Genomic DNA, 45,085 nt, shown 5'->3' with positions numbered 1-45,085 from the left:
CAAACTGTTATTTAACCAATCTTAGACCCGGAAGGGTACCTGTCTGTGCTAGCTCTGAGGTGTAGATGCTAGGATTGATGACCGTAAATTCTTAGATTTTAAGTGAGTTTTGTATCTGTTAGTGAGTTTCGGGATTCAGGTCTACTACCCCTGTTTGCCAGATGTACCAAAAAAGCACTGGAGATATCCACACAAATAATTTGACATAAATGCTAGAATTGGTGGGTTATGCGCATTGTTACCTGGAACATTGCCGGCTGCCGCACCGTCCGCTCAGCCAAGCAGTTCGATTATTACGAGGGCGAAAACAGAAAATACTTTCTGGAGCATCTTGCTGCCCTTCAACCCGATGTGGTGTGCCTGCAGGAAACTCACGGCAACCGTTCTTACTCTTTGGCCAAGGAGTTAGCCAAAGAGCTAGAGATGCCCCATGTCTTCGAGAAGCGCTGTTGTCCCTCCCATATCGACAGCCAGTACAAGCTGTGCAACGCCATCTTGTCCAGACAGCCCTTTACCGACCCACGGGCAAAGCTGCTGCCCCACCCTTCTTTTCAGTTATACCTGCACGACAAACCGGTGCCACCCTTTGATCGCTATCTCATAAGTGTGCAGTTTCCCGGTTTTCGGGTAGCAACCCTGCATGTTGAGCCATTAGATATCCTTGGCTATGACTATAGCGAAGGGCTAGGACTTGAGTTCGGTCATACCATTGACGAGTTTCTTGTGAAGCAACTCGAGGCACCGTTTGTCTTTACGGCCGACCTGTATGCCGCACACCCTACCATCCCGTTCCCCAAGTTTATGAGCCAGTTTTCTCTACAGGATGTATTGCCAGCCCAAGTCCCCACCGACCCCAAAGGACTCAGGCCAGATCATATTATGTGCACCCCCGAGTGGCTGCCCATACACGCACGGGTAATTCCCACCCAAACAGATCACTTTTTATGTGTGGCTGACCTCCAGCCAGATTTTCAGACATCTGCCTTTCAGTGAGAGGTTGGATTGCCAGTACTGGCTATAAACAAATCGTCGGATAGCCGTCCGCAATCTTCTTGCGTCAGAGGCGACACAGCAGCAGCCGTGTACAGATCGGTCGCATCCCGGTCAGCAACGTTGATACCACAAGCTCGCATAAAGGCCCAGCTGACCACTGGCCGCAGCATGCCTTCGGTTGTGTCTTCTTCGAAATAAAACGGCAAAGCTACCGCAAAATCAGGCCGCCGCAGCGTATCAAACAGAAATTCTGTCTGGAGCCCATAGCTGGGCCCACTCGGGTTGTGCACCACCACTGAGTGCCGTGTCCACGGCAAGCCCAGCCGAGACCCAAGGTAGGTGATATCTTGAATATGTACCCCGATAGGACGCTGCAAGACCTCTTTGGTCGCAATTCCCGGCTCCCATTCGTCCCGATCCCACATCATTCGCAAAGTTCGGTCTTCTTCCCCTTCAGCCGGTGCCGTAATGGGCCAGCTGCGCAAGTTATAAACCACACCGTTCTGAGCTTCGGCAATCTGTGCCTTGTTTCCCTCCGAGGCCGCCACTGCCTGACACACGATCTCCCCGATATCCAAGCCCGTATAGGGGTGGGGTATGTATTCTGGCGGTCTTTCAACTTCGAAGGCCATACATATAGTGTACATGCCAAATTACGATCTGTTGATATTTTTCAAGCTAAATTCTAATACCTGGTGCGTCCACCCTTGACGCGAATCCAGGGTACAATCAATCCATCTAGTAGTAAATGGCTGAAATATCCCGCCAGCGCTGCTCCATAAAATATCAAGTATGTCGCAAGCAGCGTGGACTTATTCAGATACGGCACCAGCACAATAGGCAGCGGTACCAGCACCATAGCGATCTTGCCGTGAGTCCATCCTCGGTGCTTGCTGAGTACCGGAAACATGCAGATCAAACCAAAATAGGCCGCAGCCTCTAGGTATCCATAGGCTATCAGTAATACATCTAGTACAAAGGCAGCACCAAAAAAGATGTCCTGCCCCTTAGAGTTGGTGTCGATATCTGGCCACAAACCAAACAACATAGCCAGCACAAACAGTCCGGCTACTAGCTGCCAATCACTCAATACGCCCCCCGTCTTTTCCAGGAGGTCACCGGGCAGAAGCCCCAGACCTAGCACGTAGACCATGCCAGCCCCTAAGCCACCGGCAATATGTCCTTTGTAATTTGCCATGCTATCAGTTAAACATAACCACTATAAAATGCTAATAAATGAAAGATCCAAAGGGTGCCCGAGTGGGACGTGCCAACGGGCACCCTTTGGGTTGATCTTCCGGTGGACTAGTCCCGACCACCCAGTCCGAGAACTCGGACGAAGATGTTGAACCAGTCCAGGTAGATGCCGATGGCAGCATCGATGGCGTTCTTGGCAGTGCGTGGCAGTCGAGCCGCACGGTTGAGGTCGTACAGCACGAAGGCGCCGAAGATGATGATGCCTGCCCAGTCCAGGACGGACATGCTGGTCTCGATCGGAATGCCGAAGGCAGTCAGAAGAGGTGACAGCAGCAGAGCACCGATGAGCAACAGCAAGGCACCCATGAGCGGACGCCCCCAGCTGGACAGATCCTCGGGGATCAGAGCACCGATGGTGCCCAGGATCAGGACCATGCCAGTGGTCAGGATGAAGGCCTTCAGGATGGCCGCGGCCTGGTATTCGCTCAGCGAGGGGCCGAGCAACAGACCGAGGGCACCGGCTATCAGCGCGAAGCCGAACAGCGACTCGGGGACCGAGGTGCTGCGGGCAGACACGCTACAGCCATAGAAAGCCACCACCAGGACCGGCACGAGCAGGAACAACACGTCCCAGCCCGAGATGTCCCAGTTGTAGCTGATCATGCTGAAGCCGAGGCTGAAGAACACACCGGCCATGGTCCAGAAGCTGACCAGGAACATGAACAGCCGATGATCGAGGACGTCAACCTCGCGGAAGCCTCGTCGCCGAGACCACACATCACTCGTGAACAAAGAATCGCTCACGTACCCACCTCCTACGGTTTGTGTTGGGCAATAAGAGCATAATTGTCTTATAGGCTTGTTGCCCGACACAAAACTAACCGGAAAGATCTGTAAATGTACGCCAAAATGCAATATCTTGGCACTTATTATTTTGGTATAAATCGTGAAGCAAGTCAAAGATATAGCATCGTTATGTTGATGTTATATAATTTTTATTGTATAAATATACGGTTGGTTTCTCGAGAAGAGAGGTCCAGTACATGACAAGTTCACGCGAAGGCGCTCCCCCCGCCTTTCCCGGCTACCCCAAGTCGTCAACAGCGGCCCGCGACCGGTTCGTCCAACTGATGGCCGAAGCCCAGCAACTGCTAGACGGCGGTCTCGGCGTCGAAGGGCTCAGCCAGCTCGTCCCGCCTGCACTAGTGGATCGCATCCATCACGAAGTGGCCATGCAGTGGTTCGGCAGCCACTACATATTGGGCTGGGCCATCTGCCAGCAGCCCACCGCCCAGCAGGGCGTCGGTGACACCGAGGCCAAGGCCAAGTTGCTCAGACTGTGGGCCGACAACATCCTGCGGATCTGTCGCGAGCTGAGGCACCCCGCCCGGGACGACACCGACCAGTACACGTCCGATCGCGTCAACGAGCTGACCGTGTTCTGGCAGCGCCTCAAGGGCGCCGTGGTGTGGACTAGCTTCCACGGTGACATCTCCAACCTCATGAACCCGCTCTGCCGCAACCGTGAGGTCGTGGACAACATCGCCCTGGCGCTGGAAACCGGCTGGCGTCTCCTGCGTGCCCTGCAGCACGTCCCGGTTAACAACTGGAACGGCAGCCCGCTGGACAAGTTCGACACGTTCGATCTGATGACCCTGTTCAGTACGCGGGCCACCCAGGTGCGCGACGAAATCGCCGGCAGGCGGCACCACCCCTAACCCAACCAACAACCGACCGTCGGAGGTCACTCACATTCGTGTGATCTCCGGCGGTCTTTTCAGTTATATATTGCTTGCAAAAAAGATTGACTTATGATATAATCTGCACCAGCTGCATTTCGCAGAGTTCCACCTGATGAGAGGAAGCATCGACATGCGTCGATTCCGAATCACCCGCAGGCACGCCCCCGTGGCGACCCTGGCAGCGATCGGCCTGATCGCCGTGGCCAGCGGCTGCTCCACGTCGGACAACAACGACGCCACCAACCGCGAGAACAACACCCAGCGCATCAGCCTGGACAACGATCTCGAGGGCGGTGGCGCTACGTTCGAGCACGATCTGGGCAGCGGCATCACGCTGATGACCAGCTTCTCCGCTCCTGGCTACGACGTCGACGACTGGCGGATCACCGACTCCAAGTCGATCCACATCCAGGCGCAGGTCGCCTCCAACAGCGACGGCGTCATGCCCGAGGCCGAGGTGCTCATCGAGAGCATGCACGCCGACGTCTTCATCGACGCCCGCAAGAACCTCATGGACGGCATCAAGCAGGACACCATGGACGACAGCCTCCATGGCGGCACCCAGCCCGGCTTCGCCGTCGGTGGTCCCAGCGAGTACGAGTACACCGAGGTGTTCTCGATCGAAGGCCACAGCGACACCTTCATGACCGGCTACGGCTACTACATGGAAGGCTACGGCCGAAGCGAGCTGAGCGAGAAGCGCCCCACGGAGAACAACCTCCGCAAGGACGCCAAGGTGACCGGCAACAAGTTCCAGATCGTCTGGAACGTCCTGGTCCGCCTGCCCGGCGAGACGACCTACCACAAGGTGGCCTTCGTCGACGAGTTCATCGTCGAGATCGTCCCGGCGGAGGACAACGACTAGAGAACTCACGCGCTCCTAACGGAGTTGCAGCAAACAACACCCTTCGAGACTTCGGTCTCATCCCACTGTTGTGGGATTCTGTTTTACAGAGAAGGGTGTTTTTGCGTGAAACTATTTATAAACAAGGTGGAGAATCCGAGGTGGCAGGCAATCGCGTTAAGCGATCTATACCCTGCCACCTCGGCGCTCCCACTATCTGTTGACCAATTTGGTCAGAGCTCCTCCAGGGAGCCGGCCGGCTCGAGCCAGACATCAGTGTCGGCGTACAGCACGGCCAGCGGGACGACCGAGCCCTGCTGCACCATGAAGCACATGAATGGCCGGTCGAAGACCAGCGGCGTGCTCACAGAGGTGCACTCGAAGCCGATGCCGGTGGCCACCTTGGCCCGAGCACCGCGCTCGTTCATCCGGAAGCGGAACTGTTGGAACGCCTGGCTGACACTGAGCTGACCACCGGTGCGGGAGCTGACGGTGTTGATGCCGAGCATCCAGCCCATGTCGGGCTCGAGGTTCAGATCCACCGTGGGCAGCACCACGCTGTCGTAGTTGTAGTTGTCCTTTCGACCGGGGTCCATGGCCACCATGGCCTGTCGCACCAGCTCCATGCCGTTGGCCGGCTCGGGAATCATGCACAGGAAGACGGTGGCACCACTCTGGGTGTCGATGGTGACAACCGGGCTGTCCAGTCCGCGCACGTTGGTCACGCGCACCCCATCCTCCAGCTTGAAGGCGGGGTAGCTGTTGCCATCGGCACCGGTGAACGGCACCCGCTCACCCACAGTCAGCCACTCCACCAGCATGTCCAGTACCGAGGCCACACCGAGGTCGAGCGGACCGAACTTTGGGTCGAAACCTTTCTTGACCAAGAACTTGTTGAGCTGGTTGTAGTCGGTAGAGGCCAGTGCCTCGATGTTGGTCAGCGACTTGATGGCGCCCAGGTCACGGATGCCGTGGTACCACCGCAGGAACCAGTCCTGGGCAGGGTCGCCCGAGCTGGCCCACCGGCAGGTGCCCAAGAACTCGTCTTCGAGGGCCAGAAGAGCGTGAGCAATGGTGCTCACGTCCAGAGCAGTTGAAGTCATATCCTCACTCCAATCACAGATAGGGGGAGACAACGTAACGCTAGAGCACTGTGCTCAGCTATTGGCTCGCCTTTGAAGGAACCAACCACATACTATACCATTTTTATTACTTAAAATCGATAGTAGGATATGGGGTCGTAGAGACCTACACCTCTGGCTCGTCTGGTAAGGGCTGAGACCTGAGCCTATAAATTGAGTAAGCACGCCGTTTCTCCTCCTCTACAAGCCCCAGTAGCACCAGCTTACCAAGAAAAGCCCGGGCCACGTGCATCTCAACTCCCAGTTCCTCGGCCGCCACTTTTTCGGTAAGCAGACCCCTGATTTCACCTGGGAGCTGCAATAACCTAAGATGGTCTGGTTCTAGCTGCGTCAATCTTGGGTCGACAGACACGTCAGCCCAAGGAAGAATGTCAGTAAGCCGCATTTCAGCGTGACAAGGCGCTTCTTCGGCCGCCTCCTTCGCTTCATGTTCGGTGGATACCGTTTCGGGGGGCTCCAGCCGGCCCTCAGGAGCAGTGGCAATGCCCACTGCGGACACTGTTTTCGTACTCAGCCAAATGCTCAGGCCCGCAGGACCTTTGTGTATTTTATCTCTAGTGAATACGGCGCTTTCCGTCGGCAGTGTGCTCTCGAAAGGAGCCGCTGCATCTCTGAGGGCCGAAATGACACCCCTAACCCTATGCGGCCTAATGATACGCCCCACCACAACCCCAATAACATGCCTCCAGTCTGGAGTAAACTCTGCCTGAGCAAGAGACTGAAAGGCATCTTGCACGGCCTGGCGCTGGACCCCAGGGTCGTCCTCTTCCCCCACCAATCGTGCCATAATGATCCGACCAAGGGGCCGCCGAGTGGCCGCCGAGTGGCAAATAGATCTCCGGTCAGCCTGAAACGAGCCGGCCCGAGGAGGGGGTTGTCTGGTTGGGCATGCAGAAATCCTGTCAGCCAAGCATCCTTTAGATCTCGCTCTTCAGTCCTGGCAAAAAAAGATACATGCGGAAAATTAGTTTCTCGGTAATCACTCCTGCCCTGCGCATAATCGGGATCTATAGGATCAGATCCCAGCGGAGCCGGAATAAAGCCCGGCACCTCCTTGACCAGTTGCTGTAGCCTATGCAAAGCCTCGTAGCCTTCAGGCGCCGTAACAAGTCTATAGGCTCCTTCTATGCGAGGGCCTTCACCAAAAGTCTCCCGTGACATAAGACCATCTTATCAGCCTGAGTGTGCAATCAGATATCGTGCTATTTCTGGCGCTTGCGCTTGCTGTGGTCTAGCTCACGCTTTCTAAGACGCAGAGACTTAGGTGTTACTTCTAGCACTTCGTCATTTTCAATAAAGTCCAGGCACTCCTCGAGGCTAAAGATAGTTGGTGGCGTCAGCTGAACCACGCCATCGCTGGACGAGCTACGCATGTTTGTGAGGTGCTTGGCTTTGCAAATGTTCATCTCCATGTCTTCTTGGCGCTTGTTCAGCCCCACTATCTGGCCTGCATAGACTTTCTGGGCGGGGCCGACGAATACAATGCCGCGGTCTTCTGCCATCTGTAATGCATAGGGAGTCGTAACACCATTCTCAAAAGCAACGAGCACACCATTGCGGAGCTGTTGCAACTGCTGCCCGAGTGGTTGATAGCCCACCGTGAGACTGTTCATGATAATGGTGCCCTTGGTGTTGGTCATCAGGATGTTGCGGAGGCCTAAGAGAGCCCGAGTGGGTAGCTTGTAGACCAGTTTGGTGACGCCCTTGGGGCTGGCAAACTGCTCGGCCAGTTCTGCCCGGCGCGTGCCCAGTTCCATCTGGACCGTGCCGACGTGTTCGGCTGGTACTTCTATAATCAGCTCCTCTAGGGGTTCCTCGGTCACGCCCTCGTGTTCGCGGGTAACCACCTGTGGGCGGCCTACCTCAAACTCAAACCCTTCGCGGCGCATGGTTTCTATCAGCACACTCAGGTGTAGTTCGCCGCGACCAGATACCAAGAAGCCAATGCCTTGCTCTTCTACGCGCAAGCCAACATTGCTCTCTAGTTCTTTGTCCAAGCGAGCGCCAATCTGGCGAGAAGTGTTAAATTCGCCCTCTGTGCCCTTGAATGGGGAGGTGTTGGGGCCCAAGTAGATCTTCAGTGTAGGTGCCTCTACCTCTAGTACGGGCAGGGCCTCTGGTTGGATAGCGTCAGCAATTGTCTCGCCAATCTGGGCATCGGCAATGCCGGTCAGCTGCACGATGTCGCCGGTCACACCACCAGGTACCTCAAATTTGCTGACTCCATGGCTCATAAATACCGTGTCTACTTTTGCCTTTACCTGCGAACCATCTTTTTTGCATAAAATAACGGGGGTGCCTGCCTTCATGCTACCGCGCGTAATACGCCCCACGGCATATTTACCTTTGAAGGTGTCCCAGGCCAGGGCAGTTACCAGCATCTGGAAAGGTTTGTCTGCCTCTACCGCTGGTGCGGGGATGTGCTCGATGATGGCGTCAAAGATAGGCTCTAAGTCCCCTGCCGCTTCAGCATCTGCCGGTATGGTCTGCCAGGCCTTGCCTGCCCGACCCACGGCGTAGTAGACGGGGTAATGCAGCTGATCTTCGTGTACGGCCAGTTCTAGGAACAGGTCGGCCAGCTCGTCTTCGACCTCTTTTATGCGAGAGGCTTGTTTGTCTATTTTGTTGATAATAACAATTGGCTTGAGTTCGTTCGCCAGGGCTTTACCCAATACGAACTTGGTCTGAGGCATGGGGCCCTCTTGGGCATCGACAATCAAGATACATCCGTCGGCCATGTTCAGGGTACGCTCTACCTCACCCGAGAAATCGGCGTGACCAGGAGTGTCGATGATATTAATCCGGTAGTCACCATGCTGCACAGCCGTAACTTTGGCGGTGATGGTGATGCCGCGCTCGCGCTCTTGGTCACCACTGTCCATGATAAGATCCTGACTCATTTCGGCCTGGTTGTCGCGGAAAGTCTGGGACTGCTTGAGCAGGCCATCAACCAGTGTGGTCTTGCCATGGTCAACATGCGCGATAATTGCGATGTTGCGTATTTTATTAGGGTCTTGGTCGGTATTTATCATATTCTCACTAAAAGAGGCGCTCACTTTCGTAAGCACCTCTTACGTTTTCCTAAATTATACCATAAGCGAAGCTGTTAAACAACCCGAAAACCGCAACAAGTAGGTGATATACTGAACCTAGCAAATCAAACGTGGTGGGCATGTGGGGTAAGCATGGCTATCAATATTGATGTCCTCGAAATAACTATCAAAGAACTACAACGCAAATATGACAAAATCTGTCATGACTTTGATGGAGTAAGAGTGAAGATTCTAACCCTGATTGGTGGTGGGCTTGTATTTCTTAGCTTTCTTTACGCCGGCGACAATAACGGAGGAATGGGAGACATATTCTTCCCCTCTAAACTTGATAGTCAGATTTTTTACGCTATTGGGCTTGGATCATTCCTGGGTGCCTTGTGTGTACTTTTTTGGGCAATGCGTTCTACGACCTGGGCATTGCCCATAGACCAAAAAGAATTGGCTAAGTTAGAAGAGCGATATAATAGCAAGGGAAAATTCTTAGTGTTTCTGCTTGAGGAGTACAATGAAGCCTATGCTTTTTGTAAGCAGCAACACCTCAAGAAGGTAGCACTTCTTGATATCGGCACAAATATGCTTTTTATCGGTGCTATAATATTATTAGTACTAAGGTACTTTGGAAGCTAAGAATTAGGGGGTAAAAATTATGAGAATGCCCGAATATATTAAAAAAAGCGTCTAGCACCAATGAGCCCCCGCAAGGGGGCTTAATTATTTAGAATGTGTCCGCGGCCAAAAAGGGACAGGGTTATACTTATAGAATGGACTTCAAGACGCTCAACGACAGAGCCGTAGAAATACGGAAGAAGTACGACCAGCTCAACCAAACCCAGCAGGGTGTAAGTTGGAACGAGCAGCAGTTGATGGCAGGATTCGTAGGTGACGTAGGTGACCTATCCAAGATTATCATGGCTAAACATGGCCTGCGAGCCATGGATGACATAGACCAAAAGTTAGCACATGAGTTGAGTGACTGCCTGTGGTCTATCCTGGTTTTGGCCAGCAAGTACAACATAGACCTGGCTTCAGCATTCATGAAAACTATGGACGAACTAGACGCCCGTATCAAGCACGAGCTAAGCTAGCTCGGTTTACTTACTGACGAAGGTCAGGGCGTAGCCAGTACGTCCTGCGCGACCTGCGCGACCGATACGGTGCACGTAGTCTTCGTAAGACTGCGGAGTGGCATAGTTGATGACGTGCGTGATGTCAGCTACATCAATACCACGAGCTGCTACGTCGGTAGCAACCAGGATATTTATGTCGCTTTTCTTGAACTTGTCCAAGGCACGCTGGCGCTGGCTTTGGGATTTGCCGCCATGAATGAAGTCTGCCTGAAAGCCACGAGTTACGAGCTTCTTACTCAGACGTTCGGCACTGCGCTTGGTTGACTCAAAGACAATTGCCTTTTGGACCGAGGTATCTATCAAAATATCGTGCAGCAAATCCATCTTGTGGTCGGCATCCCGATAAGGGACAACGTCTTGGTGCACACTGTCAGCGGTGTCACCGGATTTGACCGATACCATCTTGGGGTCATGGCCAAAGCCTTCGATCAACTGGCGGACTGGAGCGTCCATAGTAGCAGAAAAGAAGAACGACTGACGTTTGGTGGGCAGTTGGCTCAAGATACGTTTCATGTCTGGCAAAAAGCCCATGTCTAGCATGCGGTCGACTTCGTCCAAGACCAACATATTAAAGTGTTCTAAACGCAGGGTACCGCGCTCCATGTGGTCTTTGATACGACCAGGCGTACCAACAACAACTCGGGGAGTTTTTTTTAGGTCGCGCAGCTGCGGGTTCATGTTAACGCCACCAATAAGCAGGACGCCGAATAGGCCGCTGCCTCGGGCGATCTCTTTGCACTCTTCCTGAATCTGCAGGGCAAGTTCACGGGTAGGAGCCATGATAAGCACCTTGGACTGCCTGTCGTGCATGAGTGTATTAAGTATAGGGATAGCAAAAGCAGCTGTTTTACCCGTACCGGTGTTGGCAATACCAATCACGTCGTTGCCATCTAGGGCCAGTGGAATGGTTTGATCCTGAATAGGCGAAGGTATCTGGTAACCCTTGTGCGTCAGGTTGGCCTTGATAAGCTTGTCCACGTCAAAGTCTGCAAACTGATGTTTGGCTACGTATTCTTCTGCGGTTACTGATTTGGCTACGCGAATAAATCGGCTGGGGTCAATGTATTGACCAGCCTTTCTGTTTGATCTCTGAGGCGCCGCATGATAGGCCCGGCGTTGGCCGATAGGTCTCGACCGGCTAGGTCGCTGTTTGAAATTAGAGGACATAAAAATAGAATCCTTGATTGTTTAGTTGGTACATGATTGTCGGGATGAAACCATAGTACTAACGAAACAACTCGGATTCATCTAAAACAATTAGGGTTAATAGTAGCACACCACGCTGCTTATGTCAATGCCCCTACGTGGACACAAGCGCAATATTATTGTATTATACCGAAATCTTCTGAGATATTTTCAGAGATGTTCATCCGGCAAGCAGACTACCACGAAGTGGAACTAGTGGAACCCCAAACCAACGAGACGCCCGTCGACCCAACCGACGACGAGCCCACCCAGGCCGACGCTCCCGGCGAAGACGCGTGGGACGTGGACCAAGTCGTTCAGTTCGCCCAGCAGACCTTCGGCGGCAATCCGCCACAGGACGTCAGGGAGCTAGTGGACAGCAAGCCCAAGGGCAAGCTGCCCACGTCCGAGGAGGCCATCACCTACGCGACCGCCCTGGCCCTCAAGCTCCCCGTGACCTTGCTCGAGGCCATGGTGCTCGAGAAGCTGTGGAACTGGTTCGTACCCAGCGTCTTCCCCAGTGCCAGCCCCACCATCAGCCGTGCACAGGCCCGTGGCCTGCGGCTGGTGATCAAGCTGCTGTCGCCCCCAGGCGAGTTCGACGTGAGCCTCTTGCGCCCCAGCAAGCCGACGCCCAGCGTCGCGCGCATCGTGCTGACCAACGGCTTCCGACTGAGCCTGGCGGCCACAACTCTGGCCTTCGGCGCCGTCGCCAAGCGCAAGCTGGACCAGAGCGCGCGCTAGACATGATGAGTGGGCGTGGCACGCTTACATAGGTGCCACGCCCACCGTGTGCTTTCCCCACTATCCCTCTAGTCTGCTTTGCCGAATTCGCTTCCATGAATGTGCCTATACCGGCAAGTTCTTGCTGACGAGCTGAAAACAGCGAAAAGCGAAACTACGACAGACACCTTAGTTCACCAGAATATTGACTAATAATTATTAAAGTGTTATAAATTACCTATCCCTTCTGGGGTCGTTCTTTTGTATGTGAAGCGCTTTTGCTCCAGCCCGGGTTTGAGCAGGACCATTTTATGCAAACTGTGTGGTTTTTGCGTAAGGTGTCCCTGCTCAACCACGGAAAGGACACCAAAGTGTCAAGGGAGAAAGAATACGTCAACCCCCTGGATCTCCCCCCGCTCTATATCACCATGTACAAGTTCGTCGAACTTGTACTGTTCCTCTTCGTCTACTGGCTGTGCTACCTGTTCGCCCGCGACTGGATGGTGATGGACTTCGACGACCTGTGGAAGCCGGATGGAAACGTCGGCGCCGCCATAGGCAAAGTGTCGTTCATCTTCGCCTGGGCGATCGGCGTCACGCTGGTGATCGGCATCTACCAGGTGGTCAAAGAAGTACCACGCGAGCACGATCCAGGAGAGACCTTCTGGAAAGGCTTGTGGATCAGCATCAACGCCGGCTTCTTCGAGGAGCTGATCTACCGCTGGTTGCGATTCTTCATCGCCATGGTGCTCCTCCGGTTCCTCAACGCCATCTTCTACGGCTTCGTGGCCTGGTGGTACACCGAGATCATGATTCCGGTCGTCAACTGGGAGACCCTGGGTGCTCTCGAGCCCCAACTCACCGGCCATCCCGAGTGGCTCTTCGGCGCCGCCGTGCTCTCCGCTGCGACAAAGTTCGAGGAAGCTCACGAGTACCAGGGCTGGTTCGGCAAGACGAACGCCTGGTTCATCGGCATGGTGTTGTTCTACGTCATGTTCAACTACGGCCTCTGGGCTGCGATCGTGGTGCATGTGCTGTACGACGTGTGCGTCTTCACCACCAGAGCCTTCGTCAACTCCCGACTGGAGGACCCCTACCGGAGGCGCTCCCACAGCCGCAAGTAGCCAGCCGTCCATAGCAACCCCCAACTAACCCACTTCACCCTACAAAGACGGGAAGTCAGAAGCTTCCACCCGGCGTCGAGCCATCTCCGCCGGGACACCCTGGACCTTTTAGTCGTTTTTACGATACAAAAGGTCCTTTTCTATATGCTTTTTCCAGGATAGCGCATTCTTATGTTCATAAGTTCTCTAAGAATGAGGCACCCCGCCAGGCCCATCACCGCCCACAGATCCCATGCGCCGGATAAGGGCATGGTAGGCGGCGCTTTTGCCGCCAATACCGCAGACGGTTGTGGAATTGCTGCCCCTACCGGCGTCTGAGACGTGGGCTGTGGGTGCTGCACCGCGCCCCTTCCCTCTGGCCGAGGCTGGACGGCAACCACGACAGCCGGTTCCGGCGTAGCGGCTCGAGGTATCGCAGCTCGTGCCACCACCGCGATGGTTTCTGGTTCTTCTTGGGGCGTCTCTGCACCCAAAGCCTGGACCGGTTCAGGCTCTGATGCAGGCTGAGTCGCTTCAACAACTTCAGCCTCCGGATCTTCCCCTAGCTCTTCTGGCGCATCTTCCAGAACAGCCGGTGCCTCGGCTGCCGGTTCGGCCAGTGGAGGTGGTTCGACGTCAGGTGCAGCAGCTTCTACCGGAGGAGCAGCGGGTGCAGCAACGGGCGGGGGCGCAGTCCCAAAGTCTTCAAAATGCACAAAGGCGACAAAACCAAAGGCAGCAGGGGTACCCACGTTTTCTGAATAAGTACCGTCTGCCCGATAGTTGTACTGTGACACTCGGATAGTTCCGTCTGGCCGCACCTCTTCTACAAAGGCGGTATGACCAAACGTCCCGCTGGTACGCACCGCCACCGACCCAACAGCCGGCCGGCTATCTACCCGCACACCTTTGGGTGGGGCCCGAATGGCCCAGGTCTTGGCGTCGCCCAACCCTTTGTACCGCTCGGGCGCCACCCCCAGGGTGCTCACCTTCCAGGCAGCGTAGTCTGTACAATTCCGGTAATAATAGCCGTAGGGCGATATAACATTGGCCGGGCTGGTGTCGTTCGGTCTATCGCCCCAATCGTAGTTGGGGCACCAGTTGGGCCCCGCGCCCTGCACCGTATACGGGGCATGAACACACGGCTTGCTAGGGTATGGGTAGCCGCCTGTTTCGGCCCGCACTTTTGGCGCAGACAATACGGCCACCACTAGAAACAGCCCGAAACCTGTCCACAGCCACAATCGCTGCTTCACCCCAAAGTCCCCCACATAAAGCTTTAGTTTATGAAATTTACTAAAGCACTATAGCATAAGCTGTTTTATGCCTAAAGAGAGTTATCTAACAAAGATTATGTTTCGAAACGGCCCGCCTTGATGTCCTCCCAGCGGCTCCGCGGGCACAGGGTGGGCCAATCCTTCCAGAATTGGCGATAGTCTCCAAATTCATCTTCTTCTACCCAATGGAGGTGATTGTCATCTGTTATAAGGTCGGGGAACCGAATGCCATCCAAATGATGAAGTTCATGTTGGCCTACGCGAGCCGGAAAGTCCTCGAGCGTCGGGGTAGTCTGATTGCCGAACTGGTCGTAGCCCTGGAGGGTTATCCATTTGTGGCGTTCTACAATACCGGATACCCGAGACGACGAGTAGCAGCTCTCACGCCCCTCTACCATCTCCTCTGATCGAGCTATAATGACCGGATTGATAAATGCCTGCAACTCTGGCTGTTCGCCACCGCTTACCGGGTTCATGCCAATGAGGACAATGCGCTTCAGTATCCCAATCTGGGGTGCCGCCAGCCCCACCAGCGTAGGATACCGGTCATCGCCCTGGCGGCCATAGGCGACCAGGAATAGCCTGCCTATATCGGCCTGTATTTCAGGGCTGGTTATCGTTGCCGGGTCTACCTCTTTGGCTACCTGGTTCAGTATTTCGCTGTGGGGTGGAACTCGTAACTCAAGCGCTTCTTGGGTGTATCTCTTTTCTGTCACCGCCCCTAAGATGACTCCTGATCGGCGGCGTACAAGCCCTCTAGCTGAGCCTCGTCTATTACATGCCCCTCCATGGCTTGGTCAATCTGTTGACGGGTATCGGTTGGCCGGACACCACTGAGTGGGCTGTCCAGTGCAGACAGCTTAAATACATACCGATGAGCACCCGAGGGTGGAGCAGGACCATCGTATGCCTGATTGCCAAAATCATTGGTGGCTTGAGTGCCCTCCAGGGGCGTACCACCGGCCAGAATCTGCATGGTTGCCGGTGACATATTGTAGATAAGCCAGTGGGTAAAGGTGCCATGAGGTGCGTCCAGGTCTTCTACCGTCAAGACCAGGCTTTTCGCCTCTGGTGGTACCTCGCTAAAGGTCAGCGGTGGACTGACGTTGCCCCCGGCATGGCCCTGCTCTTTAGGAATATGTTCGCCCTTCTGAAATGCGGTGCTGGTTATAGTCATGGGTATAGTGTAGCGGCCAAGCACCGCCTAAACAGCTAGAAATGTAACAGTGTCAGTACCTATCAGTAACTTCGCCTCCGGCCGCTGGCAGTAGTGCGTGCCCTGAAGGTAAAAGAGGGTTCGTAACTTTCGTTGTAACCCGGGCGATCATAGCCAACCTCCCACCCGGCGCCTTCGAACAGCTGCTCTACATTCAGCCACCCCTTATCAAAGATATCCTTACGGCTCACCCCCATATCGACCAGCCGTTTCACCACGTCTTTTTGCATGACAGTCACGTGTCCGTTCACGCATCCTTCAGTTATCAGATCGTTAAACACCCCAATAACTTCATCCGGCACATGAAAGGCCTCGGCGGCCTCCTCTGGCCGGATGGGTTCTATCCTCGACTCACCACCACCTACTGTTTCTGGCATGGGCTTTCTCCTCTGTTAACACAGGTATGATAGAGAGGCTGCAACCCACTTACAGTCAAATAGTTTTTACAAAGGCCAATATTGTAAAAACGGTCTAATCATTGTACTGTATGTCGATGATTATTGAGCGTCAGCACGACAGCCCCAACGGCGCAGTCAACCCGGCTGTATGGGACGAGATACAACTGGTCAGAGACCAGGCCCACCAGGCCTATATGGATTTTGTACGCCAAGCAGGCGGAATTAGAGGCGAAAACTATGTCGCCACCATTACCCCTTATGCAAACCTAGACACCGACATACAGGAGCACATACCTCCCGCCGCCACAGACTGTCTTGTAGAAGAGCGCGTCACGGAGTACGGTACGCGGATAACCGTATTCGACATGGCTACCGGCACCGGCGTACAGCACCAGATCGAAGATGGCGTTTCAGATTACTACGATTTGAGCGAGGACATCTGGAAGCTACAGGGTTCATCTCTGCTAGAAGAGATTTTTAAGCCGGGCAGTCACCCCGAACTGGCAGAACTAGCGCAGATTGGACGTAGTACAATTATTGATCCCACGGAATTGTCTGCTCGTCTGAGTACCCCAGAAGAAGACAAGAGGATGACCGCCGTAGCCCGGCTAAGCCAATTCACCATCGCCCACCTGAACGACATACAGTCCATCTACCACCAGGTCGCCTACCCAGAGGGTCGCCAACAACGTACTAGGCCCCCGGAGGATAACGAGCAGCTACTTCAACAGCTGCAGCAGGGTAAATATATCGGGCTGCGCACCGGTACTTTCTATCTGGATTGCGCTAAGCACGAGATCTACGCCAGAAAGCCTGACGATGAGCTGCGCACCGCCATGGGCCTGAACTATGAAATCCCCATAGGCCCGATCAAGCTACGCTTTGGAGAAGATATCGAGATGGCCGTAGACTTCGGCATGCAAACAACAGACTACTTTGAATCACAAGACATTGCCGTCAATCCATAGCTACAAGCTTGTCTTCATCGACTTTTACAAACCCGCGGCCCAAGAGCCCCTGACCCAGCCCCTTCAGATGACCCTCACCCCACAAAAGAACCATATCGGTTTCTGGATCATCCTGTATTTGGCCATCAACTGCTTCAAGCTCTATATCGTTTCGATAGTCAACTATCTGCTTACTTAAGTCACCAATGAGTAATTTCAAAATCCTAGGAGAAAAAGGACGCTCCTCTCTATCCATCAAGGCCTCTTTGACCATCTTTTGTCTTTCTTCGGGGTCCATGTCTTCGTACAGCCACTTCATGCCCCTAACGAAAAGAGTATGCCGACGTAACGCAAAAGAGCTGAGACGCCGAGCCAAGTCTATTTCCGTAGCATCATAGTTTTGCCAGTCGTCCCGGAGAGTTATGGCACTCGTCTGTTTCACCAGGCCCCACTCTTCTAAATCACCAAACAGGCCATATACTCCGCGCATCATAACCCGTACGCATTCCGCCCGAGCCCTTACCGCCCGGCCCGCCTGCTGGAATTCCTCTGGAGTATTTTTGATTATTTGTTCGTAGTGGACCACCGCACCATTGTCGTCATGCTTGCTGTCAATAAGCCCTTGAATGGCCTCGTAATATGGCAGTTGAGCCACATGAATAGCGCCTATAACGTCTACCTGATTCTCGTATTCACGGTGGACGTAGGTGTGGATAGACGTCGTTACCGCCCCTGTTTCAGCCTCTTGCACGCTCATAGATTACATACTATAACAGGTAGTTCTCCCCATAAAAACACCCGGTCGAAATCGGGTACTTAAGTGGAGCTGGCGGCCATTTCGCTTATGCATTATAATCCTCCATATGCGAGTATGCGGTACTTGTCACGAGGGGTTTAAGCCTAGCAGCAACCATAAAGACTGTCCTAGCTGTCGTTATCATAGGACTAAATCAGTCCTATGCAAGGTCTGCGGTGTTAACATCCACTCTACAAAATACGGAAACTGTATAAGTTGCACCAATAAACTAAAGCCGGAATATGGTACGGGATGCTACAAGAAGAGTGGATACATAATGGCCTTTCAAAAAGGGCATCCTCGTGCCCAAGGCAGCGGAGGCAATTATGTTTTTGAGCACATCCTTGTAATGGAAGAACACCTCGGACGTTTTATTCAGAAAGATGAGAATATCCATCACAAGAATGGCATCCGGGATGACAACCGAATCGAAAATCTAGAGCTTTGGGTGAGGCCTCAGCCCTCGGGCATTCGCGCCACAGATGCAGTGCTTTGGGCAAAAGAAATACTGGCTCGATATGAACCAGTACAAGAAAAATTATAATTTGGTGGAGCTGCCGGAGAACTGCCCTCCGGGTCCGCTAGTTTATTTGATTAGTCTATCCTACAGGCATAGGTCATTTAAGGTACCGCTCTGAGTCAAAATGACCAAAAGTCAAAGCGGGTTGATCCTAAGTCTTAATCCGGCTACGGATCAATTGCCAGAAGCAACCTTGGAAAATATGTCACGCACATACGCTACCAAGATGTCACGTATGGCGCGGCTGTCTAAATATATTAGGCAGCGAATGCGAGCTGGGGTGTAAACACGCTAGCTACGCGGTTGAAAAATGTTTTTGCATTTGTTCAAGGTTTGTCTATACGCTGACAAGCGGCCTGCTGATCTAACCAATAAAGTCCAACGTCGAGCATAATTTCAGCCCCATGTATGAATGTATCACCTCTTGGTGACTACTGCATTATACCACCAATGACTGTAAAACGCTAGTGCTCGCCCATCTGCACTGAATGATTATACTAAGGGCATGCAACGTGAATCAGAAAGTCCTACACCGTACCATGGCCTCTATTTCCATGGGCTGGGAACCACACAGCTGACACTGATAGACAGAATATTCTTTAGCCACTTACGCCATCGCGGCATAGAGTTAGAGCATGCTTTGGTGGACTGGCACGGAGACCAGTCGTTTCAGGAGTTATTCGATCACGCCACAGAGCAGGCCGAACAAAGGTTGCGTACCTATGGCCAGCTTACATTGGTGGGCGCCAGTGCCGGTGGCAGCATGGCAGTTAACGTCTTTCACCGGCTGCGCAGCGGCGATCCAGATCTGAACATTTCTGTGATAAGTCTCAGTGGCCGGCTGCACATAGGCGACCCCCAGCACCTGGAGCGCAGAGCCCTCCACCGCCTGGGCAAGCCCAGCCCCGCGTTTATAGGATCAGTAACTCATTGCCATGAAGTAGCTATACCCGGGCTGACAGAGGCAGATAAGCAGCTTGTCGGCGTGGCTCGTCCGTGGATAGAAAGAACAGTACCACTGGCCACTATGAGCATAGAGGATGCGCACGAATACACCGTGCCGGCTATCGGACACGTAGCGGGAATTGGCCTTGGCGCGTTGTGGCTTCCGAGAATCCTAGATGATATGGCGCTGCCGACTTAATTTTTATACCGACTTGTCGCGTCTGTCCTTTCCAAACATGCCTCTCATGAGGTCCACGCCGCCAGCAATAATATCGTCAATACCCTCGGCAATCTCCTCTGCCCTGGTCCTAGTGGGTGCCGATGGTTGAGCGCCTGGTCCGGCGGCTCGATCTGTTTTCTTTTCTGCACCAGCTACGATGAGCACAGTCAAAGCCCTGCCTACACCCATCTTTTTTCCACGAGCTGCGGCGTTACGCTGTGTGTCGGCAACAGCCTGCCTTACTTCTGGGTACCCCGCATACACTGGCCCCGTATCAATATGCACCACGCTCTCTTTCAACACACTCCCGGCAAAATTCAGCAAGTCGGTCATGGCTTCCTCGCGGCTCAACCCTTTGCGCTCCATACGATCAACGATCAAACGCCCGGCGGCGTCATCAAGCTGCCTTAAGTCACATTCCACGGGCTGGTCTACCTCTAGCTCCAGGCCCAAAGAACTACGTCCATCTATTGTCATGGTGTTACCCTCTTGAGTTACATTTTATTGTAGCTATTAGAGCATAACTGGCCATAAATAAAACTGTCAATAAATTAATATCTAGACTAGTCAAGTATCTGTTTTCGTACATTTTTTTCACCCAACCGTCCCCACAACACAGCAAAAACATATCCGAAAATAGTGACAGCATGATCTATTTATTATATAATATATACTAGCTGCCCTCTTCTGTGCGGTAGAACTTTTACATTTTGGCTAAAAACTAGTTTTGATTTGCCCTACCACCCATTCGCTCTCTCGAAAGGAGAAGCCTCGTGCGCAGATGCGTACCCGCAATCATCGGCCTCGGCCTGGTGCTGACCATTGGGCTCATCGCCACCACTGCCAGTGCCCAGTCCATCGACCCGTGTTCCCCCGTGGCTCAGATCACTCCGATCAACCAGGAAGAAACGAGCCCCCGCACCATCCCGGCCGAGTGCCAGGACAGTGTGACAAGCGAGCAGGACGATCCCGACCGGGTCCCGCACCTCTTCGTACTCCTCCTGATCATTGTGTGGACCTTCCTTGGCCTCTGCCTCCTCTCGAGTATCCGTGAGCACGTGGAAGCGTCAAAGCGAGCAAAGGAAATCGCCAACTCGTGGGGCATGATGACTCCAGAAGAACGTGCAGCTGCTCGCCAGCGGACACTCCAGCGCCTTCAGACCATCAAGGCCTGGTATCACGACGCCATCGTGCGGGCCGACCTCCTCGCGCCTGTACTGACCAGCGAGCTCCGCCAGCAAGACGCGAGAATCGCGGCTCTCATCATCACCTTGGAGAATCCCGACACCTTCACCGTCAGGAAGATCCTCGAAGAGTGCAACGAACTCGAGCCGCTGCTCTCGCAGCTAGAGGAATCCATCCGACAGCTCGCTTCCGAGTACTACCCCCTGTTTTCGTCACTGCTGCCCGAGCAGACCAGCTAGGCCACCACCCCCTCTAGTCACAAGCCAAAAAGTAAAGCCCACGGGTGTGTGCAATCGCACAAAAAAACACCCGTGGGTAGGATCCGAGAATATTCAAAAAAGTCTCGCTGATGAGCCGTAGACGGCGAAATCCACACTTCAATCTTTAATCGAGGTAGCTCTGGTGACAGCGACCAGGCTTGTCGCCTTTGCAGGCTTCTTGGTGCATGCTTCTGAGTAGTTCTATCAGCTGGCGTTGGCCCTTCTCGCCAATGGCCTCCCACATGGGAGCGTGATAACCATTCAGTACATTCAGGGCTTCATCTGCCAGGCGTTGGCCTTTGTGGGTCAGAGTGGTGATATGCTCGCGCTTGTTGCGGGGGCTGATTTTGCTCTGCAACAAACTGGCCTCGTGCATCAGTTTTATTTGGCGCGAAATACTGGCCTCTGTCTGGCCCAGGCTCTCGGCTATGTGTTTTTGCTGGACACTGGGATTCCACTGCAGTGTCATGAGTATTTTGAACTGTGAAAAGCCTATCCCTAGCCGCTCCTGCAATACTTGGTCAGATTGGCGGGCCAGGGTAGAAGCGGTATGTTGCAGCAGGTAACCGATATTGTTTGTAGGCTTCATAACAATTCCTCCGGGGAAGTGCCCTTATTGTAGTGGGCTCATACTTAACACGTCAAGTCTCACAACCTCCGCACCACACCAGTCCAAGCCGGGCAAAGCCCGCCCTGCCCTGGTGCTCTTGGCCTCCAGCACATTTTTCGCCTGTGATCCTCACTTCACCGTACCATTTGTACGGCTCGCTCCGGTTCTCGGCGAGAAAATGCACTGGAGGCTCAAGTGCGGAGATTGTGAAAACCGAGGGCAGGGGAGCTCTACGGCTCGTAGGCTGCAAAGCCTAGCTTGAGCCCAGTCTGCGGCGAGAAGGCAAGGGAATAGTCATTGCAATTGCCCACGCACTCCCCTGGCGCTGCCGTGTATGCCACTAGCTTGCCTCGCGCCAACCCCTGGGCGATACCTGTGAGTTTTTCCATATTGTTATTGATCAGGTCGTTGAATTCGTTCGAGGATGGGTATCGCTTGTTAGCGCTATTGAATTTCTCTATCTGGTACTGGATGTCATGCATAGTCTGGAGCTCAGGAATAGCGCCACCGGTCGCTGTTGCCAGTACCCCGCTGTCGTATTTTACGTTCATGCTAGTGGGCAAGTGATACTGCGTCGACACCCCTTGGGTGGTGCAATAGTACACGCTGTCTGTATCGGCTGGATATTTATAGGCCTCATCCTGGGGCAAGAACACATAGCCGGTGGTTGTATTACTGGCAACTACCGGCGGCACCCGGCAGAGGCTGTAGGTCAATCCGTACATGTTACGCTTTTCTATAAACGACGACGTCTCCCCATCTTTAGTGCCGCTCACGGCGTTGAGATCTGATAATTCGAACTTCAGCTCGGCCTTGCCTATGGTGTCTAGGTCGGGTTCTATGACCAGGTTTAGTTTGCCGTTTTCGGTCCAGTAGATAAATGACGGGGTCTTGGTGGTGTCCTCTTTGAGTTTTTCCACTAGCGTTTTTTGGACTGCAGCAATCGGGCTCTCGAGGTTGTAGCACTTTTCAAAAAAGTTGCGGACCGACCGGTCCAGCGTCTGACGCGAAGCGTAGCTGACACTGGCCTTTTTGCGCAGCCCCTCTTGGGAATAATCAAAGAACAAACTACGGGTGGTCATGTTTGGCCCCGTCTTGGACGTGACGTCTGCCAAGGCCGCGTCACAACCTTCGGTGGCAGTAATGGCAGCTGCCGTAGCTTTTTGCACATCTTTTTGGGCGCCCTGGACCGCAGGAATATAGCCACCTACCGTACTGTTTTGGTCGTAGAGGTATTGGTAGCCCAGCAGTGCGTTGAAGTCATAGCTAAAATTTCGGGTAGCACCGTGATCTTTGGCAGAGAATGTCGCCTTGGGATCTTTCTTTGTGTACAGGGTTTTTATAAGTTGGTTGACCTTGTCAGTTTCGGTCAGCATTTCGTAGGCACCGTGCCCCTGCTCTAGATATAATTTTCCCTCGCGGTTAAAGCTACCACCCGACGCGTAGCTGGCAGATAGCTTAAACTTGGCGGCTCTAATATCTCTGGCCTGGAATTCTGCCAGTAGCCCTACGGGTGAATCGTAGGCTCGCACTGATTTTTGCGGATCGATGTCTGCGCCTTTTATGGCCAGCATCACCGCTGCCGCAATAGCCAGCACTACCAGCCCAGCCACTACCCCAACTATGATCCAAATACCCCGGCCCTTGTCCTGTTTTGGCGGTTGTCCCTGACCAGGCACAGTTGACCGTGGCGAACCGTACGCTTGCGGTACAGGCTGCGGCTGACCAGCAACAGTTGGTGGCTGCGGCGCGGGCATCACATCGTATGGTGTTTGTGGACTGGGGAGTGCGCCTGTAGGTTGCACCCCGTTAGGCCCAGAGTTTTGTGGGTCCATATATATGTAATCTTATCACAAGCGCTATAGGTTAGGGCTGCAAGCGCTCGTGATAGACCTTATAAAGCGCGTGCCATTGGTCTAGGCTGAGTGCCTGAGGGCGCAAACCGGGTGCTATACCGGCCGTCTCTAGCAAGTCTTGTACCACTGGTTTCTCCAGCCGCAGGCCACCGCTCAGAGAGTTCAGGAGTGTCTTGCGACGAGCCGAGAACCCGGCTTTTACCACCTGGAAAAACAATTGTATATCCGTTCCGGGAAAGGCGGGCTTGGTGCGCCATTTGAGTATTAGGATCTGCGAGTCAACTTTGGGTGGTGGCGTAAACAGCTCGGCCGGTACTTCTCGGCCAATACTGACCTCCCAATAAAACTGAGCACTCACACTCAGCAGCGACATATCGCCCGGGGTAGCCGCTACCCGCATAGCTACTTCCTTTTGTACCAACAACGTGGCAAGAGCTGGCGGGTTCATAGATTCGCTCATGACGCGTATAAGGTTGCTGGTCAAGTAGTACGGGATATTGGCAACAATCTTGTACTTGGGCGGCAAGGTAGTCAGGTCGAATTTTAGGATATCCTGTTGAACTGTAGACAAATTATCAGCCTCAACCGACCCTGGCAGTGCTTGGGCCAGTGACTGGTCAAACTCTACGGCAACAACTGCTTTAGCCCGTTTGGTCAGCAGCTCGGTTAGAGTACCCAGGCCCGGCCCGATCTCTAGCACCGTATCTTTGGCGTCTACCTCGGCGGCGTCACACATGGCGGCCAGAACAGTAGCATCACGCAGCCAGTGCTGCCCAAGGGATTTCTTTGGCAATGAGGATGAGGCGTTCACCCATCCAGTGTATCACTCAAAAGAAATAGGATGGCACAAGCCATGCGCTGTTCGCGACCTTGCTGCGTAGTCAAAAGTAAGTCATAGTAATAAATATGGTCGAGCAAGAGGTGACGCCAAGAGAGCAGTGTGAGAAATCGTATGAACCACGCGTTGAATCTATGGCTCGGGCGCTGGAGTTAGAACACCGAATATACAAGCTCGAGGAGGAGCTCTTTGGTAACGATCCGGCCCTCCGGGTCATTGAAACTACGCTGTTTATTGACCCCGTTTTTCATAGGTCAGCCGTCATAATGGGTGCACCAAAATATCCAGAAAGAATGTTTAGTCATGAAGGCTGGGCGGGGTGGCTAAGTGCCCGACTGTTTGCCCGAGAATATGGTAATCAACCTCTTACGGTTGACTGCCTAAAGGAACTAAACAGACGCTTTCTGCAAAGAATAGACCCGGAGAATGCCGGGAAGTTGAGGGAGAGCACCACATGGGGTGGCGTGTTCAATCGTGGGGTATTGCGGCCAATTGTGTGTACCGATGAGCAAATTGCCACGCTAGATGCGAATCCACTTCTAGAATTCGACACGCCCATACCTGATGACCCACATTACGGCCTTATCCACTACAAATCCCCACCTGATGAGATAGAGAGCTTACTTTATGAGGTCTGTAATGACTATAATCAGTCATGCAGGACCAGGGGGAACCCCACACACGCCGCCGCGCGCATGCAGCGCAAACTCAGTAGCATTCACCCCTTTCGTGCATGGAACGGCGGAGCATCGCGAATACTCATGAACCTTGCTCTTGAAAACGCTGGCATGGCACCCAGCGCGCCAAGAGATTTTGATCAGGACATTTTTCTAAGTCTCAAGGAGTGGGCCTACAGGATAGCAGTAGGTACAACCGGCCACATGTTTCAGGAAGCAGCAACGGGCACAACTGATCCGGTCCGACTCCTGAATCTTACACGACAAAAGCAACTCTATGACTCGGGAGCTCCGAGCTTTACCCGTGCTACGCCCACAATCAAAAAATATGGAGACGGGCACAACCGCCTTCAGTACGAAGCGTTCATAGGCAAATTCGAGGCTGGTAATTTCCTGTTATCGTTTAATCCTGAGGGCTTGCGGCACTTCCTTAAAGAGCCCCAGAAAACACAACCGAATAACTTCTAATAGGGAGCTGAGGCAGTTCCGGTTGCACCGGTAAAATCAGTATCCTCCTCTTCGAATGCCGCCTGAAGAGCGGGTGGCAGATCTTCTAGCCGAACCTCACCCGCCACAATCTTGTCGTACAGCTCCTGGGCATCCTCCAGATAAGCCTGGGCGTTGTCAGAAGAATCTTCGCCCCGTTCGCTCATGTATCTACCTGAGATGAGTCAGCGGCAGAATTAAAGCCCATACCAACCCTTAGGTCGGTGTCATCTGCCAGCACATCTTGTAAGCCAGCAGGTAAGGTACTGGGATCGATTTCACCCGCTTCTATGCCCTGCTGCAATCGCTCTCTATCAACCTCAACATTACTGTCCACTGGTACCGGTTCAACCTCTGCTCCAGTAAGACTCATAGGCCCTTCGGGCTGCTGAACCTCAGCATTAGGGGACGATGACGGACTGTTTTCCATTTCATTCCTTTCAAACCGCTTATGCTTTACAATGCTCCATTATGACAGACGGGCCGTCGGCCGAACAAGAACGACCACCGACGCCTGTTACTTTTTTGCCTTTTCCCGGAAGCCCCAAAAATCTGGAGGCGCCTGAGCCGCCAGAAGGATACGATCCAAAGACTACTGAGTTCATTCTTAAAACATACGAATTGTGCAATCTGGCCTGCACTTACTGTTATATGTATGAGCTGAGGGACAAAAGTTATCTGCAACAACCTGCTGCTATGAGCTATGAAGTGGCCGAACAGGCAGCTGTTCAAATTGGAGAGCACGCGGAAGAACACGACCTAGAGAATGTGAAGATCATCTTTCATGGGGGTGAGCCGCTCCTAAGTTATCTATTGGACAGAGATTACTATCGGATAGTTACCCGTAACTTTAGGGACACGTTGGGCGACCGGGCAGACTTCAACATGCAGACCAACGGCACGCTCATAGCCAAGCACCCTGAGGTCTTGGACATGCTGCACGAGACGGGTATAAAGATAGGCATCAGCCTGGACGGAGACCCAGAAACTCACGATGCTTTGCGCATCAAGCGTGATGGCAGTGGCAGCTTTGCAGACGTCGCTGCGGGTATCCGGACTTTTGCAGAATGGAATACAGAAGGTGGCAGTAAATCCGCCCTGGGTCTGTTGAGTGTAATTAATTTGCAGGCAGACCCGCACAAGGTTTACGACACACTGACTCAAGCAGAATTTGGGGCTGCCTCGTTTGACCTGCTATTCCCGCTTGCACACCATTCGTTGCTTCCGCCCGGCTATGCATCAGACTACGACCAACCGGGAGCATCGACACCCTATGCAGACTGGCTCATTCCACTCTATGACCGCTGGGCCCAAGAGGATGCCGGGCGAATATCTATCCGTCTTTTCCGATCCATCCAACGACTGGCCGTCGGGCTGAGCGCGAAAGCTGAGTACGTTGGCAACTCATTTGCCAGAAACCTCACCATCGAAGCCAACGGCAACATGGCTCTACCCGATAGCTATAGGTCGATAGGCGATGGTGCCATCGCCTTGCTCGACGCCAAAGGCCAGCCCATGAATGTCGAAACACACAGCATCGACGAGGCGGCCCAACATCACAAGGTCGTCCGCTACCGCCTGGGCAAACAAGCGTTGTCCGCCACATGCCAAAAGTGTCACATTGTAAATATCTGCGGGGCCGGACTTCAGGCAAACCGGTGGCGGGACGGTGATTCCCTGGAAGAAGGGGGTAATTTTGATAACCCCTCTGTATATAGCCAGGATCTCATGAAACTTATTTTGCATATTCGGACAAGTGTATGGGGCCAGATCAAAGAGGTACTTGCCAAGGCCGAGGCACCAACTTAGAGGTCTAGCAAATGCAAGCCAGTCTGGCTATCCAGGGTACGGTGCAGCCCCTCTTGCTCATACCAGCGGTGCAACAATACTTCGCAGGTGCCGCCCACGTGCAGTTCCTTTATATGGCCACCAAAAGCCTGTAGGCTGTGGTCACTAAAAGTGCCATGAATATGCAGCACCGGCTGATCATCCTCCCACGCCACGTTACCCTGCAAGCTGGTAATCTCTAGTAGACCGTCTAACTTTTTCCATTGGTAGGCCTTGGTTTCTAAGTTATAAAAACCCACCTCCGCCCCTTCGGCAGCGCCCAGACCACTAACCCATACGCCCTTAATATTTTCATCCTTAACAAGTTTAGTAAGTCCCTCGATCAGCTTTTCGCCCCTGTCAAAACGCACCAGCCAATTGTATCCATCAAATCTATACGTCATGCACCCAGTGTAGCGCAATCATACCATGCCATCTATAATTAGGTATACTACTGCTATGAAAATGGGATCTAGGCAACTTAGAGACACACTGGCACAGCGCGGTTACTGTGTTATTCCGAACATCATTGATAGTGACATGCTTCAGTCACTTAAAGAGCGATTTAGCCAGGACGCCTTGGCTCCTATGGCAAAGGGAAATTTTGGCGACGCTGGTGCGTTTGTGGTTGCAGACTATCACGACCCCGTAATCGTAAACCTACTGACATGGCCAAAAACCATGGAGACCCTTTCTGCGCTGGGCTTTTCGGCTCCTAAACTCCATAATTTTTATGTCTCGACCAAACCCCCACAAGCAGCTGGCTTGGCATGGCACTCGGACCTTTTTTATGAATACGATATGGCAGAACCGGCCGAATTATTTCTGATCTACTACCTGCAGGACACAACACCAGAAAACGGCTGTCTGCGTGTTGTGCCTTCATCACACCTGTGGCCCCATAAACAGCGACACCAGCAGCCTCATGATGCTGCTCTCCGCAGCGATGAGATAGACGTGCCGATAAAGACAGGCGAGCTCTTCATTGGCGACCGCCGACTCCTCCATGCCACTCACGCTAACCAGGCAGATACCTGGCGAACCTGCCTGACCATTGCGTACGCACCACGGTTCGATACGCTCGCCGAACCCATCAAGGCCCTGATTGTCCGCAATCGGTGCCTCCCCCCAGCAGGGTGGCACAAACAGGCACAGCATGATTTAGACCCACGACTCACTCCAGTCCTGCCAATCTATGAAGGTACCGCCCAGCCTATCGCTACGGTCTAGTGTCTGACCTCTTATTGTCAGAGGCCACCGGTGCGGCAGTCGTTGGGCTGAGCATCAGCATTAACCAGCTGCGCAACCTACAACGCATGTCCGAACAGACCGGCTCGGACTATACTATGGCAGCCAAAGGAGACATGCAACGGCTACCATTTGGTGACGAGGCTATCGATCACGTGTACTCAATTAACGCCATCTATCACGTCGATGATCCCGGTGCAGTTATAGACGAAAGCTACCGCGCCCTGGCTACGGGTGGGCGACTTGGCGTGGATGACTGGTTTGTCACTAATATGATCACCGACGAGCAACTGACTATGTTGCGTAACAACTGGAGCACTAGCTCTAATGGATTTCACAATATCAACACTTTCAGCAGACAAATAGAAGCAGCTGGCTTTGGCTTGACAGAAGTAACCGACCTCACCGAAGAGGCCGGTGAATTTTTAAGCGAAGAGCGCTTTGGTACGACATATGACACGCAAGTTTCCCCGGTCCTCTTAGACGCTTTTCCACGACTCTATCAATATGAAGGTTACGAGCAATCCCATGCTCAAATGGCGGTAGATCAATTGCGCTCTGACATCCTCTACATGGGCGAACTATATCGCAGTGGCGCAGCCGTATATCGCCAGATTATCGCCGAAAAATAACCCGGTCGCAGTCTGTCGATGCCGAGATCCCTATGAAACCTGTTCCATGGGGTTGGGGGAACGAACCTACCCGTTCCCTTACTACCTGTAAGTGTCTTGTAGTCCGAGCTTCTTGGTGCAACCAGGCCATGGCTGCCAACCACGACGCTGGTAAGTTTCAGTAGCTTTTTGGTCCTGTACGCCGGCAGGTGCGTCAGACGGATACGTAAAGCCGCCATAGCCATTCCAGGTGCTGACGTTAAACTGATACGCCCCATAAAACCCATTGCCCGTGTTAATAGCATAATTGCCCCCGGCCTCACACTGCCGCAGCCGGGCCAAAGCCTGGCCAAAGCTGCTCTGGGGTCCACGAGCCACAATCTGTTTTATGGGTGGCGAGGCAATGACCTCCTGAATTTTCTTACGCGACACTTCCTTGCTGTTCACCAACTCAATTTGATACGTCACCACTTTTTTACCAGGTGCACCGGCTTGCCGAACAGCCTGCGACCCGGCAGACAGCGAGGAATCTTCAATATATTCGAGCGGCATAGGAATAGCCTCCTCTGCGGTAGCAATCTGCGTACCACTGCGCAGCACGAATACTTGTATCTCGGGCGTGATGAGTGTGGTCGGTGCGGGCTGCACCGTATCGTCTTTGCTAAGCTGCACGTTCTTTTCCTTTAAGAACTCGGCCACCGTCTTGGCATGTGTGCGCAGCGGCACGTGGGTACCGTACAGATTAATATTGACTGGCGTCGAGCGATCTATCACCACCTTTTCGCCCAAGACCCCTTCTCTCAGAAAGTTGTCTGGCACTTCCGAAGACAGATTGTCTTCTGGGTAGACGGTGACACCAGCCTGCTGAACTACACTCCGCGGTGTGGTGGCAGCGCTGTACGCAAAGGTGCGCAAGCCATTCTCCTCTACGATAGTCACCGGCCTGGCCCGATAGACATTGATACGAAGCTCTTCGTCGTAGATGGTGGTGTCTTTGGCTGGCTCGACAATGTCTTTTTCTCCCAAAGTAATATTGGCGCGCTCCAAAAACTCACCCACGGTGCTGGCACGGGTGGGAATAGATTGCTTGGTGCCGTCCATAGATAGCTCGATAACGTGCGAGTCCGACGGCACCACGTCTCGACCGTTAAAGATAATGACACTGATGAGTGTAATGAAAAACAGTACCAAAAAAGTGCTCACCGGCACAACGAACGGGTGCCTCTTCATGCGCTCCACGTACTCTTTGTCCGCGTCGCTGAGATGGAGTTTTTTGCGAATCATAGATAAGTCGCTAAGGTAAAAACCATACATACCCACTGGCCCCTACCCGTCTAGCTACCCACCAGTGTAGCAAAAAAGGTCACGCTATTGAACCGCCCCCTGGATACTCCCCTGGTCCCACCCACTAAATGGACACCTGAAAATTTGCTTGCTAGATTTTTTGGAGCGGGGCAAATGCGACATTCAGCTTCTTGGCGCCTTTTCCTTTAAAGTAAATGACTACGTTGTCGCCGTCCACCTCCATGACCGTGCCCTGGCCGAAGACGTCGTGCTTGACCGCGTCGCCTTCGTTCAGATCTGGTACATAGTGTGGTTCGTCGATGACCGTCGTGGGCAGATCGTCGTAGCTTTCTTGTTCGTAAGTATTTTGCCAGGCCTGGCCGCCCAGACTGACACTGTCTGTCTGAAAACTGGCGTCAAACTCGCTCAGGAAACGTGATGGCGGATTGTGCTGCATGCCGCCGTACAACATGCGCGAGGTGGCATAGCTCAGGTACAGCTCTTCGCGGGCGCGGGTCATGGCTACGTAGCACAGCCGCCGCTCTTCTTCCATTTCGTTCTGCTCATACAATGCCCGCGAATGTGGAAAGACTGTTTCTTCCATGCCAATCATAAAGACCACCGGAAATTCCAAGCCCTTGGCAGAGTGGATGGTCATGAGCGTGACAGCGTTGTTGCTAAACTCGGCACTATCAAGATCGCTGATCAGTGCCATCTCTTCCAGGAAACCGTCCAGCCCCAAGTCCTGGTAGCTCTGCGTCACACCCACCAGCTCACGGACGTTTTCGGCACGCGATTCGCCTTGCGGCGTGCCGTCGTCCAAGTAAGCAAAGTAGTCCAACCGGCGCAGCAGACTGTCCAGCAAGGCCGGCAACGGCACGTCCGCAGCAATGTCCCGCAGGGCGTTCAGCATCTCGCCTAGTTCCAGCAGTCCTTTCTTTGCTTTACTTGTTAAGTTTGGATGGTCACGTATGTGTTCTAGTGCTTGTTGCAAACTTAACTCGTTAACTGTCTTCCATTCAAAGAAGTTCTGGACCGATTTGGTACCAATGCCACGCGTGGGAACGTTCACAACACGCTCGAAGCTGACACGGTCTTCTGGCTGATAAATCAGCCGTAAATACGCCATGATGTCTTTGATTTCTTTGCGGTCATAGAACCGTACCCCACCGACGATTCGGTATGGCACACCGTAGCGAATAAATGTTTCTTCGATAGCTCGGGACTGAGCGTTGGTGCGGTACAAAATAGCAAAGTCTTTGTAGGCACGGAACTTGGCGTCTACTGCATTTTGGACGCGTCGGGCCAGCGCTTCGCCTTCGGCCCGCTCGTTGGCCACCTGCAGCACACTTACCTCATGCCCGCGGCCGCTGTCCGTCCACAGCTTTTTGTCCGAGCGCTGTTGGTTCTTGGTGATAACTTTATGGGCGGCCTCCAGGATAGCCTGGGTGCTGCGATAGTTTTGCTCTAGTTTGATGATGATAGTTTTTGGATAATCCCGCTCAAAGTTCAGGATGTTGCGGAAGTCTGCACCGCGCCAGCTATAGATCGACTGCCAGTCGTCACCGACTACTGCAATATTTTTATTATCATTTGTCAATAGTTTGACCAGCTTGTACTGCGCCGCATTGGTGTCTTGGTATTCGTCTATCATGACGTAGCGAAATTGCTCTCGCCATTTGTCACGGATCTGTTTTTGGGTTTGCAGCAAGTTAACGGTGCGAGATATCAGGTCGTCAAAATCCAGGGCATTATTGTCCTTTAGGATTTTTTGGTACAGCGGAAAAACCTGAGCAGCCGCCCGCTGCATGGGACCACTGGCCACGTCCACGTAATCTTGTGGCGAGATCAGTTCGTTCTTGGCACCAGAAATTATGCTGCTGATGGTTTTGGGCGAAAAGCTTTTCTCGTCTATCATGGCTGTTTTGCTAGCCTGCTTGACTGCGCTTTGGCGGTCGCTCTCGTCAAAGATGACAAAGTTTTTGGGTATGCCGGCATGCTCGCCGTCCTGCCGCAACAAGCGCACACAAATGCTGTGAAAGGTTCCCATATAGGGCATAAAGCTGCGGTTGTCAGAACTCTGGCCCAACAACCTTGCCACTCGCTCGCGCATTTCTTTGGCCGCCTTGTTAGTAAAGGTCACGGCCAGAATGTTGTAGGGCGTAGCTTTGCCAGTAGAGATCAGGTAAGCAATGCGGTGGGTTAGTGTCTTGGTCTTGCCACTGCCAGCACCGGCCAAAATCAGCAACGGACCATCGGTGCTTTCTACCGCCCGCTGTTGTTCAGAATTCAGTCCCACCAAAAGATCTTCAGACATCAGCTAATTGTACCAACTAACAGAGGCAAAAACTGTTGTGATTACTGAACCATAAACGAATTAAAGACTTTTTCGGTGAGCTCTGTAAACTCTTTTTTGTCAGCAGCAGTAGGCACGCTCATGTCCTCCATTCCTACGGAAGGCGTGTATAGGTGTACAAAAGCCTTCGAGGTCTCAAGTAGCCAACCGGTATGGTAGCCTTCGTCAAAGAATGAGAGGTCATATACTTTTGTACCCCTTTTGTTTTGGGCAGATTTTAGCGGATAGACGTCGCCTACTTTGTACTTTTCTACGCCAGAATCCTTTTCTACGACTCGCCAGACAATGTCGTTCCCGCTCTTTTCCGGGCTTATGAAGGGTCCGTATTTGTAAGCACCCACCTTGAAACCTGCTTTTTTCTCTATACGCACATACAAATTACTACCAACCCTTGCCCCGCTTGCAAGCTTCTCATCATACGCTGCAGGTGTGCTTACAAATACCAACGACACGTCTGCGGTCGGAGATAACTGCCCCCACTTCTGAGGATATGCCATGAAGAAGCCATACTCTTTGTTCTCATACACCGTAAAGCCGTCTGGAACTTTGTATGCTTCTTTCTTGGGTTCTTCCTTCTTTTTGGCATCTTGCTTGGTTACTTCGTTTGCATTCGCGGCGTTGTCATAAGATTGGTTGGCTTCTTTGCGTGCCTCGTACACTCGCCAGCCAGCAAAACCAACGATGGCCACGGCCACTAACCCCAGCAACAGATGAGGCACTGAAAAGCCTGCTTGTGATTGTTTTAGTTTCATGACTACCATCCTATAGCTTTACAAGATCAAACGGCAACTTCACGCCTATATCTAACACTTCGGCATCTATGGCCGCCAACACCGCAATTACCGTCACCAGCAAAAGCAGGAATATCACGGCCCACTGTGTGTGGCGCTTTTTGGTGACCTGCCCCGTGGGTACAAAGTATTTCTTTTCAGCAATCAGCTTTTCTATGTTTTCGCGCTTTTGTTTTTCTTCTTCAGATTCTTCGGACGTCTGCTTCTTTTTGCCAATCGCCTGGTCTGCAACGGCGTCTACAACTGCTGTATCGTCACTGCCCAGCGGCTCTTCTGCCGCGGTGTCAGGTTCTGCAGCCGGGGTTTCTTTTTCTGGAACAGGGGGAGTTTCGGGTTCGACCTCTTCAGCAGGTGGAGGTGTTTCGGGTTCGGTTGGCTCTTCTGCGGCCGGAGTCTCTGGTTCGGCAACGGGCTCTGTATCTTCTGGCTGTTTTACTACAGCTGCCATGGCGTCGCCTACCGTAAGCTCTGGGTCTTTAGTTTTGGGTGACTGCTGGAGCTCACCGTCCTCGGTGATGGTAATCGGCTTTATAACTTTGCCGCTGTGGGGAAGTGGCGCACCCGGAGCCTCTGGCTTTTCCTCGGTTTCGGCGCTAGACTTGCTGACCATTGGGTCTTTCATCATTTTGTGGCCTACAATAACCGGCTTGGATGTAGCCGCTGGCGTTGACTTGCCTGGCTTAGAAACGTCCATAACTTTGGCAACCGTTTTTTTAGGTTTGGCTGCTTTCCCTTTTTCAGCTGGCACTAATTTCTCCAGTCCCGTGTCGGCGACGATACGCCGCGTCTACAATGCCAGAAAACTGGTGATAATTCAGGCTGGCACCACCAACCAACAGCCCGTCTACTCCCTCGATGGACAAAAGGCCACCAGCGGTCGAGGCATTAGCGCTGCCACCGTACAACACTCGAATTCTTTCAGCCGCCTTTTTGCCATACAGCTCGGCCACATTTTTGCGGATAGCTACTACAGCTTTGGCAATACCATCGGGCTTGGGTATTTCATGATGCATGTAATCAGACCCGGTGCTCAGTGCCCACACGGGTTCGTAGGCGATAACAATATCGCCAACCTCACGGGAGGTGACGTTGCTGAGTCCCGAAATCACTTGATCGTGTAGCACTTGCAAGCCATCGCCCTCGGCCTTTTCGCGTGCTGTCTCGCCCACGCACAAGATGGGCATGATGTCATTACGCACGGCAGCGGCTACTTTGTCGCGGATCATATCTAGGTCTTCGCCAAACTTATACCGCCGGTCAGAGTGCCCGACAATCGCATAATGAGCAAGGTCGCGTAGCATCGTAAAGCTGACCTCGCCGGTAAAAGCCCCCTCGTCTTTGTGGTAGGCGTTTTGGGCAGCCAAACGAAATTTACGACGGTCTATCTGCACACTCAAAGGTTGCAGTACCAGCATACTGGGTGCCAATACTACCTCTACGTCACGGTAGATCTTGATACGCTCGTGCAGTCGGTGCAGCAACAAGCTCGCCTGGCTGGCGTTCTGATGCATCTTCCAATTGCCGACGATTAATGTGCGTTTACTTGTGGTAGCCATTATTTCTTTTCTACTTATGCTTTGCTGCCTATTGTACCATTATTATGCAAGGGAAAAGAGCAGCCGGAGCGGGCGAATTTACTTCGCCGCGCCGCGCGATGAGAAAAACCGCAAGGTTTGTCTCATGACTAATCTTTGTTCCAGAGGACTTCTACACCGGGCAAAGATTTGCCACTCATCAGTTCCAGGCTAGCACCCCCTCCGGTAGATACATGATTGAAAGAGTCTGTCAGCTTGCGATCTTCTATAAACCCAACGGTGTCACCACCGCCCAGTACCGTGAAGGGCTTGGTGCCAAATTCACCCAGCAAGGCCTCTACAACTGTTTCGGTGCCATGAGCAAATGGCCCCACCGGCCCCTGTTTACCCTTGGTTTCGGTGACACCCATGGCGCCGTTCCAGATAACCGTGCCGGCCATCTGAATGCCCCCAGCAATAAAGGCCCCAGAAAACGGACCAATATCCAGGATAGATTCGTCGGCGGCTACCTCGCCCGTCTCGCGGCCGGGTCGTTTAGGGTAATTTTCCACCTGGGCAATCACGTGAGCATCCCAGTCTACTATGCGTGTCTGGGTGCTGCCATCCAATTCTTTAGACACAACGCCATCTTGCGGTATATAGAACACAAAACGCTGATTCTTGGCCTTTTGTTTGGCTTTTTCAATAATATCTTTGGCCAGTGGCACTTCGTCTTTTTCGGCCAAGCTCTCGCCTATCTTGATGCCCTCGGCCAGCAGGAAAGTGTTGGCCATGGCACCGCCAACGGCTACGAAGTCGGCAATATCTATAAATCGGTTCAGAATATCTATTTTGTCGGATATTTTAGCGCCGCCGATGATGGTCATCAAGGGGCGCTGGGGGTTATCAATAGCATTAGTAATGGTATCTACTTCTTTTTCTAGCAGCAGGCCGGCCAAACTGGGCAGATGATGTGCCACTGCTTCGGTAGAAGCATGCGCCCGGTGCACCACCCCAAAGCCGTCCTGCACAAACACCTCGGCCAGGCTGGCCAGCTTTTTGGCAAATTCGTCGTCGTTCTTTTCTTCTTCGGGGTGAAAACGTAAATTCTCTAGCAGCAGAACCTGGCCCGGCTGCAGCGCCTTGGCAGCTTTTTCGGCTGCTTCGCCCACGCAGTCAGACACAAACTGAACGTTTTTATGCAGTAGCTTTTCCAGACGTTCGGCACAAGGCTTGAGCGAACAGTCTGTGTCATGCGCATCTTTGGGACGACCCAGGTGCGATATCAGGATCAGCTTGCAATCTTGCTCTAGCAAAAACTGTAGTGTGGGCAGGGATTTTTCTATGCGATAGTCGTCTGTAATTTTTCCGTTTTTTATGGGTACGTTATAGTCCACACGCACCAAAACAGACTTACCACGTAAGTCATATTCTTTAACGGTCTTTTTCCAGAAACCCATTCCCACCCTTTCAGAGCTAGTCTTAAAACCTATAGCTTTTTAGGTATTCTAACCCAAAATAACTTATGGTGCTATGATCTCACGCTTGACATTTTGTTTACAACGTATATACTTTGTTTATATGAAAACAGCAATACTTAACGTCAAGGTTGATGAACAGGTAAAAAAGCGAGCTCAAGCAGTAGCTGGCTCATTCGGTATTCCCCTGAGCACTTTAGTGAATGCTTATTTGATGGAACTCGCCGAGACCGGCCAGATTCACTTTAGCGCCGTCGAGATCATGACGCCTAAAATGGAGAAGCTCATAGAGCAGGCGCAGAAAGAAATTGAAGCCGGTGACACAGTAGGCCCTTTTGATACAGCAGAAGAAGCCATAGATTATCTTAAAAGGTTATAAATGCTCTACCATCAGATTAACTTTACAAAAACCTTCCGCGGACAGTTTAAACTTCTCAAACCACGTCAGCAGGAACGCTTTTATGAACGTCTGGAACTCTTCAAGAAAGATCCTCAGGCGAGGGTATTGCGCGACCATGCACTCAAGGGCAAGTACATAGGGTATCGAAGCATAGATATTCAAGGCGACTTGCGGGCATTGTATTACGTAAAAGACGACACGATTGTAATCTTTGCCCTGATTGGATCACACAGCCAGCTCTACGGTTAACTCAACACTTGTATTTATTCGAGTACGCGGACTTTGATAGTGTCGGTTGTGCCAACAACGCCAGGATATTTACCAGAAGCGGTAACAATCACGTCACCCTTTTTCAGTACTTTCTTTTCTTCGAGCCAGTCGGTTAACCTGCTGGCCGCATACTTGCTGTCGGGACGGACGTAGCTTTTGGTGCCATATATCAGGGCCATCTGCTGGGCTACGCGTGGGTCAGAGGTAACAGCAATGATAGGACGGGCTGGTCGCCGAGAGGCGATCTCTAGAGCCGTAGCACCAGACTTGGTCTCGGCCACGATTGCAGTCGCGTTTACCATGTTAGCCAGGTTGAGCACCGCCTCGCTAATAGCCTCCTGATTACTACCAGATTCGAACGGCAGAGGCTTGCCGGCTTCGATATTTTCCTGAGTATATAGGATGATCCGCTTCATGACCTTGACGGCCTCTACCGGATATTTACCAATGGTTGTCTCGTCGCTCAGCCACAGGCTGTCGGCACCCAATATGACGCCGGTAGCAACATCTGATACCTCTGCGCGGGTGGGCTCTGGCTGGTCTACCATGCTCAACATCATCTGGGTGGCAATGATAGTTGGGGTTGCATAGCGCTTGCCCAGCTCGATCAATTGGCGCTGAATCACCGGCACTGACTCTAGTGGTACCTCTACCGCCAGGTCACCGCGCGCAATACAGATAGCGTCAGATTCCTGCACGATCTCTTCCATGTGCTGCACGGCCACACCGGTTTCGAACTTGGTCATAACCTTGGCTTTGCTGCCCAGATTACGCAACATTTTCTTGAGCTGCCGAATATCATCGGCCGTCTGTACAAAACTCAGAGCCACATAGTCAAAGTCTTGAGTAGAGCCAAAAACAACGTCTTTTTTGTCTTTCTCGGTAATGATATCGCCGCCAAAGTCTGTGTCTGGCAGGTTTATCCCCTTGCGCTTGATCAATATACCGTCGTTTTCAACATGGGCGTGGACAATCCCGTCCTTGACGCTGGTCACTGTTGTGCGCACTTTGCCGTCATACAAATACAGCCGCTCGCCACGCTTGACCTTCTTGCTCAGATCGTATTGGGTAGGGATAAGCCCTGTCTGTTCGTAGTCTGTCTTGTATTTAAAGGCTACACTCTGACCGGTCTGCACGTTTATAATTCCGTCGAAATCGCCCAGACGAATCTTTGGCCCCTGCAAATCCTGAAGAATAGCAACTGGCTTGCCATATTCCTGAGAAGCCTTGCGTATCCATTTGATCTGCTGCAGGCGCTCTTCGTTTTCGCCATGGCTGAAATTCAGGCGCAAAATATTGGCGCCCGCCTTGATCATGTCATAAATAACCTCGTAGCTATTGCAGGAGGGGCCAATAGTGACTAGGATCTTTGTCCGTTTGAATTTGGTAACCGGTACGTTCGGTACCATCTCTGTTAGTTTCATTTTTTACCTTCTGTCTCAGTTTACTCGCTTATACTTACCCCTGACAAGGGAAATTTTTACTATTTGAAAGCAGATGTCTACTTTTCAAAGTAAAAATCCCACAGACGGTGAGATTTTTACCTTGACAAATATGTGGTCTGCTAATTTACTTGCGTTTTGCATTGTACTCGTTACACCAGATAAATTCAAGCAACACTAGAGGTAATTGTGGGCAGAGAGGTATTGAAAAATAATACTAAATATGTTATTATATAAATATTCATCTGAAGTACCTTTTCCCGACCAAGAGGAGTGATGTGTCCCCGAGATCTCATGCTATCCGCAGAGGAGTTGTTGGCACAGCTATGACCGCCGCAGCCCTCGTGACCCTGGCGTTCACCGACTGGCCGCAGCACGGCGCACGTACCGCAGCTTTGCTGGGTGTGGCGCTGGTCGTCGGCAGCACCTTGCTGGAGCGCGCCTTCATCCAGAAGGTGTTCTGGCGGTGGCAGCCCTACGACGGAAAGTCGACCTCGTCCATAGCTGGCCTGCCGTTCGGCAAGAATCACCAGATTGGTCTGCTCGGCCTCGCCATGATCGGCTGCGCCACGCTGACCTACAACCTGGTCGACCTGCCGCCGAACAACAGTCTGGTCCCGACCGTTCTGGGCATCCAGGCAGCTGGCGGCGTCCTCATGGCTATCAGGGGTTTCCTGGTCCATGACGTGGTGTACCCAGCCGCTCTGGACATCGAGATGGTGGCCTACCTGGTCATGAACCTCGCGCTGTGCATTGCCGCCCTGGCAGTGGCTGGCCGTGGTCTCGCCTGGTGGCAACTCAGCATCCTGCTGCACCTGTTCTGGGTGGCCGTCGGCTTCACCCACCACTTGCGTCCGCTACGCGAACGCATCCGGCACCCGGCCATGCCTGCGCACCCCCAGACCTCCTAGTCGTCAAGATGAACAACCCTCCTTATGAGCTCAAGAGGCTCGTGTCACCACCGTTGGTGGCATGATCATAAGGAGGGTAATTTTTTATCCTACGACTCCCCTAGGGTGCCTTTTTGGGCATTGTAGTGTTGCACATAGGGTATGGCCGCCGCGACAATAATACTCAGGATACCGGCCAAGACCACACCCCCGGGCCGCTCGTGGAAGAACACCGCCCCAAACAACACCCCAAACACAACCTCTAGCAGGCCAAGGATGCCAGCTGCTCCCGCCTCGATCAGCTTAAGCCCACGTATGAACGTCCACGAAGCGATCAACGATGCAAACACAAACAGTACCAGATAACCCCATTCGGCATGAAGGCCCAGTACTGGCCGGGGTTCGCCCAGGATAAAAACCATGGGGATATTGGCTATCACTCCTGATCCCCATACTAAAATGGCAGATTGCGAGCCGTTGTATGGCACTTCTTTGGTGGCCACCATATTGGCTGCCGTGGCCAAGCCGCTCACCAGCGCTGCCGTCAAGGCCAGCCAGCCTATCAGCTGTACGCTGGGCGAAAACACCAAAACCAGCCCCAAAATCCCCAAAAGAGTGGCCACAAACTTGTCTTTTGTAAAGCGTTCCTTGGCAAACAGCCATCCAAAGACAAACATACCAATCACAATGCCCACATAGCACACCGCCAGGCTGATACCCACTCCTGCCTTCAAAATGGCATAGTATAGCGGCCCAGACACCAAAACAGATGACGCTAGCATAAGTATCAACCACCTAAAATCACGCTGCCAGTGAATCTTCTGCAATTCTTTGCGCATTGCCGCCAACACGAACAAACATCCCAGAACCAAGATGCAGCGCAGCGCTGCAGCCGTAAAGCTACCAAAAAAATCGCCCATCAGGGTAGCCCAGATACCGTAACTGGCATAAAACACCGAGGACAACAACACCAGACTAGCCCCTAGGGGCGCTGAGGTTTGTTTACGAGCAGGAGATGCCTTCATTTCTGACACTTATAGTAGCGCACTACCGGCTATTGTCCTTGTGGTGACTCCCGTACACCATACGGAAGCATCTCTATAGTTACTTCACTCAACGTCATAAGCATACCCATATTCGCCTGCAGGACCTCTTCATCTAGTTCGAAAGCACGCTCACCCTTGGCTTTTACCAGCACTAGTTCGAAATCAAGCGGTTCGGTTGCCGTCCCCTCTGAGGGCAGACCCAGCTCTTCTCGCAACTGGCTGCGCTCCAGGGCAAACTGATAAGTTCCATCATACCGCTGAATGTCAGGAAGACTTGCCATAATATAGCTAAAGTAGGCAGTACCCTTCGGGCCCAGTTTTTGCTCTGGGGTATAGATCCTGCAGAACCGCTCCGTGCCATCAACTTCTAGGCCCAACGGCTGCACCCGCTGAAGTGCCCGCCTAACAAAGTCAGAAGTGCGTATTTCCTCTCCCGTAAGGTGACTCAGATGTGGTGCCTGTTGTAGTTGCCGAGCACCCACCAACGCCTTGAAGGCCGGCCGCTCCCGCTCTGGCTTTATCTTATGCGCTATACCCTTGGCCCTTGCAGCGGCTTGCATACGTTGCCGCGCCTCCTCTAAACCGTCCAGCCGTCTGCCCACTGCAGGCCACCAATTTACCTCTGTTTCGGGATGCGTAGCCAGATCCGCACCCTTCTCGCTCATTTATATACCCTCGTAAGCCACCTCCACTTTTATTCTGTCGGGGTCTTCAAAATAGACTGCATAATACCCCTTGGTATACGGATATTCTTTGGCACCACCATACAGCGTCGCTATGTTGCGTGGTTGCAAAAACTCTCTGGCAAACTCATCCACCGCAGCCGCGGACGACACTTTAAAAGCTACGTGATTAAGCCCCGTGTGCTTTCGGTGAAAGACCGGGGTCTGGTACCCTGGTTTGGTCACCGAAAAACAGAGGAATGTATGGCCATCACTAGCGTCAAAGTGATTGCCGTCAGGAGTGATAGTAAGGCCCAAATAGATCACTAGGTCTTTCCAGAACGGAAAAGACTTTTCTTCACTGGAGAGGTTAATACCCACATGGCCCAAAGTTGCCTTCATGCAGCCATCGTACCATGCGTGCGCTTGCAGAGGATAGTTAGGCAGCGTCGATAAGCACCTCAAACTTATTTACGTCTAATTACTTATCAGCTTCAACAGGAATCAGTTAGTGTATTCAATGTGACGAAGGTCCGCTGCACGCATGTAGGCAAATATGGCTGCAATGGTCGAAGCATCAGTTATATAACCATTCTTGATGTACCAGCCTACTCGATCTATGGGTATTACAACGCCTTCGCCTTGCTCAAAGTCCTTCTCGTCACCACCGACCTTTTCGCCTGCGACAGTGATACTAACTTCCCAGACTTCGCTTTGGCCTTGCATGTATAGCGGCATTAAAAAGGTAGGAGGTACAAGTTGTCTTGAGCTGGTTGAGTCGTAGCCCGTCTCTTCCTTCATCTCGCTCACGGCCGTGTATGCGCCGTCGTCGTCTTTAATAGAGCCTGATGCTAAGGCTAACGAACGTTTGCCCTGAGCCAAGAATGGCTCGATAAGCATGACAAATGACTGTGGTACACCATCTTGATGTATGACACCGAGCGCTTGCGCCTGGCCGGAGTGGGACTGTACGATTGTCTCGCCTTGGATCTTAGTCTGAGGGAACCAAGATATTGTCTCGGTTTCGACTATTTCTGTACGCACTATGCCCAGATCCTCATTTAGTATCTCAAGGATCCTTGGGTCGCCTTCGAACCCCTCGTCTTGGGACTCGAATAAGCCATGTCTCTTGGCCAGAGCTAGTTGAACCGCATTTATAGTGCCAAAATTATCTATAGTGCCGGCATTGACCGCCTCAAAGAACTCTTGTTCGGACAGGGCGACAATTGCCTTGGTCTTAGAATCCTCGGTGCTTGCCCTAGAAAGCAGCTCATCTGTAGTCATTGGTAGGTCTACGGCAAAGTGATTTGTCTCTGAATCAAGGTACTTCCAGTGCTTGGTGGTGCCCGTAGGGACAGGCAGCGCCTCTTGACTGCCGGGGATGTCGAGCTTATGGAGAGCTTGGAGAGCTACAAGTTCGGGGTCAAGGTCGTCGATAGCAGCCCTGGTGAGGACTGTTATGATATCCTCACCCGAAGCCGGCGACTGTCTCTGTACCAGTATAATTTTGCCATCACTCGTGAAGGGCACCAGTGCTGATTCTGAAGGGGTACCCAAGAACTCCACTGCCGCCTCAGTACCATCTTCTTGGCTTACGAACACCCTATGCAACTGTAGCCAGCGGGTTTTTTCCTCGGCTTGCTTCCTGGCCAGAGTCTCTGCATCCGCAAGTAAGTGAAGGGATGGGGCATACCCAGCGGAGTCCAGGTCTGTTTTGTTGATATGCGAGCGCAGCGTGCGTACCGCCATGGTAGCAATGGTATGGACGGAGCTAGCAGCGTCCTCGTAGCCGGGTAGTACTATCAACTGCTCTTTGGCCGTGTTGGCAATTTCCATCATTGTCGCGGCTGCGGCTGTTGGCGAGCCGCCTTCCATGACAGTGCGCAAGGAATAATCGACTGCGGCGTCTAGCGACGCTGCATTAGTTAACCCCTCGGGTTGCCAATGTAGATCTGCGGGCGACTCATGGTTGTCGGGATGGACATTCATTAGGAATATTATAACAGATAAATTGCGTAAAACAAACATAGGCGTTTACACGCCAAAAAGTACGGGTTTTACGTCATACACTTCCCCCAGAGTACCACTCAAATGATTACTTTGTTGACAAAAATATTGACTTTTACGTGAATAAGTTATATAATACCTGTCAATTATCCTGCTGAGTTTTGGGTAATTGATCATTTTCGGTAGAAATTGCTTAGAACTATCTGAAGCGATGTTTGTGCACCTCACGGGTTGGGGTGTAGTGACATCGCTTCGGAGATTCCGAATGTCGATGCAGACCCACAGAGAACCCCTACGAAAGGACCACTCCCGTGGCTCTCCCCTTCGGCACCAACAACAATGCCACCGTCGACGAGCTCACCGCGAAGGTCACCGACCTCAAGCGAGTCCAGACCAACGCCCTGCGCATCGTGTTCAACGCCCGCGAGCAGCTGTCCCGCCTCCTCGGCATCGAGCTGCTCGACGGCGGTCCGACCACCGACTTCGGCGGCTTCCAGCTCGTCGGCCAGGACATCGTCGTCACCGTCGACCCCTTCGGCGAGACCGTCACCTTCGTGGACTCGGCCGGGACCATCCCGTCCGTCACGTTCCCGGCCCCCAACGGCCGGCTGTCGGAGCCGCACCAGCGCATGCTGATCGGCCTGAAGGCCAGCGCCGAGCGGGCTCGCGAGACCGACGTCGACCCCGTCAGCGACACCATGTCGCTCGCCGGCGTCGCCTCCTCGGACGCGAACACGCTCGCCATGCCCACCGTCTGACCCATCCGGGTCGAACGCCGGCAACGGTGAACTGAGTGGTGTGGCCGGCGGCTCACGGGACCCATGGAACACCTTCCGGTGATCTACCCGTGAGCCGACCGGCCCACCCTCAGAGCTCTGCTCTTTCCATTCGTTTGTTTAGCAATTTCTGCCTCCCCAGGCCCGTGTGATAGGAATATCAAAGAATCTGTGACGTATGAGCCTCGCTCATTTCCCACTCTTTCTTTCATCATTCATACATCACACGGCCTTTTTCGTACCCCAATCACGAATTAGCCCCAACAAATAAAGCACGCTACACTTTCTCCTGTTAATCGACTAAAACAAACAAGGAGAAAAGCATGCGTGCTCTACAAAAACAGCATATCGTAGATGTTTTTGTTTGGGTAGACGATAGTCTGCCCAAACAAATAAAGCCAGGAGCTAACTCGGTTCTCTCTGACAGTGAACTGCTAGCCATCCTCATCTGGGACGGACTCACCGAACCACACAAAAACCTATCTGCTGTGTACTCGTGGGTTGAGCGCGAATACCGTGATTACTTTCCAAGACTCCCGAAGTACCAGAATTTCGTGGCTCACTGCCACCGATTGTTGCCTCGACTTGTTTGGTTCCTGGGCTCGCTACTCGCGAGCAATGCACCGCTTCGCTTTGCCGATAGCACCATGCTACCGGTCTGCAAGCCGATTCGTGCCAACCGGCACAGGGTGGCCAAAGGCGTCGCCGCCTTTGGCCGGAACTGGCAGGGTTGGCACTATGGCTTCAAGTTGCATGCTGCCATTGACCACAGCAACAGACTAGCAGCGTTGGTATTTACGCCAGCCAACGAACACGACAACCAGTTTATGGAACGGCTCGTGAATGAGCACACCAACATACTGGTTGGTGATAGCCACTACGGTGGCAGTGTGATGCGAAAACGACTCTGGAAACGCTACAGAACTATTGTTATTGCACCGCCACACCATACCCAACGCAAGAAGCTTGCAGCCGACTGGCAAATGCTACTCCTCCATGTGCGGCCAAAGATTGAAGCCACCTTTGGAAAACTCAAAGAGCAACACTTCTTGGTCTCTTCGTTCCCAAGAAGTGTTAAGGGCTACTTTGTGCACTACTTACGAACCCTGCTTGGCTACCAGGTGGTTAATTCGTGATTGGGGT

The 45,085-nt window shown here is 52.7% G+C and carries 51 protein-coding genes; 20 read left to right on the top strand and 31 right to left on the bottom strand.

The genetic code is table 11. From position 1 onward, the window contains the following. The first annotated feature begins 228 nt into the window (after positions 1-228). Complete coding sequence (locus tag VK694_00255; GenBank protein HTE57153.1) at positions 229-993, top strand: endonuclease/exonuclease/phosphatase family protein; 765 nt, start codon at positions 229-231, stop codon at positions 991-993. Here VK694_00255 and VK694_00250 read toward each other — a convergent pair. The 3 genes from VK694_00250 to VK694_00240 all read right to left on the bottom strand — a co-directional run bounded on the left by VK694_00250 (position 987) and on the right by VK694_00240 (position 3,150). Further along, on the bottom strand, positions 987-1,625 hold the full coding sequence (locus VK694_00250; GenBank protein HTE57152.1) for a hypothetical protein: 639 nt from the start codon (positions 1,623-1,625) through the stop codon (positions 987-989). The genes VK694_00255 and VK694_00250 overlap by 7 nt on opposite strands. 53 nt (positions 1,626-1,678) lie before the next feature. Beyond that, positions 1,679-2,191 (bottom strand): metal-dependent hydrolase, encoded by a 513-nt coding sequence (locus VK694_00245; protein ID HTE57151.1) that lies wholly within the window; start codon positions 2,189-2,191, stop codon positions 1,679-1,681. Between the two features lie 107 nt (positions 2,192-2,298). Then, positions 2,299-3,150, bottom strand: a complete 852-nt coding sequence (locus VK694_00240) for a Bax inhibitor-1 family protein (protein HTE57150.1) — start codon at positions 3,148-3,150, stop codon at positions 2,299-2,301. A gap of 83 nt (positions 3,151-3,233) precedes the next feature. Between VK694_00240 and VK694_00235 the strand changes: the two genes are divergently transcribed. Together VK694_00235 and VK694_00230 are read left to right on the top strand one after the other, a co-directional pair. Then, complete coding sequence (locus VK694_00235) at positions 3,234-3,908, top strand: hypothetical protein (protein ID HTE57149.1); 675 nt, start codon at positions 3,234-3,236, stop codon at positions 3,906-3,908. Positions 3,909-4,062: 154 nt separating this feature from the next. Next, positions 4,063-4,797: a hypothetical protein gene (locus VK694_00230; GenBank protein ID HTE57148.1), complete on the top strand. Its 735-nt coding sequence runs from the start codon at positions 4,063-4,065 to the stop codon at positions 4,795-4,797. A 212-nt stretch (positions 4,798-5,009) separates the two neighbouring features. Here the strand turns inward: VK694_00230 and VK694_00225 are convergent, their stop codons facing one another. The 3 genes from VK694_00225 to typA form a co-directional block, all read right to left on the bottom strand. Continuing rightward, complete coding sequence (locus VK694_00225) at positions 5,010-5,879, bottom strand: hypothetical protein (GenBank protein HTE57147.1); 870 nt, start codon at positions 5,877-5,879, stop codon at positions 5,010-5,012. 145 nt (positions 5,880-6,024) lie between these two features. Beyond that, positions 6,025-6,705, bottom strand: coding sequence for a hypothetical protein (locus VK694_00220; GenBank protein ID HTE57146.1), 681 nt, complete (start codon positions 6,703-6,705; stop codon positions 6,025-6,027). Positions 6,706-7,120: 415 nt separating this feature from the next. Next, on the bottom strand, positions 7,121-8,950 hold the full coding sequence (gene typA / locus VK694_00215) for a translational GTPase TypA (GenBank protein HTE57145.1): 1,830 nt from the start codon (positions 8,948-8,950) through the stop codon (positions 7,121-7,123). Between the two features lie 153 nt (positions 8,951-9,103). On the opposite strand from typA, the gene VK694_00210 reads away from it, so the two are divergent. Both VK694_00210 and VK694_00205 read left to right on the top strand, forming a co-directional pair. Then, on the top strand, positions 9,104-9,598 hold the full coding sequence (locus VK694_00210; GenBank protein ID HTE57144.1) for a hypothetical protein: 495 nt from the start codon (positions 9,104-9,106) through the stop codon (positions 9,596-9,598). Positions 9,599-9,693: 95 nt separating this feature from the next. Then, positions 9,694-10,056, top strand: coding sequence for a nucleotide pyrophosphohydrolase (locus VK694_00205; protein HTE57143.1), 363 nt, complete (start codon positions 9,694-9,696; stop codon positions 10,054-10,056). 6 nt (positions 10,057-10,062) lie between these two features. Here VK694_00205 and VK694_00200 read toward each other — a convergent pair whose 3' ends face one another. Beyond that, complete coding sequence (locus VK694_00200; protein ID HTE57142.1) at positions 10,063-11,265, bottom strand: DEAD/DEAH box helicase; 1,203 nt, start codon at positions 11,263-11,265, stop codon at positions 10,063-10,065. A gap of 195 nt (positions 11,266-11,460) precedes the next feature. On the opposite strand from VK694_00200, the gene VK694_00195 reads away from it, so the two are divergent. Together VK694_00195 and VK694_00190 are read left to right on the top strand one after the other, a co-directional pair. Then, positions 11,461-12,027, top strand: coding sequence for a hypothetical protein (locus VK694_00195; GenBank protein ID HTE57141.1), 567 nt, complete (start codon positions 11,461-11,463; stop codon positions 12,025-12,027). A gap of 290 nt (positions 12,028-12,317) precedes the next feature. Then, the gene (locus VK694_00190; GenBank protein HTE57140.1) at positions 12,318-13,130 is read left to right on the top strand and encodes a hypothetical protein; all 813 of its coding nucleotides are present in this window, start codon (positions 12,318-12,320) and stop codon (positions 13,128-13,130) included. A 140-nt stretch (positions 13,131-13,270) separates the two neighbouring features. Here VK694_00190 and VK694_00185 read toward each other — a convergent pair whose 3' ends face one another. The 4 genes from VK694_00185 to VK694_00170 all read right to left on the bottom strand — a co-directional run bounded on the left by VK694_00185 (position 13,271) and on the right by VK694_00170 (position 15,979). Further along, the gene (locus tag VK694_00185) at positions 13,271-14,365 is read right to left on the bottom strand and encodes a CHAP domain-containing protein (GenBank protein ID HTE57139.1); all 1,095 of its coding nucleotides are present in this window, start codon (positions 14,363-14,365) and stop codon (positions 13,271-13,273) included. Between the two features lie 95 nt (positions 14,366-14,460). Beyond that, positions 14,461-15,102, bottom strand: a complete 642-nt coding sequence (locus tag VK694_00180; GenBank protein ID HTE57138.1) for a peptide deformylase — start codon at positions 15,100-15,102, stop codon at positions 14,461-14,463. 5 nt (positions 15,103-15,107) lie between these two features. Beyond that, on the bottom strand, positions 15,108-15,563 hold the full coding sequence (locus VK694_00175; protein HTE57137.1) for a YbhB/YbcL family Raf kinase inhibitor-like protein: 456 nt from the start codon (positions 15,561-15,563) through the stop codon (positions 15,108-15,110). A gap of 62 nt (positions 15,564-15,625) precedes the next feature. After that, entirely contained in the window at positions 15,626-15,979 is a 354-nt protein-coding gene (locus VK694_00170) for a hypothetical protein (protein ID HTE57136.1), read from the bottom strand. Between the two features lie 110 nt (positions 15,980-16,089). Here VK694_00170 and VK694_00165 point away from each other — a divergent pair, with 110 nt between their 5' ends. Further along, positions 16,090-16,968 (top strand): hypothetical protein, encoded by an 879-nt coding sequence (locus VK694_00165; protein HTE57135.1) that lies wholly within the window; start codon positions 16,090-16,092, stop codon positions 16,966-16,968. Here the strand turns inward: VK694_00165 and VK694_00160 are convergent. Further along, positions 16,958-17,704, bottom strand: coding sequence for a hypothetical protein (locus VK694_00160; GenBank protein ID HTE57134.1), 747 nt, complete (start codon positions 17,702-17,704; stop codon positions 16,958-16,960). The genes VK694_00165 and VK694_00160 overlap by 11 nt on opposite strands. 316 nt (positions 17,705-18,020) lie before the next feature. Between VK694_00160 and VK694_00155 the strand changes: the two genes are divergently transcribed. Together VK694_00155 and VK694_00150 are read left to right on the top strand one after the other, a co-directional pair. Further along, positions 18,021-18,287: an HNH endonuclease gene (locus VK694_00155; protein HTE57133.1), complete on the top strand. Its 267-nt coding sequence runs from the start codon at positions 18,021-18,023 to the stop codon at positions 18,285-18,287. 481 nt (positions 18,288-18,768) lie between these two features. Then, entirely contained in the window at positions 18,769-19,407 is a 639-nt protein-coding gene (locus tag VK694_00150) for a hypothetical protein (protein HTE57132.1), read from the top strand. A 3-nt stretch (positions 19,408-19,410) separates the two neighbouring features. On the opposite strand, the gene VK694_00145 is transcribed toward VK694_00150, so the two are convergent. Next, positions 19,411-19,905 carry a hypothetical protein gene (locus VK694_00145; protein ID HTE57131.1) on the bottom strand — a complete coding sequence of 165 codons (495 nt, stop codon included), beginning with the start codon at positions 19,903-19,905 and terminating at the stop codon, positions 19,411-19,413. 260 nt (positions 19,906-20,165) lie between these two features. After that, complete coding sequence (locus VK694_00140) at positions 20,166-20,486, bottom strand: hypothetical protein (GenBank protein ID HTE57130.1); 321 nt, start codon at positions 20,484-20,486, stop codon at positions 20,166-20,168. On the opposite strand from VK694_00140, the gene VK694_00135 reads away from it, so the two are divergent. Beyond that, positions 20,487-20,852, top strand: a complete 366-nt coding sequence (locus tag VK694_00135) for a hypothetical protein (protein ID HTE57129.1) — start codon at positions 20,487-20,489, stop codon at positions 20,850-20,852. 145 nt (positions 20,853-20,997) lie between these two features. Here VK694_00135 and VK694_00130 read toward each other — a convergent pair whose 3' ends face one another. The 3 genes from VK694_00130 to rsmA all read right to left on the bottom strand — a co-directional run bounded on the left by VK694_00130 (position 20,998) and on the right by rsmA (position 24,150). After that, positions 20,998-21,462, bottom strand: a complete 465-nt coding sequence (locus tag VK694_00130) for a MarR family winged helix-turn-helix transcriptional regulator (GenBank protein ID HTE57128.1) — start codon at positions 21,460-21,462, stop codon at positions 20,998-21,000. 251 nt (positions 21,463-21,713) lie between these two features. After that, positions 21,714-23,318: a hypothetical protein gene (locus VK694_00125; GenBank protein HTE57127.1), complete on the bottom strand. Its 1,605-nt coding sequence runs from the start codon at positions 23,316-23,318 to the stop codon at positions 21,714-21,716. Between the two features lie 31 nt (positions 23,319-23,349). Beyond that, positions 23,350-24,150, bottom strand: coding sequence for a 16S rRNA (adenine(1518)-N(6)/adenine(1519)-N(6))-dimethyltransferase RsmA (rsmA, locus tag VK694_00120; protein ID HTE57126.1), 801 nt, complete (start codon positions 24,148-24,150; stop codon positions 23,350-23,352). A 95-nt stretch (positions 24,151-24,245) separates the two neighbouring features. Between rsmA and VK694_00115 the strand changes: the two genes are divergently transcribed. Next, positions 24,246-25,322, top strand: coding sequence for a Fic family protein (locus tag VK694_00115; GenBank protein HTE57125.1), 1,077 nt, complete (start codon positions 24,246-24,248; stop codon positions 25,320-25,322). On the opposite strand, the gene VK694_00110 is transcribed toward VK694_00115, so the two are convergent. Together VK694_00110 and VK694_00105 are read right to left on the bottom strand one after the other, a co-directional pair. Beyond that, a complete protein-coding gene (locus VK694_00110; GenBank protein ID HTE57124.1) occupies positions 25,319-25,507 on the bottom strand; it encodes a hypothetical protein in 189 nt (62 codons plus the stop codon). The two genes, VK694_00115 and VK694_00110, sit on opposite strands and share 4 nt — an antisense overlap. Then, positions 25,504-25,770: a hypothetical protein gene (locus tag VK694_00105; protein ID HTE57123.1), complete on the bottom strand. Its 267-nt coding sequence runs from the start codon at positions 25,768-25,770 to the stop codon at positions 25,504-25,506. Before VK694_00105 ends, VK694_00110 begins: the two co-directional genes overlap by 4 nt. A 41-nt stretch (positions 25,771-25,811) precedes the next feature. Here VK694_00105 and VK694_00100 point away from each other — a divergent pair, with 41 nt between their 5' ends. After that, positions 25,812-27,149 carry a radical SAM protein gene (locus tag VK694_00100; protein ID HTE57122.1) on the top strand — a complete coding sequence of 446 codons (1,338 nt, stop codon included), beginning with the start codon at positions 25,812-25,814 and terminating at the stop codon, positions 27,147-27,149. On the opposite strand, the gene VK694_00095 is transcribed toward VK694_00100, so the two are convergent. Next, positions 27,146-27,571 carry a PPC domain-containing DNA-binding protein gene (locus VK694_00095; protein HTE57121.1) on the bottom strand — a complete coding sequence of 142 codons (426 nt, stop codon included), beginning with the start codon at positions 27,569-27,571 and terminating at the stop codon, positions 27,146-27,148. The genes VK694_00100 and VK694_00095 overlap by 4 nt on opposite strands. A gap of 55 nt (positions 27,572-27,626) precedes the next feature. On the opposite strand from VK694_00095, the gene VK694_00090 reads away from it, so the two are divergent. Together VK694_00090 and VK694_00085 are read left to right on the top strand one after the other, a co-directional pair. Continuing rightward, positions 27,627-28,397, top strand: a complete 771-nt coding sequence (locus tag VK694_00090) for a phytanoyl-CoA dioxygenase family protein (protein HTE57120.1) — start codon at positions 27,627-27,629, stop codon at positions 28,395-28,397. Continuing rightward, positions 28,397-29,047 (top strand): class I SAM-dependent methyltransferase, encoded by a 651-nt coding sequence (locus VK694_00085; GenBank protein HTE57119.1) that lies wholly within the window; start codon positions 28,397-28,399, stop codon positions 29,045-29,047. The genes VK694_00090 and VK694_00085 overlap by 1 nt, the downstream gene beginning before the upstream one ends. Positions 29,048-29,128: 81 nt before the next feature. On the opposite strand, the gene VK694_00080 is transcribed toward VK694_00085, so the two are convergent. The 6 genes from VK694_00080 to VK694_00055 all read right to left on the bottom strand — a co-directional run bounded on the left by VK694_00080 (position 29,129) and on the right by VK694_00055 (position 36,431). Further along, positions 29,129-30,310, bottom strand: coding sequence for a ubiquitin-like domain-containing protein (locus VK694_00080; GenBank protein ID HTE57118.1), 1,182 nt, complete (start codon positions 30,308-30,310; stop codon positions 29,129-29,131). 151 nt (positions 30,311-30,461) lie between these two features. Then, a complete protein-coding gene (locus VK694_00075; GenBank protein ID HTE57117.1) occupies positions 30,462-32,627 on the bottom strand; it encodes a UvrD-helicase domain-containing protein in 2,166 nt (721 codons plus the stop codon). Positions 32,628-32,668: 41 nt separating this feature from the next. Next, complete coding sequence (locus VK694_00070; protein ID HTE57116.1) at positions 32,669-33,418, bottom strand: hypothetical protein; 750 nt, start codon at positions 33,416-33,418, stop codon at positions 32,669-32,671. Between the two features lie 10 nt (positions 33,419-33,428). Beyond that, positions 33,429-34,205 (bottom strand): hypothetical protein, encoded by a 777-nt coding sequence (locus VK694_00065; GenBank protein ID HTE57115.1) that lies wholly within the window; start codon positions 34,203-34,205, stop codon positions 33,429-33,431. Then, the gene (gene tpiA, locus VK694_00060) at positions 34,195-35,013 is read right to left on the bottom strand and encodes a triose-phosphate isomerase (protein ID HTE57114.1); all 819 of its coding nucleotides are present in this window, start codon (positions 35,011-35,013) and stop codon (positions 34,195-34,197) included. The genes VK694_00065 and tpiA overlap by 11 nt, the downstream gene beginning before the upstream one ends. Before the next feature lie 128 nt (positions 35,014-35,141). Beyond that, a complete protein-coding gene (locus VK694_00055) occupies positions 35,142-36,431 on the bottom strand; it encodes a phosphoglycerate kinase (protein ID HTE57113.1) in 1,290 nt (429 codons plus the stop codon). A gap of 121 nt (positions 36,432-36,552) precedes the next feature. On the opposite strand from VK694_00055, the gene VK694_00050 reads away from it, so the two are divergent. Both VK694_00050 and VK694_00045 read left to right on the top strand, forming a co-directional pair. After that, positions 36,553-36,828 (top strand): type II toxin-antitoxin system RelB/DinJ family antitoxin, encoded by a 276-nt coding sequence (locus tag VK694_00050; GenBank protein ID HTE57112.1) that lies wholly within the window; start codon positions 36,553-36,555, stop codon positions 36,826-36,828. Next, a complete protein-coding gene (locus VK694_00045; protein ID HTE57111.1) occupies positions 36,829-37,098 on the top strand; it encodes a type II toxin-antitoxin system RelE/ParE family toxin in 270 nt (89 codons plus the stop codon). Between the two features lie 14 nt (positions 37,099-37,112). On the opposite strand, the gene pyk is transcribed toward VK694_00045, so the two are convergent. After that, complete coding sequence (pyk, locus tag VK694_00040; protein ID HTE57110.1) at positions 37,113-38,543, bottom strand: pyruvate kinase; 1,431 nt, start codon at positions 38,541-38,543, stop codon at positions 37,113-37,115. Between the two features lie 344 nt (positions 38,544-38,887). Here pyk and VK694_00035 point away from each other — a divergent pair, with 344 nt between their 5' ends. Next, a complete protein-coding gene (locus VK694_00035; protein HTE57109.1) occupies positions 38,888-39,472 on the top strand; it encodes a hypothetical protein in 585 nt (194 codons plus the stop codon). Positions 39,473-39,561: 89 nt separating this feature from the next. On the opposite strand, the gene VK694_00030 is transcribed toward VK694_00035, so the two are convergent. The 4 genes from VK694_00030 to VK694_00015 form a co-directional block, all read right to left on the bottom strand. Next, on the bottom strand, positions 39,562-40,476 hold the full coding sequence (locus VK694_00030; protein HTE57108.1) for a DMT family transporter: 915 nt from the start codon (positions 40,474-40,476) through the stop codon (positions 39,562-39,564). Positions 40,477-40,505: 29 nt separating this feature from the next. Continuing rightward, positions 40,506-41,162, bottom strand: a complete 657-nt coding sequence (locus VK694_00025) for a hypothetical protein (protein HTE57107.1) — start codon at positions 41,160-41,162, stop codon at positions 40,506-40,508. Further along, the gene (locus VK694_00020) at positions 41,163-41,561 is read right to left on the bottom strand and encodes a hypothetical protein (GenBank protein HTE57106.1); all 399 of its coding nucleotides are present in this window, start codon (positions 41,559-41,561) and stop codon (positions 41,163-41,165) included. It abuts the gene before it with no gap. A 102-nt stretch (positions 41,562-41,663) separates the two neighbouring features. Next, positions 41,664-43,148, bottom strand: a complete 1,485-nt coding sequence (locus VK694_00015) for a hypothetical protein (protein HTE57105.1) — start codon at positions 43,146-43,148, stop codon at positions 41,664-41,666. Between the two features lie 329 nt (positions 43,149-43,477). Here VK694_00015 and VK694_00010 point away from each other — a divergent pair, with 329 nt between their 5' ends. Next, a complete protein-coding gene (locus tag VK694_00010; GenBank protein ID HTE57104.1) occupies positions 43,478-43,924 on the top strand; it encodes a hypothetical protein in 447 nt (148 codons plus the stop codon). 341 nt (positions 43,925-44,265) lie between these two features. Next, a complete protein-coding gene (locus VK694_00005; protein HTE57103.1) occupies positions 44,266-45,078 on the top strand; it encodes an IS982 family transposase in 813 nt (270 codons plus the stop codon). The last annotated feature ends 7 nt before the right edge of the window (positions 45,079-45,085 follow it).

The sequence above is a fragment of the Verrucomicrobiia bacterium genome, assembly GCA_035489575.1.
GTDB lineage: Bacteria > Patescibacteriota > Saccharimonadia > Saccharimonadales > JAGQNK01 > DATHJY01.
The sequence above is the reverse complement of the archived record's forward strand: the minus strand, read 5'-3'. Positions and strand labels throughout refer to the sequence as shown.

Coding starts and splice junctions, on each gene's coding strand:
- VK694_00255 (HTE57153.1), top strand. CDS start 229: ATGCGCATTGTTACCTGGAACATTGCCGGCTGCCGCACCGTCCGCTCA.
- VK694_00250 (HTE57152.1), bottom strand. CDS start 1,625: ATGGCCTTCGAAGTTGAAAGACCGCCAGAATACATACCCCACCCCTAT.
- VK694_00245 (HTE57151.1), bottom strand. CDS start 2,191: ATGGCAAATTACAAAGGACATATTGCCGGTGGCTTAGGGGCTGGCATG.
- VK694_00235 (HTE57149.1), top strand. CDS start 3,234: ATGACAAGTTCACGCGAAGGCGCTCCCCCCGCCTTTCCCGGCTACCCC.
- VK694_00230 (HTE57148.1), top strand. CDS start 4,063: ATGCGTCGATTCCGAATCACCCGCAGGCACGCCCCCGTGGCGACCCTG.
- VK694_00225 (HTE57147.1), bottom strand. CDS start 5,879: ATGACTTCAACTGCTCTGGACGTGAGCACCATTGCTCACGCTCTTCTG.
- VK694_00220 (HTE57146.1), bottom strand. CDS start 6,705: ATGGCACGATTGGTGGGGGAAGAGGACGACCCTGGGGTCCAGCGCCAG.
- typA (HTE57145.1), bottom strand. CDS start 8,950: ATGATAAATACCGACCAAGACCCTAATAAAATACGCAACATCGCAATT.
- VK694_00210 (HTE57144.1), top strand. CDS start 9,104: ATGGCTATCAATATTGATGTCCTCGAAATAACTATCAAAGAACTACAA.
- VK694_00200 (HTE57142.1), bottom strand. CDS start 11,265: ATGTCCTCTAATTTCAAACAGCGACCTAGCCGGTCGAGACCTATCGGC.
- VK694_00195 (HTE57141.1), top strand. CDS start 11,461: ATGTTCATCCGGCAAGCAGACTACCACGAAGTGGAACTAGTGGAACCC.
- VK694_00190 (HTE57140.1), top strand. CDS start 12,318: ATGCAAACTGTGTGGTTTTTGCGTAAGGTGTCCCTGCTCAACCACGGA.
- VK694_00175 (HTE57137.1), bottom strand. CDS start 15,563: ATGACTATAACCAGCACCGCATTTCAGAAGGGCGAACATATTCCTAAA.
- VK694_00170 (HTE57136.1), bottom strand. CDS start 15,979: ATGCCAGAAACAGTAGGTGGTGGTGAGTCGAGGATAGAACCCATCCGG.
- VK694_00165 (HTE57135.1), top strand. CDS start 16,090: ATGTCGATGATTATTGAGCGTCAGCACGACAGCCCCAACGGCGCAGTC.
- VK694_00160 (HTE57134.1), bottom strand. CDS start 17,704: ATGAGCGTGCAAGAGGCTGAAACAGGGGCGGTAACGACGTCTATCCAC.
- VK694_00155 (HTE57133.1), top strand. CDS start 18,021: ATGGCCTTTCAAAAAGGGCATCCTCGTGCCCAAGGCAGCGGAGGCAAT.
- VK694_00150 (HTE57132.1), top strand. CDS start 18,769: ATGCAACGTGAATCAGAAAGTCCTACACCGTACCATGGCCTCTATTTC.
- VK694_00145 (HTE57131.1), bottom strand. CDS start 19,905: ATGACAATAGATGGACGTAGTTCTTTGGGCCTGGAGCTAGAGGTAGAC.
- VK694_00130 (HTE57128.1), bottom strand. CDS start 21,462: ATGAAGCCTACAAACAATATCGGTTACCTGCTGCAACATACCGCTTCT.
- VK694_00125 (HTE57127.1), bottom strand. CDS start 23,318: ATGGACCCACAAAACTCTGGGCCTAACGGGGTGCAACCTACAGGCGCA.
- VK694_00115 (HTE57125.1), top strand. CDS start 24,246: ATGGTCGAGCAAGAGGTGACGCCAAGAGAGCAGTGTGAGAAATCGTAT.
- VK694_00110 (HTE57124.1), bottom strand. CDS start 25,507: ATGAGCGAACGGGGCGAAGATTCTTCTGACAACGCCCAGGCTTATCTG.
- VK694_00105 (HTE57123.1), bottom strand. CDS start 25,770: ATGGAAAACAGTCCGTCATCGTCCCCTAATGCTGAGGTTCAGCAGCCC.
- VK694_00100 (HTE57122.1), top strand. CDS start 25,812: ATGACAGACGGGCCGTCGGCCGAACAAGAACGACCACCGACGCCTGTT.
- VK694_00095 (HTE57121.1), bottom strand. CDS start 27,571: ATGACGTATAGATTTGATGGATACAATTGGCTGGTGCGTTTTGACAGG.
- VK694_00090 (HTE57120.1), top strand. CDS start 27,627: ATGAAAATGGGATCTAGGCAACTTAGAGACACACTGGCACAGCGCGGT.
- VK694_00080 (HTE57118.1), bottom strand. CDS start 30,310: ATGATTCGCAAAAAACTCCATCTCAGCGACGCGGACAAAGAGTACGTG.
- VK694_00075 (HTE57117.1), bottom strand. CDS start 32,627: ATGTCTGAAGATCTTTTGGTGGGACTGAATTCTGAACAACAGCGGGCG.
- VK694_00070 (HTE57116.1), bottom strand. CDS start 33,418: ATGAAACTAAAACAATCACAAGCAGGCTTTTCAGTGCCTCATCTGTTG.
- tpiA (HTE57114.1), bottom strand. CDS start 35,013: ATGGCTACCACAAGTAAACGCACATTAATCGTCGGCAATTGGAAGATG.
- VK694_00055 (HTE57113.1), bottom strand. CDS start 36,431: ATGGGTTTCTGGAAAAAGACCGTTAAAGAATATGACTTACGTGGTAAG.
- VK694_00050 (HTE57112.1), top strand. CDS start 36,553: ATGAAAACAGCAATACTTAACGTCAAGGTTGATGAACAGGTAAAAAAG.
- VK694_00045 (HTE57111.1), top strand. CDS start 36,829: ATGCTCTACCATCAGATTAACTTTACAAAAACCTTCCGCGGACAGTTT.
- pyk (HTE57110.1), bottom strand. CDS start 38,543: ATGAAACTAACAGAGATGGTACCGAACGTACCGGTTACCAAATTCAAA.
- VK694_00035 (HTE57109.1), top strand. CDS start 38,888: ATGACCGCCGCAGCCCTCGTGACCCTGGCGTTCACCGACTGGCCGCAG.
- VK694_00030 (HTE57108.1), bottom strand. CDS start 40,476: ATGAAGGCATCTCCTGCTCGTAAACAAACCTCAGCGCCCCTAGGGGCT.
- VK694_00025 (HTE57107.1), bottom strand. CDS start 41,162: ATGAGCGAGAAGGGTGCGGATCTGGCTACGCATCCCGAAACAGAGGTA.
- VK694_00020 (HTE57106.1), bottom strand. CDS start 41,561: ATGAAGGCAACTTTGGGCCATGTGGGTATTAACCTCTCCAGTGAAGAA.
- VK694_00015 (HTE57105.1), bottom strand. CDS start 43,148: ATGAATGTCCATCCCGACAACCATGAGTCGCCCGCAGATCTACATTGG.
- VK694_00005 (HTE57103.1), top strand. CDS start 44,266: ATGCGTGCTCTACAAAAACAGCATATCGTAGATGTTTTTGTTTGGGTA.